Annotated in this window: 55 protein-coding genes (1 of these 55 only partly in view); 23 read left to right on the top strand and 32 right to left on the bottom strand. The window is 67.6% G+C overall.

The genetic code is table 11. From position 1 onward, the window contains the following. Positions 1–17: 17 nt before the first annotated feature. Positions 18–410: a nuclear transport factor 2 family protein gene (locus ACIGJD_RS16195; protein WP_483687057.1), complete on the bottom strand. Its 393-nt coding sequence runs from the start codon at positions 408–410 to the stop codon at positions 18–20. A 183-nt stretch (positions 411–593) separates the two neighbouring features. On the opposite strand from ACIGJD_RS16195, the gene ACIGJD_RS16190 reads away from it, so the two are divergent. From ACIGJD_RS16190 to ACIGJD_RS16180, 3 genes are read left to right on the top strand one after another with little or no spacing between them, the layout of a single operon-like run. Next, entirely contained in the window at positions 594–950 is a 357-nt protein-coding gene (locus tag ACIGJD_RS16190) for a VOC family protein (protein WP_483687056.1), read from the top strand. A 55-nt stretch (positions 951–1,005) separates the two neighbouring features. Next, on the top strand, positions 1,006–2,166 hold the full coding sequence (locus tag ACIGJD_RS16185; protein ID WP_483687055.1) for an acetate kinase: 1,161 nt from the start codon (positions 1,006–1,008) through the stop codon (positions 2,164–2,166). Between the two features lie 5 nt (positions 2,167–2,171). After that, positions 2,172–2,732 carry a GNAT family N-acetyltransferase gene (locus ACIGJD_RS16180; RefSeq protein ID WP_483687054.1) on the top strand — a complete coding sequence of 187 codons (561 nt, stop codon included), beginning with the start codon at positions 2,172–2,174 and terminating at the stop codon, positions 2,730–2,732. 2 nt (positions 2,733–2,734) lie between these two features. On the opposite strand, the gene ACIGJD_RS16175 is transcribed toward ACIGJD_RS16180, so the two are convergent. From ACIGJD_RS16175 to ACIGJD_RS16165, 3 genes are all read right to left on the bottom strand, one after another. Beyond that, positions 2,735–3,931 carry an NAD(P)/FAD-dependent oxidoreductase gene (locus tag ACIGJD_RS16175; RefSeq protein WP_483687053.1) on the bottom strand — a complete coding sequence of 399 codons (1,197 nt, stop codon included), beginning with the start codon at positions 3,929–3,931 and terminating at the stop codon, positions 2,735–2,737. A gap of 4 nt (positions 3,932–3,935) precedes the next feature. Beyond that, on the bottom strand, positions 3,936–4,142 hold the full coding sequence (locus ACIGJD_RS16170) for a hypervirulence associated TUDOR domain-containing protein (protein WP_142132767.1): 207 nt from the start codon (positions 4,140–4,142) through the stop codon (positions 3,936–3,938). Between the two features lie 147 nt (positions 4,143–4,289). Beyond that, positions 4,290–6,506 carry a S9 family peptidase gene (locus ACIGJD_RS16165; protein ID WP_483687052.1) on the bottom strand — a complete coding sequence of 739 codons (2,217 nt, stop codon included), beginning with the start codon at positions 6,504–6,506 and terminating at the stop codon, positions 4,290–4,292. A gap of 167 nt (positions 6,507–6,673) precedes the next feature. Here ACIGJD_RS16165 and ACIGJD_RS16160 point away from each other — a divergent pair, with 167 nt between their 5' ends. From ACIGJD_RS16160 to ACIGJD_RS16145, 4 genes are all read left to right on the top strand, one after another. After that, positions 6,674–7,234 carry a hypothetical protein gene (locus ACIGJD_RS16160; RefSeq protein WP_483687051.1) on the top strand — a complete coding sequence of 187 codons (561 nt, stop codon included), beginning with the start codon at positions 6,674–6,676 and terminating at the stop codon, positions 7,232–7,234. A gap of 13 nt (positions 7,235–7,247) precedes the next feature. After that, positions 7,248–8,867: an FAD-dependent monooxygenase gene (locus tag ACIGJD_RS16155; RefSeq protein WP_483687050.1), complete on the top strand. Its 1,620-nt coding sequence runs from the start codon at positions 7,248–7,250 to the stop codon at positions 8,865–8,867. 183 nt (positions 8,868–9,050) lie between these two features. Continuing rightward, complete coding sequence (locus ACIGJD_RS16150) at positions 9,051–9,242, top strand: hypothetical protein (RefSeq protein WP_286398834.1); 192 nt, start codon at positions 9,051–9,053, stop codon at positions 9,240–9,242. Between the two features lie 247 nt (positions 9,243–9,489). Continuing rightward, positions 9,490–9,912: an Hsp20/alpha crystallin family protein gene (locus ACIGJD_RS16145; RefSeq protein ID WP_483687049.1), complete on the top strand. Its 423-nt coding sequence runs from the start codon at positions 9,490–9,492 to the stop codon at positions 9,910–9,912. A gap of 229 nt (positions 9,913–10,141) precedes the next feature. Here the strand turns inward: ACIGJD_RS16145 and ACIGJD_RS16140 are convergent, their stop codons facing one another. The 10 genes from ACIGJD_RS16140 to ACIGJD_RS16095 all read right to left on the bottom strand — a co-directional run bounded on the left by ACIGJD_RS16140 (position 10,142) and on the right by ACIGJD_RS16095 (position 21,044). Continuing rightward, a complete protein-coding gene (locus ACIGJD_RS16140; protein WP_483687048.1) occupies positions 10,142–11,077 on the bottom strand; it encodes an NAD(P)H-hydrate dehydratase in 936 nt (311 codons plus the stop codon). Further along, a complete protein-coding gene (locus tag ACIGJD_RS16135) occupies positions 11,061–11,867 on the bottom strand; it encodes a histidine phosphatase family protein (protein WP_483687047.1) in 807 nt (268 codons plus the stop codon). The genes ACIGJD_RS16140 and ACIGJD_RS16135 overlap by 17 nt, the downstream gene beginning before the upstream one ends. A gap of 247 nt (positions 11,868–12,114) precedes the next feature. Continuing rightward, entirely contained in the window at positions 12,115–13,806 is a 1,692-nt protein-coding gene (locus ACIGJD_RS16130) for an alkaline phosphatase D family protein (RefSeq protein ID WP_483687046.1), read from the bottom strand. A gap of 190 nt (positions 13,807–13,996) precedes the next feature. Further along, a complete protein-coding gene (locus ACIGJD_RS16125) occupies positions 13,997–15,145 on the bottom strand; it encodes an LCP family protein (protein WP_483687045.1) in 1,149 nt (382 codons plus the stop codon). A gap of 30 nt (positions 15,146–15,175) precedes the next feature. Further along, positions 15,176–16,315: an LCP family protein gene (locus tag ACIGJD_RS16120; protein WP_483687044.1), complete on the bottom strand. Its 1,140-nt coding sequence runs from the start codon at positions 16,313–16,315 to the stop codon at positions 15,176–15,178. Positions 16,316–16,451: 136 nt separating this feature from the next. Next, a complete protein-coding gene (locus ACIGJD_RS16115) occupies positions 16,452–17,120 on the bottom strand; it encodes an arsenate reductase/protein-tyrosine-phosphatase family protein (protein ID WP_483687043.1) in 669 nt (222 codons plus the stop codon). A 150-nt stretch (positions 17,121–17,270) separates the two neighbouring features. Further along, positions 17,271–17,903: a DUF305 domain-containing protein gene (locus ACIGJD_RS16110; protein WP_483687042.1), complete on the bottom strand. Its 633-nt coding sequence runs from the start codon at positions 17,901–17,903 to the stop codon at positions 17,271–17,273. Between the two features lie 56 nt (positions 17,904–17,959). Then, complete coding sequence (locus ACIGJD_RS16105) at positions 17,960–18,421, bottom strand: hypothetical protein (protein ID WP_483687041.1); 462 nt, start codon at positions 18,419–18,421, stop codon at positions 17,960–17,962. A gap of 32 nt (positions 18,422–18,453) precedes the next feature. Then, positions 18,454–20,604 (bottom strand): heavy metal translocating P-type ATPase, encoded by a 2,151-nt coding sequence (locus tag ACIGJD_RS16100; protein WP_483687040.1) that lies wholly within the window; start codon positions 20,602–20,604, stop codon positions 18,454–18,456. An 83-nt stretch (positions 20,605–20,687) separates the two neighbouring features. Continuing rightward, positions 20,688–21,044 (bottom strand): heavy-metal-associated domain-containing protein, encoded by a 357-nt coding sequence (locus ACIGJD_RS16095; protein WP_483687039.1) that lies wholly within the window; start codon positions 21,042–21,044, stop codon positions 20,688–20,690. A gap of 268 nt (positions 21,045–21,312) precedes the next feature. Here ACIGJD_RS16095 and ACIGJD_RS16090 point away from each other — a divergent pair, with 268 nt between their 5' ends. Further along, on the top strand, positions 21,313–21,993 hold the full coding sequence (locus ACIGJD_RS16090) for a PAS and ANTAR domain-containing protein (protein ID WP_483687038.1): 681 nt from the start codon (positions 21,313–21,315) through the stop codon (positions 21,991–21,993). Here the strand turns inward: ACIGJD_RS16090 and ACIGJD_RS16085 are convergent. From ACIGJD_RS16085 to ACIGJD_RS16075, 3 genes are read right to left on the bottom strand one after another with little or no spacing between them, the layout of a single operon-like run. Further along, positions 21,990–22,613 (bottom strand): hypothetical protein, encoded by a 624-nt coding sequence (locus ACIGJD_RS16085; RefSeq protein WP_483687037.1) that lies wholly within the window; start codon positions 22,611–22,613, stop codon positions 21,990–21,992. The two genes, ACIGJD_RS16090 and ACIGJD_RS16085, sit on opposite strands and share 4 nt — an antisense overlap. Positions 22,614–22,664: 51 nt before the next feature. After that, positions 22,665–23,369 carry a sortase domain-containing protein gene (locus tag ACIGJD_RS16080; RefSeq protein ID WP_483687036.1) on the bottom strand — a complete coding sequence of 235 codons (705 nt, stop codon included), beginning with the start codon at positions 23,367–23,369 and terminating at the stop codon, positions 22,665–22,667. Positions 23,370–23,386: 17 nt separating this feature from the next. Then, positions 23,387–24,160, bottom strand: a complete 774-nt coding sequence (locus tag ACIGJD_RS16075; protein WP_483687035.1) for a hypothetical protein — start codon at positions 24,158–24,160, stop codon at positions 23,387–23,389. Between the two features lie 231 nt (positions 24,161–24,391). On the opposite strand from ACIGJD_RS16075, the gene nhaA reads away from it, so the two are divergent. Then, a complete protein-coding gene (nhaA, locus tag ACIGJD_RS16070; RefSeq protein ID WP_483687034.1) occupies positions 24,392–25,744 on the top strand; it encodes a Na+/H+ antiporter NhaA in 1,353 nt (450 codons plus the stop codon). Positions 25,745–25,754: 10 nt separating this feature from the next. On the opposite strand, the gene ACIGJD_RS16065 is transcribed toward nhaA, so the two are convergent. The 6 genes from ACIGJD_RS16065 to ctaC all read right to left on the bottom strand — a co-directional run bounded on the left by ACIGJD_RS16065 (position 25,755) and on the right by ctaC (position 33,150). Continuing rightward, positions 25,755–26,018, bottom strand: coding sequence for a hypothetical protein (locus tag ACIGJD_RS16065; RefSeq protein ID WP_483687033.1), 264 nt, complete (start codon positions 26,016–26,018; stop codon positions 25,755–25,757). 109 nt (positions 26,019–26,127) lie between these two features. After that, on the bottom strand, positions 26,128–27,285 hold the full coding sequence (locus tag ACIGJD_RS16060) for an ABC transporter ATP-binding protein (protein WP_483687032.1): 1,158 nt from the start codon (positions 27,283–27,285) through the stop codon (positions 26,128–26,130). Beyond that, positions 27,282–28,871 (bottom strand): ABC transporter permease, encoded by a 1,590-nt coding sequence (locus tag ACIGJD_RS16055; protein WP_483687031.1) that lies wholly within the window; start codon positions 28,869–28,871, stop codon positions 27,282–27,284. The genes ACIGJD_RS16060 and ACIGJD_RS16055 overlap by 4 nt, the downstream gene beginning before the upstream one ends. Positions 28,872–28,875: 4 nt before the next feature. After that, a complete protein-coding gene (locus ACIGJD_RS16050; protein ID WP_483687030.1) occupies positions 28,876–29,931 on the bottom strand; it encodes an iron ABC transporter substrate-binding protein in 1,056 nt (351 codons plus the stop codon). 562 nt (positions 29,932–30,493) lie between these two features. Further along, entirely contained in the window at positions 30,494–32,227 is a 1,734-nt protein-coding gene (gene ctaD, locus ACIGJD_RS16045; RefSeq protein ID WP_483689520.1) for an aa3-type cytochrome oxidase subunit I, read from the bottom strand. A 35-nt stretch (positions 32,228–32,262) separates the two neighbouring features. Beyond that, a complete protein-coding gene (gene ctaC / locus ACIGJD_RS16040) occupies positions 32,263–33,150 on the bottom strand; it encodes an aa3-type cytochrome oxidase subunit II (protein WP_483687029.1) in 888 nt (295 codons plus the stop codon). Positions 33,151–33,254: 104 nt separating this feature from the next. On the opposite strand from ctaC, the gene ACIGJD_RS16035 reads away from it, so the two are divergent. Then, positions 33,255–33,410: a hypothetical protein gene (locus ACIGJD_RS16035; protein ID WP_483687028.1), complete on the top strand. Its 156-nt coding sequence runs from the start codon at positions 33,255–33,257 to the stop codon at positions 33,408–33,410. Positions 33,411–33,441: 31 nt separating this feature from the next. Here ACIGJD_RS16035 and ACIGJD_RS16030 read toward each other — a convergent pair whose 3' ends face one another. From ACIGJD_RS16030 to ACIGJD_RS16015, 4 genes are all read right to left on the bottom strand, one after another. Beyond that, complete coding sequence (locus ACIGJD_RS16030; protein ID WP_483687027.1) at positions 33,442–33,927, bottom strand: hypothetical protein; 486 nt, start codon at positions 33,925–33,927, stop codon at positions 33,442–33,444. Next, the gene (locus ACIGJD_RS16025) at positions 33,927–34,646 is read right to left on the bottom strand and encodes a VIT1/CCC1 transporter family protein (RefSeq protein WP_286398787.1); all 720 of its coding nucleotides are present in this window, start codon (positions 34,644–34,646) and stop codon (positions 33,927–33,929) included. The genes ACIGJD_RS16030 and ACIGJD_RS16025 overlap by 1 nt, the downstream gene beginning before the upstream one ends. Before the next feature lie 176 nt (positions 34,647–34,822). Beyond that, complete coding sequence (locus ACIGJD_RS16020) at positions 34,823–35,053, bottom strand: hypothetical protein (RefSeq protein ID WP_286398786.1); 231 nt, start codon at positions 35,051–35,053, stop codon at positions 34,823–34,825. Beyond that, complete coding sequence (locus ACIGJD_RS16015) at positions 35,053–35,310, bottom strand: hypothetical protein (RefSeq protein ID WP_483687026.1); 258 nt, start codon at positions 35,308–35,310, stop codon at positions 35,053–35,055. The genes ACIGJD_RS16020 and ACIGJD_RS16015 overlap by 1 nt, the downstream gene beginning before the upstream one ends. Before the next feature lie 369 nt (positions 35,311–35,679). On the opposite strand from ACIGJD_RS16015, the gene ACIGJD_RS16010 reads away from it, so the two are divergent. The 3 genes from ACIGJD_RS16010 to ACIGJD_RS16000 all read left to right on the top strand — a co-directional run bounded on the left by ACIGJD_RS16010 (position 35,680) and on the right by ACIGJD_RS16000 (position 39,973). Continuing rightward, positions 35,680–37,206, top strand: a complete 1,527-nt coding sequence (locus ACIGJD_RS16010; RefSeq protein WP_483687025.1) for a M20/M25/M40 family metallo-hydrolase — start codon at positions 35,680–35,682, stop codon at positions 37,204–37,206. Continuing rightward, a complete protein-coding gene (locus ACIGJD_RS16005; RefSeq protein WP_483687024.1) occupies positions 37,187–38,332 on the top strand; it encodes a carboxylate-amine ligase in 1,146 nt (381 codons plus the stop codon). Before ACIGJD_RS16010 ends, ACIGJD_RS16005 begins: the two co-directional genes overlap by 20 nt. Before the next feature lie 132 nt (positions 38,333–38,464). After that, complete coding sequence (locus ACIGJD_RS16000; protein ID WP_483687023.1) at positions 38,465–39,973, top strand: FAD-binding oxidoreductase; 1,509 nt, start codon at positions 38,465–38,467, stop codon at positions 39,971–39,973. A 37-nt stretch (positions 39,974–40,010) separates the two neighbouring features. On the opposite strand, the gene ACIGJD_RS15995 is transcribed toward ACIGJD_RS16000, so the two are convergent. Together ACIGJD_RS15995 and ACIGJD_RS15990 are read right to left on the bottom strand one after the other, a co-directional pair. Then, positions 40,011–41,714 carry an alkaline phosphatase family protein gene (locus ACIGJD_RS15995; protein ID WP_483687022.1) on the bottom strand — a complete coding sequence of 568 codons (1,704 nt, stop codon included), beginning with the start codon at positions 41,712–41,714 and terminating at the stop codon, positions 40,011–40,013. Between the two features lies 1 nt (position 41,715). Next, positions 41,716–42,942, bottom strand: a complete 1,227-nt coding sequence (locus ACIGJD_RS15990; protein ID WP_483687021.1) for an alkaline phosphatase family protein — start codon at positions 42,940–42,942, stop codon at positions 41,716–41,718. A gap of 255 nt (positions 42,943–43,197) precedes the next feature. Between ACIGJD_RS15990 and ACIGJD_RS15985 the strand changes: the two genes are divergently transcribed. From ACIGJD_RS15985 to ACIGJD_RS15940, 10 genes are all read left to right on the top strand, one after another. After that, positions 43,198–43,554 carry an SPW repeat domain-containing protein gene (locus ACIGJD_RS15985; RefSeq protein WP_142132795.1) on the top strand — a complete coding sequence of 119 codons (357 nt, stop codon included), beginning with the start codon at positions 43,198–43,200 and terminating at the stop codon, positions 43,552–43,554. A gap of 15 nt (positions 43,555–43,569) precedes the next feature. Beyond that, positions 43,570–43,917: a CU044_2847 family protein gene (locus ACIGJD_RS15980; protein ID WP_483687020.1), complete on the top strand. Its 348-nt coding sequence runs from the start codon at positions 43,570–43,572 to the stop codon at positions 43,915–43,917. 5 nt (positions 43,918–43,922) lie between these two features. Next, a complete protein-coding gene (locus tag ACIGJD_RS15975) occupies positions 43,923–45,269 on the top strand; it encodes a phosphoribosyltransferase family protein (protein ID WP_483687019.1) in 1,347 nt (448 codons plus the stop codon). Then, entirely contained in the window at positions 45,259–46,590 is a 1,332-nt protein-coding gene (locus ACIGJD_RS15970) for an erythromycin esterase family protein (protein WP_483687018.1), read from the top strand. The genes ACIGJD_RS15975 and ACIGJD_RS15970 overlap by 11 nt, the downstream gene beginning before the upstream one ends. Before the next feature lie 15 nt (positions 46,591–46,605). Beyond that, positions 46,606–48,441 carry an acetate--CoA ligase gene (gene acsA / locus ACIGJD_RS15965; RefSeq protein WP_483687017.1) on the top strand — a complete coding sequence of 612 codons (1,836 nt, stop codon included), beginning with the start codon at positions 46,606–46,608 and terminating at the stop codon, positions 48,439–48,441. Continuing rightward, on the top strand, positions 48,438–49,487 hold the full coding sequence (gene pdhA / locus ACIGJD_RS15960; protein ID WP_483687016.1) for a pyruvate dehydrogenase (acetyl-transferring) E1 component subunit alpha: 1,050 nt from the start codon (positions 48,438–48,440) through the stop codon (positions 49,485–49,487). Before acsA ends, pdhA begins: the two co-directional genes overlap by 4 nt. Next, positions 49,484–50,476, top strand: a complete 993-nt coding sequence (locus ACIGJD_RS15955; RefSeq protein WP_483687015.1) for an alpha-ketoacid dehydrogenase subunit beta — start codon at positions 49,484–49,486, stop codon at positions 50,474–50,476. The genes pdhA and ACIGJD_RS15955 overlap by 4 nt, the downstream gene beginning before the upstream one ends. Then, the gene (locus ACIGJD_RS15950; protein ID WP_483687014.1) at positions 50,469–51,953 is read left to right on the top strand and encodes a 2-oxo acid dehydrogenase subunit E2; all 1,485 of its coding nucleotides are present in this window, start codon (positions 50,469–50,471) and stop codon (positions 51,951–51,953) included. The genes ACIGJD_RS15955 and ACIGJD_RS15950 overlap by 8 nt, the downstream gene beginning before the upstream one ends. A gap of 13 nt (positions 51,954–51,966) precedes the next feature. Beyond that, a complete protein-coding gene (locus tag ACIGJD_RS15945) occupies positions 51,967–52,209 on the top strand; it encodes an acyl carrier protein (RefSeq protein WP_483687013.1) in 243 nt (80 codons plus the stop codon). Positions 52,210–52,292: 83 nt separating this feature from the next. Then, the gene (locus tag ACIGJD_RS15940; RefSeq protein WP_483687012.1) at positions 52,293–53,021 is read left to right on the top strand and encodes a GAF and ANTAR domain-containing protein; all 729 of its coding nucleotides are present in this window, start codon (positions 52,293–52,295) and stop codon (positions 53,019–53,021) included. A gap of 8 nt (positions 53,022–53,029) precedes the next feature. Here ACIGJD_RS15940 and ACIGJD_RS15935 read toward each other — a convergent pair whose 3' ends face one another. From ACIGJD_RS15935 to ACIGJD_RS15925, 3 genes are all read right to left on the bottom strand, one after another. Continuing rightward, positions 53,030–54,307 carry an MFS transporter gene (locus ACIGJD_RS15935; protein WP_483687011.1) on the bottom strand — a complete coding sequence of 426 codons (1,278 nt, stop codon included), beginning with the start codon at positions 54,305–54,307 and terminating at the stop codon, positions 53,030–53,032. Between the two features lie 147 nt (positions 54,308–54,454). Next, on the bottom strand, positions 54,455–55,855 hold the full coding sequence (locus tag ACIGJD_RS15930; protein ID WP_483687010.1) for an MBL fold metallo-hydrolase: 1,401 nt from the start codon (positions 55,853–55,855) through the stop codon (positions 54,455–54,457). 91 nt (positions 55,856–55,946) lie between these two features. Then, on the bottom strand, positions 55,947–55,997 hold the final stretch of the coding sequence (locus ACIGJD_RS15925) for a rhodanese-like domain-containing protein (RefSeq protein WP_483687009.1). Its footprint extends 360 nt past the window's final position; the window shows 51 of its 411 coding nt (coding positions 361–411); its start codon lies off the right edge, out of view; its stop codon occupies positions 55,947–55,949.

Below are 55,997 nucleotides of genomic sequence, written 5' to 3'. Positions count from 1 at the left end.
CCTTTTAGCGCCGCAGGTCAGGACCAAAAATCCGCTAGCTGCGCACTGTCCTCCGGGAATTCCAGGCCCTCCCTGATCTTTCCGCCTGAGATACGGAAGACGAGGATTTCACGCTGGTCCAGGGACTTGCCGTCGCGCTTCGCATGGGTGGTATGGATCCCAATTGCGTACCTGTCGCCCAAGGCCAAATCCTCCACATTGACCTTGATGGACCCATTCGACCGCGCAGCAAGCTCCCCGAAGTAGCCGATGATGGCATCCCGGCCCCGTTTTTCCCCCGACAGGCCACCGCTGCCGCCGATCCTCCAAACAGCGTCCTCGGCCATAATCTCCCTGAAAGTATCCATGTCGCCGGCGTTGAACGCCTCATAGCCGCGCCGAAGGATTGTCATGTCTTCCTGGGCTCCCATTGCCTCCACCTCCGTCATCGTCGTCGGATCCCAGCGAAGCCAGATTAGGCCCGGCCGGGGGCGTGGTCGAGGGGGACTGGCCCCAAACGCGTCCCCTGAAAGCTAACGGAGACACAGAAGTGTCCCCTCCCACGGCGATCAAGGGGCCCCTTCCTGTCGGAGGGGTGGGCTAGTATCGCAGCCATGCCCGGTACAGCCATCACCACCGCCTTCATCCCCGTCCGGAACCCGCAAGCCGCAGCCGGCTGGTACAGCCGCATGCTCGGGCTCACGGTAGGCCAAGCCAGCGACTTTTCGGCTGTCCTCTCCGCCGCCGGAACCGCATCGGTGACCCTCATGGGCCCGGACAGCGGTATCAAAGCCCAGCCCGGCCTTGCCTGGGCAACCTGCAACTTCCTGGTTGATGACCTGGAGGAAACGCGTGCCAGGCTCGCGGAAAACGGGGCTGCGGTCGGCGCCATCGCGGGCGCCCCGGACGTCTGCCTCTTCTTCACGGCCCAGGACCCGGACGGCAACACGCTGCTGCTGACGGACCGTTAGCCGTGCAACCTATAGTGGGGTTTGAACTGCAGACGCCAGGCTGAGGAGGCCCCGCATGCTCGTGCTCGTCATCAATTCCGGTTCGTCGTCGCTGAAGTACCAGGTGCGGGACGTGGCCGCCGGGACCGTCCTCACCGAGGGGCTGATCGAGAAGATCGGCGTGGGCAACGGCGGCGGCGGGGATGGCGAAATGGTGGGCCCGCGGGATCACGCGGAGGCCCTGGAGCAGGTGGACGCGGCCATCCACCAGGAACTGGGCGACCTCGAACTGGGGGCGGTGGGGCACAGGGTGGTCCACGGCGGCGAGCGGTTTGCCGAGCCCGTCCTGGTGGACAACGAAATCACCCGCGCCATCGAGCGCCTCAACCCGCTCGCGCCACTGCACAACCCCGCCAACGTCCTGGGCATCCGCGCCATCACCAAAAAATGGCCCAAAATGGCGCAGGTTGCAGTCTTCGACACCGCCTTCCACCGCACCCTCCCCGAGCATGCCTGGCGCTACGCGGTCCCGGATGAGCTCTACACCAACCACGGCATCCGCCGCTACGGTTTCCACGGCACCTCCAACGAGTACGTCGCGCGCCGGTCCGCCGCGCTGCTGGACCTTCCGGTCGAGGAGTTCGACGGCGTCATCGCCCACCTGGGCAACGGGGCCTCCGTGACGGCGATCCGCGGTGGACGCTCCGTGGACACCTCCATGGGCTTCACCCCGCTCGAGGGCCTGGTGATGGGCACCCGCTCCGGCGACCTGGACCCCTCCATCCTGGTGTTCCTGGGCCGCGCCGGCTGGACCCCCGAGGACCTCGACACCATGCTGAACCGCGAGTCCGGCCTCAAAGGCCTGGCCGGCCACAACGACATGCGCTCCGTGGTGGAGGCCTCGGAAGCTGGTGACGAGCGCGCCGCCATGGCGCTCGCCGTGGCCTCCTACCGGCTGGCCAAGTACATTGGCGGCTACCACGTTGCGGTGGGCGGGGCCAAGGCGTTGGTGTTCACCGCCGGGATCGGGGAAAACTCCAAAGAGTTCCGGGCCCAGGTAGCGGACCGCCTGGGCGCCCTGGGCATAGAGCTCGACGGCGGGCTGAACGCTGAGCGGTCAAAGGAGCCGCGGGTGATTTCGACCCCGTCCTCCGCGATTCCCGTCCTGGTGGTCCCCACGGACGAGGAGCGGGCCATCGCCGAGGCGACGGCCGCCGTCGTCAGCGCAGGCCACTAATCCGCATGCCGGCGATTTCCCTTCCCATCCACACCGACCGGCTGGTCCTGCGCCGGTTCGACGGCGGGGACCTGGACGCCTTCCACGCCTACCACTCGCTGCCGGAAACCGCCCGCTACCTTCCCGGTCCTGCCAAGACCTATACGCAGTCGATGGAACGGGTAGGCCGGTACGCCAACTTCGCCTTCGAGAAGGAAGGGGACTGGGTGGCCCTTGCCATCGAAGCGGCGGACGAGCCCGGGCTGCAGGGCGAAGTGGTGCTCAAATGGCTGCCGGGACGCGGGCAGGGCGAGGTGGGCTGGACCCTGGCGCCGGGAGCCCGCGGCAAGGGCTATGGCACGGAAGCCGCCCAGGCCGTCCTGCGCCTTGGCTTCGAGGAGCTGGGCATGCACCGGATTGAAGCGCGCCTGGACGAACTCAACGGAGCGTCGGCGGCACTGTGCAGCAGGCTGGGCATGCGGCTGGAAGCGCGGCACATCGATAAATGGCACTACAAAGGCCAGTGGGCCACCGAGCTCATCTACTCGATCCTTGCCGACGAGTGGCGCATCGGCTCCGGCGGCTAGCGCTACGCCCGGCCCTTGAGGATCAGGTTCCAGTAGATCTTCGGGAAAATGTCCCGGTCCAGCACCCAGGACAGCTTGCTTTCATTCCACGTGGGCAGCCGGGGGATGGTGGGCATGGGCCGGTACCGGTCGTCGAATTCGGCGAACACCACGGTGTCCCGTGACACGGTGAACGGGCATACTGAGTACCCGTTGTACTTGGCCCGCAGCGGCTTTCCCTTCCGTGCTGCCACCAGGTTCTTTGCCACCACCTTGACCTGTTTCCGGAGTGATCCGCCCGACTTGGAGTTGGTGGTGCCAGCGGCGTCGCCCAGGGACCATACGTTGGGGTACCGGAGATGCCTGAGGGTTTGGCGGTCTACCTCAACGAAGCCGCCCGCATCCCCCGCGGCCGGAAGGTCGGTGGCCTTGAGCCAGTCCGGGGCCGACTGCGGCGGAACTGCGTTGAGGACGTCGTAGGTCAGGTCCTCGGTGGTGTTGGCGGCGTTGTCCCGGATGGTGGCCCTGCGGCCGGCGGGGCTCACGGCTACAAGTTCGCTGTTGGTCCGCAGTTCGATTCCATACTGGGCGATCTTGCGGTCCAGTTCCCGGTCCACCTCCGGCACCCCGAACACGGTGGGGTAGGGCTGCACCATCACCACGCGGATCTTGTCCAGCACCCCCTGCCCGCGCCAGTAGTCGCACGCGAGGTACATGGGCTTCTGCGCGGCGCCCCCGCATTTGATGGGCCCGGCCGGCATGGTGAAGACTGCCGTGCCGGAGCGCATGGCGCTGAGCAGTGACCAGGCCTTGGGGGCCAGCTCGAACTCGTAATGGGAGGCGCCGTACGGGGAGTGCACGGCGTCGAGGAGGCCCGGCACCCGGTCCCAGTCGTACTGGAGCCCCGGGCACACCACCAGCTGCCCGTAAGCTACCGAAGACCCGGACTCAAGACTGACCGTATTGGCATTCGCATCCACCCCGACGGCTGCATCCCGGATCCAGGTGACGCCTTGGGGGATGACCGACTCCTGGCTCCGGACAGCCTCCTGGGCTTGCGCCCGCCCGCCGGCGATATGCGAGAACAGGGGCTGGAAGAGGTGGTGGTCCCGGGGCTCGACCACCGCCACGTCCTTGACACCGTAGCGCTGCAGCCGGGCCGCCAGGGAGATCCCGGCATTGCCGCCGCCGATGATCACTACCTCGTGCTGGGCAGCCACGCTGCTACTTCTTCTCGGTCAGCGCGGACGCCTTGTGCGCTGCCCGGGCGCCCGTCTTGTCCGATTCCACCACGTACTGCGGTTCATCCTCGCTGGCGCGGTGGGTGTTGCCGTCGAGTTCGAAGTCGCTGGTTTTCTTTTCCACGATTTTGCCGTGCGTCTTGCCCTGTGAGGTGTTCCACTCCACGCGGGTTCCCTTGCTCAATGACATGCCTGCTCCTCTGGTGTTAGCAACCGGAAAACACGTGCTCCCCAATAGTAAGCATGGTTAGCTTTTTCGGGTACGTGAAGCCCCATCCATTGCTCCGTACCTGTCGTTTAGCAGGCCCAAAACGACAATTACGGAGCAATCGATGGGTTACTTGAGGCCCGCCCCCGGAAGCAGGTCCACCGCGCCCAGTGCGTCGGCGATGAACGCATAGTCCCAGGCCCGTTCACGCCACTGCACGTACCGGCCGGACGCGCCGCCGTGGCCGCCGTCCATCTCGATCTTCATGACAATGGGCTCGGACCCGGTGGTCCTGTTCCGCAGCTCCTGCACCCACTTGGCCGGTTCCACGTACAGGACGCGGGTGTCGTTGAAGGACGTGACCGCGGCGATCTTGGGGTAGGCCACCTCCCGCACGTTCTCATAGGGGGAGTAGGACTTCATGTAGGCGTAGGCCTGGGGGTCGGTGATGGGGTTGCCCCACTCCTCCCACTCCAGGGCGGACAGCGGAAGGTCCGGGTCCAGGATGCTGGTGAGCGGATCCACGAAGGGCACCTGGGCCACGATGGCCGCGTACTTCTCCGGCGCCATGTTGGCCACGGCACCCATAAGGAGTCCACCCGCGGAACCCCCCAGCGCTGCAATGCGGGAGGGATCCACCCACCCGGAGCCGGCCAGCCAGTCCGTTGCGTCCACGAAGTCGGTGAAGGTGTTCTTCTTGGTGAGCTTCTTGCCGTCCTCGTACCAGTGCCGGCCCAGCTCGCCGCCGCCGCGGATGTGCGCGATCACGAACACCACGCCGCGGTCCAGCAGCGACAGCCGGGCAATGCCGAAGCCGGGATCCATGCTCATCTCGTAAGAGCCGTACCCGTACACCAGGCCCGCCGCCGTCGAATCCTGCTTGACGGCCTTGTGCCGCAGGACGGACAGCGGGATGCGGGTGCCGTCCGCCGCCGTCGCCCATTCGCGGGTGGCAACGTAGTCGCTGCCGTCGTAGCCGCCCAGCACCGGGCTTTCCTTGCGCAGCAGCAGCTCGCCGGCGGGCTGCTCCGGGGTGGGCAGGACGAAGTCGTAGATGCGCGACGGCGTGAAGTAGGACGTGTAGCCCAGCCGGATCACGGGTGCCTCGTAATCGGAGCCGCCCACCCCGGCGGTGTAGAGCTCCTCGTCGAAGGCCGGTTCCACGGGCTCCTGCTGCGCGGGCGTGCCCAGCCCGGCCAGGCCCATCACCTGCACCCGTTCGATGGTGTCCTTGCGGATGGAGACGATCAGGTGCGTGGCCGTCACCCCCGCACCGTTGACGCGCACGTCATTGGAATGTTCGACGACGGTTTGCCAGGTCTGGTCGGCCAACGGCTTTTCCAGCTCGGCCGGGTCCGCCAGGGAGACCATGGAGTTGATGGCTTCCCGGTTGTGCGTGAGCAGGATCTTTTCCTGCCCGTCGAGCAGGAAGGGCTCGGCTTCGTAGAGGATCCGCTCGTCCCGGGAAATCACGGTGCTGACGGTTGCAGAGGGGTCGTCAAACCGCAGCAGCCTGGTTTCGCTGTACTCGGAGCATCCGATGCCCAGCACCAGGTGGCGCCGGTCGGCGGAAAGCTCGAAGCCCAGCCACATGGCGGGGTCGTCCTCCTGGTACACCACTTCGTCCTGGGCAACGGTCGTGCCCAGGATGTGGGACTTTACCTGGTAGGGCCGCCAGGACTCGTCCACCACCGTGTAGAAAAGCCGGGAGCCGTCCGGGGAGAAGGCAACACCGTAAAAAATGTTCTCGATGACATCCGGCAGCAGTCCGCCGGTGCGCAGGTCCTTGATCCGCAGCGTGAACCGTTCGTCCCCGGAGTTGTCCACGGCATAGGCGTACAGGTTCCCGTCAACAGTGACGGCGGTGCCACCCACGGAGAAGAACGGCTTGCCTTCGGCTTCGAGGTTGCCGTCCAGCAGGATCTCCTCGCCGGGAATCCCAACTCCGGCCTCGACGGCCGGGGGAGTCCAGTCGGCTACTTTGTCCCCGGTGTCACGCGCCTTCACGCGGCAGTGGATGCCGTACTCCTTGCCCTCGGCCGAGCGGCTGAAGTACCACCAGCCGTCCTTGCGGTGCGGGACGGAAAGATCGGTTTCCTGGGTACGGCCCTTGATCTCCTGGAAAATGGCCTCGCGCAGCGGCTCCTGGTGCGCGGTGACGGCTTCCTGATACGCGTTCTCGGCCCGCAGGTGCTCCACCACCTCCGGCGATTCCTTGTCCCGCAGCCATTCGTAATTGTCAACGAACGTCTCCCCGTGGTGGGTGCGTTCGGTGGGGATCTTCTTGGCAACCGGGGGCGCCGGGATCGCAGTGCCGGTGGAATCCTGCAGGGAAGTGGAGGTCATGGATTCAATATATAGACCGCTCCCACCAAGTCGGCAGGCCGTTCGCTGTCGGGGGAGGCGCCCCGGCGCGAAAGCGCGAAAGGGGGCGAAAGACTCTGGGACCATTCGCGTCCTTCCCGGCAGGCTGGAAAGGCGCTGCAGACAGGCGCAGGGAAAGGAGAACGCCCATGACCCCCGAATCCGGACCGGCTCCCCGGCCCAGGGCATGGCTGGCGGTCGCTCGCAGCGTCGGAACGTCCTGCGTCATGCTGGCACGCCGGCAGGTGCACCTTCCGAAGGACAATGTGGGCCGGGTGCTGCGCTTCGCCGACGGAAGCACATCGCGGGTCTACCGGGAGACCGCCGTCGACCGCGTGCCCGCCGAGCCCTGCGTGCTGGTGGTGGCGTTCACGCTGAGGTGGGTGCGGGGCCGCGCACACCGCCTGTTCGAGGTGGAAAGCATCCTGAACACTCCGCTCTTCGTGGGGTTCCCGGGCTTCGTGTCCAAGCTCTGGTGCGCCCACGACACCTTCGGCGCCTACCGCGGGCTGTACGAGTGGGACGGTGCCGAACGGGCCGGAAGGTATGCTGCGGCGCTCTGGCGGGTGCTGGAACTTGTCAGTGTCCGCGGGTCGATCAGCTACAAGGTGCTTCCCGGCCTGCGCCGCGACGACGTGCTGGCGGACCCGGCCAGGATTGCGGCCGCCGGAATCGACCATGCATGGTGGCGGCTCCGCGCCAAAGAGTGACGGCAGGGCGCTCATGCCAGGCGGGCAAGGTACGACGGCGGACACGGACGTTTTAGTGGTTGGCGCGGGTCCCGCAGGGCTCACCACCGCCCTCCAGGCTCTTGCCCACGGGGCCACCGTACGGGTGGTGGACCGGCGGGAGCACCGGGCCCGCCCGTCAAGGGCGCTGATGCTGCATGCCCGTGCACTGGAAGGCCTCCGCCCCCTGGGCGTGACCGACCAACTGCTGGACCGGGCAGACACCGCCCCCGAAGCACGGATACACCTGGGCCGGCGGCTGGTCGAAGCCCGGCTGGGGCACGCAGACCTTTTGGACACCGCCTTCCCGCACCTGACGCTGGTCCGGCAGGCCGACGTCGAGGAGGTTCTGTGGCAGGCGCTGCAGGACAGGGGCGTAGCGGTGGACTGGGGCGTGGAATTCCGTGGCCTGCACCAGGACAACGGCAGGGCGCCGGCGCTTCAAAACGGCGGCCCGGTCCACGCGGAGCTCCACGGCGCCCGCGGGCCTGGGCAGCACCTTTCCCGCTTCCTGGCCGGCTGCGACGGACAGTCCAGCACCGTCCGCGGGATCACCGGCGCGCAGTGGCGCGGCGGGCCCTACCGGGTGGAAGCCGTCCTGGCCGACCTCGAACTCGATGGCCCCCTGGACCCAGGGCTGCTGCATGTGGCGGTGGGCCGTGCAGGGCTGGCTTTCCTTTTTGCGCTGGGCGAGGGTGCCACGTGGCGGATGCTGGCCACCCGCCCGGCGGTCCCGGGTTCCAGCGCCAGCTTCGGCCAGCTGGGTCCGCCCGTTCCACCGGAGGAGGTGGCGCGGCTGGTGAGGGAGTCGGGCCTGGGGGCCACCGTGCGGGACGTGGGCTGGTCCGCCCAGGTTCCGCTGCAGCACCGGATTGCCGGCACGTTCGGGACCAGCCCCGTCTTCCTGGCCGGCGACGCCGCCCACGCCCACTCCCCGGCGGGAGGCCAGGGCATGAACAACGGCATCCTGGACGCCCTCAACCTCGGTTGGAAGCTGGGGTTCGCCTCAACCGCCGGGAGGCCGCTGCCGGAACTGCTGGAAAGCTACGGGCGGGAGCGGCTGCCCGCGGCCCGGCGGGTGCTGGCGCTGACGCACCTGATCTTCTTCGGCGAAGCCTCGCCGCATCCGGCCGCCCGCCTGGCCCGCAGCATCCTGCCGGCGTTCGCTCCCGTCCTGCCGATCCTGCTTCGCAGGCGCTGGCTCATCTCGAAGGGCGTCAGGCTGCTGGCCCAGCCGTTCGTGAACTACCGGAGCAGCGCCATCTCGCGCGACGGTACGCCCGGGGCCAGCGGGTGGCCGCGGCCGGGCGAGCGGCTGCCCGATGCTGTGGTGTCGGTGGACGGACGGGTGGTCCGCCTGCATGAGCTGACCGCCGTGCCTGGCATCCACCTTTTGCTGGGGCGCGACGCCGGCCCGGTGGCCCTGGGTGCCGGCCCGGTCGCTGCAGCGCTGGACAGGCAGCCCCGGCTGCTCCACATCCATCGCCTGTCCAGCCATCCCGGAGCGGGCATGGTTGCGGTCCGCCCGGACGGCTGCGTGGGGTTCCGGTGCGGCGAGGCGGAGCCGGCGCAGCTCCGCGACTGGCTGCGGCTGGTCGGTGCGGTCCCGGACTAGGTGCCGTCGGGACTAAGGCGCCCTCCCGCCGTCGTAATGCTCCATCACTTATGGCTCCTAAAGGGGCCTTATAAGAGCCAAATCTGATAGGGCAACGGGGGTGGGGAGGGTAGTTGCGGCGGGGTTGCGGGCGTAGTCTGGTCAGTTCAAGGCACATAAGTCCAGCATGAGAGGGGAAGTTCCATGACCATCCCGCCAGTGCACGAACCTGAGCCGTTTCCGCCCGAACCCGGTCCGGAACCCACGTCGCCGGATCCCACCCAGCCGCCCGGTCCGCCGTCCCCCAACCCGTTCCCGGCACCGCCGGCGCCCGGCCCGCTGCCGGTCCCGGATCCAGGGCCCGCGCCGCTTCGCCCGGATCCCACCAGGGACTGACGGCAAAGCCGTAAAGCAGTGATGCCGAAGAGGGGCCTTCTGCGCAGCAGCAGCTGCGGAGAGGGCCCCTTTTCATGCTGCGGACGTCGCGAAAATCAGGCCCGCTTCGGACCTAAAAACAGGCAGGAAATCCGCGGCTGAACCCCTTGAAGACCTCCCGCTGCAGTGCTAAAAAATCTATATCAGCCACCACAGATCAGGCTGATGTGGAAGCAGTGTTGGACCATCTCTTACCAGGAGGGAAGCCATGTTGATGCGAACCGATCCGTTCCGCGAGCTGGACAGGCTGGCCCAGCAGGTCCTCGGTACCAGTGCACGCCCGGCGGCGATGCCGATGGATGCATGGCGTGAGGACCAGGAGTTCGTCGTGGCCTTCGATTTGCCCGGCGTCGCTGTGGATTCGGTGGACCTGGATGTGGAACGGAACGTCCTGACCGTGCGGGCGGAACGGCCCGACCCCGTGGGCAAGGACACCGAACTGATCGCAGCCGAACGGCCGCGCGGCGTCTTCAGCCGGCAGCTGATCCTCGGCGACACGCTGGACGTGGACAAGGTCAAGGCCAGCTACGACGCCGGTGTGCTGACGCTGCGGATCCCCGTTGCCGAAAAGGCCAAGCCGCGCAAGATCGAGATTGAAACGAAGGGGGCAAAGCAGGAGATCTCCGCATAGCCGGCGCGGGAAATCCGCTCAGCGCGAGAACCGTAGATGACCGGAAAGACTCGGGAGGCGGGCACATCTGTTGACTGCCTTTTTGGGGCGAATCGCCATCTGTGCAACGCCACAGCGCCAGACAGCGCATCGGCAGCTTAGGCCTCAACCTCCCGACACGGTGGCCCCCGGGTTTAGCCGGGGGCCATCCGCGTGCCGGGGGCACCTGCAGTCCGATGTAAGCCGGACGTCAAACGCTGAATTCCAGCATCAGGGCGGGCAATTCGTCAGCCAGTTCGCGGGCCAGGAAGCCAAGCGGTCCCAGCCTGCTGGCCAGGCGGTCCCCCGCGGCTGCATGCAAGTGGGTTCCCCAGCAGGCTGCCTGGGCGCCCGTGGTTCCGCGGGCCCGGAACCCGGCAATGGCTCCCGCCAGCACGTCGCCGCTGCCGGACGTGCCCAGCCCGCCGTACCCCGTGGTGATCTTCCACAGCTGCGGCTCGTCCGGGTTCAGGCCGGGCGGCTGGGTTATCAGCCCCTGGCAGCTGACCACGGCCCCGAACCTGGCGGAAATCTCTGCCAGGTCCTTTTCGAGGTCGTTCACGTCCCGCCCCAGCAGGACCGCCGCTTCCGTCGGGTTCGGGGTGAGGATCAGCCTTCCGCGCCACGGGTCCAGTTGGTCCTCCAGCGGCACCAGGGCCCCCAGCGCGTAGGCATCGAGGACGACGGCGGGACCTTCCCCCGCTCCAGCGTCGCCCTCGGAGCCACTGTCCGCGCCGCCCTCGCGGCTGAGCATCGCCTCCAGCAGTTCATTGGCAAGGTCGGGATCGTCCAGGCCTGGGCCCACCAGGATGGCGTCGGCTTTATCCAGGTAAGGGGAGATCCGGTCCAGTTCCGGCTTAACGGAGCCAGTGGCTGTTTCCGGGAGTCCAATTGCGCCGCACTCGGGCATCGCCACCCCCAGGTGCACCGACACCGACTCGGCCACCGCCAGCGTGAGCTTCCCGGCCCCGGCGCGCAGGGCTGCGGTGCCGGCCAGGAGGGCTGCCCCGGGGGTGGCCCTGGCCCCGCCAACCACCAGTACCGAGCCCCGTGAATACTTGTCCGCGCCCGGCTGCGGCAGCGGCCACTCCCGCAGGAGCGACGGCGTCACCAGGGTGGGTCCGGATGCATCAGTGCGGGCGGACACTGGTGTCTCCCGCGTGCTGGGTGACCTCTACGCCCTGCTCCGCCAGATGGTCAGCCACGTTGAAGCTTTCCAGCGTCCATGGCCCCACGCCGGAGGGGCGGACGAACTTGGTCAGTGAGGCGTTGAGGATGGCCTCCCTGGCCGCCAGGTCCAGCAGGTCCTTTTCGGTGAGGCCTTCCAGGACATACCGGAACAGCATGATCACGGCGTCGTGGCACACCAGCATGACCCGCTGGCCCATGCCTGTGCTGTTGAGCTCCGCCAGGACGGACCGCAGCCGCAGTGCCACGTCCGCCCACGATTCCCCTCCGGGCGGGCGGTAGTACAGTTTGCCCAGCCAGTCCCGGCGCTCGGATTCCCCGGGGTAGCGGTTCTCCACGCCCAGCCGGGTGAGCCGGTCCAGGATCCCCAGTTCGCGGTCACGGAGCCGCTCGTCGGTGCGCACCTGCAGTGGCCAGCCGGCTGTTTCCACCGCAATCTCAGCCGTCTGACGGGCACGCGCATATGGGGAAGACACCACCGCGTCGGGACGGAACTCCTCGGCGATCCGTCCCAGTGCCGTACCCAGGGCCTTGGCCTGGTCCCTGCCGGTTCCTGACAGGTCCACATCCGCATCGCGGGCGGGAACCTCGATGACCTCCACGCCGGCTTCACGGGCCTCGGTGGCCGCAACGTTGCCTTCGCTCTCACCGTGCCGGATCAGCAGCAGCTCCACGGCCCCGGGCTGCTGAACCGCCTCCGTCAGGCCGCCGTCGTTCGCTGAAGTGCTGTTTGCTGAAGTGTCCTTCAAAAAATCACCCCGTTCTGGCTGTTCCGAATGCGTACCGAATGCAGGAACACTACTAACGGCGTACCCAGGGGTCGGCGCAAAATAACCGGCGACGGTGGCAGCACCCGGGTGCGCCGCCGTCGCCACAGCGCTACGCGGCTTGACGCGCATTTTCCTCAGCGACGCGCAAAGGCATCGACGCACCCCGAATATGGGCGCGTCAGGGAAGATCCGCGTCGCCGGTGGTTTTGCGCGTCGAGGGCACCGTCTACCGTTCCGGCATCAGCACCTTGGAAAACACCGTGGCCCCGTTCGCGTTCCGGAGGCTGGCGGTGAAGCTGTTGTCCTCACCCAGCTGGACGTGGCCGAAGAACTGGTTTTCGCCGTCGCGCGGCGACTCCCCGGCGAAGCGTCCGGTCTTGGAGAACACCACCTCAGGGCCGAATGTGCCGTCCATGCTGTTGGGGCCGAAGGAACCTGCGGCGATGGGACCGGCCACGAACTCCCAGAAGGGGGTGAAGTCGGTGAATGCGGCACGCTCGGGGGAGTAGTGGTGGGCGGCGCAGTAATGCACGTCCGCGGTCAGCCACACCGTGTTCTTCACGCCGTTGCGCTTGAAAGCGCTGAGTACCCCGGCGATCTCGAGTTCGCGGCCCAGGGGAGCGCCGTTGTCGCGGTTGGACAGGCTCTCCTGGTTGACCGGGCCGTCCGGCACCACGATGCCCAGCGGCAGGTCGTTCGCGATCACCTTCCATGTCGCCTTGGACTTGGACACCTCGCGGATGAGCCAGTCCACCTGCTCCTGGCCAAGAATGTTCGTGGCGTAGGGTTCTTTGCCGTCCGTGTTGGGGGACTTGTAGGTGCGCATGTCCAGGCAGAAGATGTCCAGCTGCGGCCCGCGGGAGATCTTCCGGTAGATCCGTGCCGGCTGGTACTGGCCGGCGTCATCGAACGTTCCCGGGCGCCAGATGGCCGAGCTGTCGGCGATGGGCATGTTCTCCTGCCACGCCTGCCGGCCGCGGGCGGCGAGGGTGTTGACGTCCCGCACCGTGTAGCGCGGATCGTCGAGGATCTGGCCCGGGTACCAGTTGTTGTGTGTCTCGTGGTCGTCCCACTGCGCGATCACCGGTACGTCCGCGAACAGGGCCCGCATGTTGGCGTCCATGGAGTTGTAGCGGTGCCGGCCGCGGAATTCGGTGAGCGTTTCGGCCACCTTGGACACTTCCTCCGTGACCAGGTTGCGCCAGACCTGGCCGTCCTTTTCCACCACGGTTTCGGTGATGGGCCCGTCCGCGTAGATGGTGTCCCCGGAGTGGATGAAGAAGTCCGGGCGGGTCTGATGCATGGCCCGGTAGCCACGCATCCCGCCGATCTCCTCGTTGATGCCCCAGCCCTGGCCGGCGGTGTCGCCGGTCCACACAAAGCTCTGGGCGGACGACGCCGGGACGTCGCCGCCGTTGCTGGTGTCACCGGTGCGGCCCTTGCCGTTGACCGTCCCGGCGTCGGGAGCCGTGCGGAAGCTGCCGTGCACCGTCTCACCTGCCGCGCCGCCGTCGTCCTCGAAGCTGATCTCCAGGGCAAAGCGGGTGTTGGACGGGAGGTTTCCGGCGTGGATCTTGGCGGTGAAGTCGGACGCCTGGGTGGCGCGGGGCCCGCGGAGGACCCGCTCAAAGGCGCCCCGCCCACGCAGGATCTGGCCGCCGTCGTCCACTGCCCGCAGGACGGCCGTCATCCGGCCGGCTCCCGAGGCGCGGGACCAGAGCACGGCGGAATCAGAGGTAACGTCGCCCGTGGCGATGCCGCTGGGCAGCGTGAGCCGGTTACGCACCAAGGCGACGCCGGCGGGAGACTGGGTGGCTGCCGAGGCGTTGGCGGCGGGCACGGAGGCCAGCGCGGCGGCGAGGACGGAACTCTTGACTACGGTGCGGCGGGAAACCCCGGCCTGGGAAGATTCGCTCATGACCTCAGGTTTTCCCCGGCCGGCACACAGACTCCGACGCCGCGGTGAACGGACGGTATACGACGCGCAAATTCCCCCGCGATGCGCCAAGCCGCCGCCGCACCCCGAATATCGCCGCGCCAGGGAATCTGCGCGTCACCACCGCTTTGGCGCAGCGCCACCTGTCCCCGAAGCCCGGCGGACCCCGGCCCTATGGCTTCGCGAAGTCGCCGATGCGGCCCTCCCGCAGGGCCGCGCCCACGGCCGCGATGCCGCCGTAGTCAGGGAACAGCACGGACTGCCCGGCCACGAAGCCGGAGCCCGCGGTCGGAAGCGTCATGGTGCCAATGGCGTTCACGTCAAGGTTCCGCAGGCTGTAGGCCAGGATGGCGGCCTGGACGGGGTCGAAGGCCTTGTCCACGGTCAGGCAGCAGGAAGCGAAATCGACCAGGGACCGCACAGCGTTCACGTCGTTGAGGGCGCCGCCTGCGGTGAGGCGGGCCAGGATGGCGCGGAGCATGATCTGCTGGTCGCGCACCCGCTGGAAGTCGCCATCGGCAAAGGCGTAGCGCTCGCGGGAGAATTCCAGCGCCGCCTGCCCATCCAGGTGGTTCACCCCGGCGGGAAAGACGTGTTGGGTTTCAATGCTGGACTGGAACGGGATGGGAACGTTGACGTCGATGCCGCCCAGGCCGTCCACCAGGATCTTGAACCCGCCGAAGTCCAGCATCAGGGTGTGGTCGATGGTGATCCCCAGCAGCTGCTGCACGGTGGCAGTCTCCATGTCGATGCCGCCGTACTGCAGGGCGGCGTTGATCTTGGCGGCTCCATAACCGGGGATGTCCACCCAGTTGTCGCGGTTGATGGAGATGAGGTACAGGTTGCGCCGGTCAGCGGGGACGTGGACCACCATCAGGGAGTCTGCCCGCTGGTCCTGGGGTTCCCCGGTGGCTGCCGTGTGGGCGGCCGCATCACGTGCCGGGGTGCCGCCGCGGATGTCACTGCCGATGACCAGGATGTTCATCGGGGCTGCAGGCAGGTCCGGGATAGGGGCAGGCGGGGGTGGGGGAGCAGGAGCAGGAGCAGGCGGGGGCGTTTCAGATGGAGTCGGTGCGGGCGTTTCGCTGGGCGACTGCGTCTGGGTAGCTGCCGGCTGCGCTTCCTGGCCGGCGCGGTTCAGGCTGAAGACCGCGATTCCGGCCGCCACAACCAGCACCACCGCCACGAGCGCAGCAATCCAGCGGCGGCGGCCCAGGGCAACCAGCCAGGCGGGCCGGTGGGCGGATTGCCCGGCGGGCTGCGAACCGGAGTTTCCGGGGCCGCCGGGGCCGGATGGATCAGAACCGCCTGGGATGCTCATGACGCCTCCACCTCATTGTGACTGGTGGGATCAGTGTCCGTCCGGCAGGGCCTCATTGGCTACATAGTTGTCCAAACTGTCACCTGCCAGCGCGTCGCCGATGTCCTTGATGGCCTTCTGGTCTGGAAGGACGATGGATTGGCCGTCCGGGGAGGTTCCCACCCCCAGCGTGGGAAGGGTAAACGTTTTCAGGTCGCCCGCACGCACATTGCGCAGTTCCAGGGCCAGGTTCGCCAACGCCGCTGCACTAAGTCCGCTGTCCACGCTGATGAACGGCGCCATGGCAGTGACCGCGATATGCGCCTTCACGGGGTTCAGGAGCGTTTCCGGGCTCAAGTTCTTGGCGAAGAGCGCCCTCACGAAGGCCTGCTGGTTGCGCACCCGCTGGTAATCCCCGTCTGCGAAGGCGTAGCGCTCGCGGACGAACTCCAGAGCGTGTTCGCCGTCCAGCAGGCTGCGCCCCTGCTGGTAGGAGAATCTGTTGTGGGCGGAAACGAAGGGCTGGGCGATATTCACCTCAAGCCCGCCCAGGGCATCGGTGAGGCCAACAAATCCCTCAAAATCGACCATGGCCACGTGGTCCACGCGCTGGCGGAACATCGTTTCCACCGTCTGCACCATCAGGGGGACGCCGCCATAGGCGAGGGCCGCGTTGATCTTTGCCCTGCCGTGGCCGGGAATGTCCATCCAGAGGTCACGCATGAGGGAGATGGCGAAGATTTTGGCGCGGTCAGCCGGGATGTGCACCAGCATGAGGGTGTCGGCGCGCTGATCCGAACTGCTGCCCGAAAGCGCTGTGCCGACCGTTGCCCCGCGGCTGTCGCTGCCCATCACCAGAATGTTCAATGCCTCCCCCCTGGCAGCCGGCGCTGCGGATGCTGCTGCAGCTCCGGCAGCCTGACCGCTGCCGGCGCCTTCAGCCGCTGTTGCATTGGACGGCGACCGGGGCTGGGGTCGGTTGGACTCAGGCGGGAAGGGATTGTCGATGATTTTTGCCCGTGAATCGAAGGCGTGGCCGAGGGAGAAGAGGTATGCGCCGCCCGCGGCGGGGACCAGGACCACCACTGTGAGCAGCACCAGCAGTACGGCCCGTAGAGGTTGCCGACGGTGCCTGGTCCTCCCGGCAGTGCGAAGCGCGGTGATGCTGCGAAGCTTCGCCCGGATGATCATTCCGGAAAATTAGCATCGCAAAATACACGCTGCATCGGGGGAAACCACAGAAAACCCGCAGCCAGTTCCACAGCCGTCGCCCGCCTGGGACCAGGACGGCGGGCAGGCGAAGTTTGGCCAATCCTTTCCGGCTGTCCTACAGCTGGGCGGCGTCGGGGCTCACCGGTGCATTGAGGCGGGCGTGGCGCAGGATGGAGACGATCGCCGGGGCCAGCTGGTCCTCCATCTCCCGGTAGACCTCAGCCGAGCGGCGGTACGGGTCCACGATGTCATTTTCTGCGGGGTCGGCCGGCAGGGAGAGGTGCCTCACTCCGGCGGCCCGGGCGGGCAACCCCCGCCAAAAGGCGGCGTTGGCAGCGAGCCGGGACTCGTCGTCGGACGCTGCTTCCTGGGGAGGCACGGCGGCCTTGCTGTCATCTTCGGCGGCCCGCTGGTCCAGGACATTGAGCATCCGGGCGAACTCGCGGATGGTGAAGGTCCGCTTGAGCAAGGAGGCGTCCAGCTGCAGGACCTCGCCGCGGTGCCCGGACGTCATGGTGAGCACCAAGTCCACGCCGCGCAGAATTCTGGGGGTGAGCTGGCGGGCTGCGAAGCCATCGGGATTCCCGCCAAACGTCCGCACGATGTCCGCCGAGATGGGCTGCATGGGCTCGCCCACCAGGGCGCGGGTGCCCGCACTGGACACCTGGAAGCCGCCGGGCACCACTTGGTCGAGTCCCGCCTGCAGCAGCCGTTCGGCCACGGGCGACCGGCAGATGTTGCCGGTGCAGACGGTCAGGATTCGTACTGGTGCGGAAGTGTCCAAGGAGATTTTCTCTTTTCCCAGCTGGCGGCGGATCCGTTCGGGCCCGTGCCCTTCAACTTAACACGGGATGGCGCGGCGGCGGCGCCCGGACCGGAAGCCGCCGCCGCGCCGTTCACGTTGACCGCCCGGGGCCGGCGGGCTGTCCCATGGCTAGAGCGTGGCCAGCAGCTGCTTCATCTGCGTGATCTCCGCCTGCTGCGCGCCCACGATGTCGTGGCCCAGCTTCACCGCTTCAGGGGATTTGCCGGCGCTGATTTCCTGCTGTGCCATGTCGATGGCGCCCTCGTGGTGGCCGATCATCTGCTGCAGGAACAGCCGGGCAGCGTCGGTGCCGGTGGCGGACTTGAGCTTGTCGATGCCGGCGTCGTCCACCATGCCGGTCATGCCGTGGCCGGTGTGGTCGCTCATCGTGGTGGGCACGTTCCAGCCCTGGAGCCACCCGGTCATCTGCTCGATCTCGGGTGCCTGGGCCGCCTTGATTTTGGTTGCCAGGGCAGTCACCTCTGCTGGAACGTCCTGCTTGTCCAGGATGATGCCGCTCATCTCCACCGCCTGGGCGTGGTGCGGGATCATCATCTGGGCAAACATGATGTCGGCCTGGTTGTGGTCCTCACCGGCGCTGGGGCTCATGCCGGCGCCGGGCATCGTGCTCGACATGGGGGTGGAGCTGCCGTGGTCCATGGGCATGCTGTTGCCGGAACCGGCGTTGGCGGCGCAGCCGGCCAGGCCGAGTGAGGCGGCCAGGGCAGCAGTGACGGACAGGGTCTTGAGAGAGGTGTTCATGGTTGTCTTTCAGGGAGGTAGGTGAACTGGTCCGTGGTGGGTTGACGCAGTCCGGTTTACGTCCGGCTGATGGACAGGTCGCAGGGTGTGGGGCAGGGCGGCGAATAGCTGCAGCCCGGAGTGTTGCCGACGGCGGCCAATGCAGGAAGGGCGGCCAGGGACGCCGGGGGCGGGGAAACGCTGACTGGGCCGCCCGGTGCCGTGGGTACGCAGGGCGCCCCCGATTCCTGCGCGCCCGGGCAGGAATCGCCGCAGGCTGCCGCGGCAGGCACGGCAGGGTCCGGCATGGCATGGTCCGGCACGGCCAGGGTGGCAGCGGCGTGATGGCCGTGATGGCCGCCGGCAGTAAAAGGCGCGACGGCGGCGTGCCCGGCTGAGTGCACCGCGGGGGAAGCAGACCCGTGGGAACCATGCCCGGAGGTGAGCACGTGCATGCCCAGCAGCCCTGCGATGACGGCCAGGGTAGCTGCCAGCAGCCAGAAACGGCGAAGGAGGGACACCACGGCGCGGGTGGTCATGGCCGTCCCTCCTTTCACTGGCATTGGAATGTTCAACGTACCTCGGACGGGTTCAGTTTCAGGCGCCGGAGGAGTTGGGCGTTCAGTGCCACCACAACGGTGGACGCGGACATCAGCACTGCACCAGCGGCCGGCGACAGCACCACCCCGGCGAACGCCAGGACACCGGCGGCCAGCGGCACGGACAGGATGTTGTAGCCGGTGGCCCACACCAGGTTCTGCCACATCTTCCGGTAGCTGGCCCGGGACAGGTCAACCATGGACAGCACGGCCCGCGGGTCGTTTCCGGCCAGCACCACACCGGCTGACTCCACTGCCACGTCGGTTCCGGCGCCGATGGCGATCCCCACCTCGGCGCGGGCCAGCGCGGGGGAGTCGTTGACGCCATCGCCCACCATGGCCACCTTCAGCCCGCGGCCCTGCAGTTCGGCCACTTTCTTGTCCTTGTCCGCGGGCAGGACCTCGGCGAACACTTCGTCGATGTCCAGGTCCGCGGCCACTGCCTGCGCCACCTGGCGCGCGTCGCCGGTGACCATGGCCACCTTGACGCCGCGCCGCTGCAGGGCTGACACCGCCTGCCGCGACTCCGGCCGTACCGCATCTTCCATGCTCACGGCACCCAGGACGTTGCCGTCGTCGACAACATGCAGCACGGCGGCTCCGCGGTCCATCCACGCCCGGGTGCTGTGCGCCAGCGCGTCGGGTTCGACGACGCCGAGCTCGCGCAGGAGCGCCGGCCCGCCCACATGCACCGTACGGCCGTCAACGGTCGCCCGGACCCCGCGGCCCGTCAGCGAGGTGAAGCCGGTGGCCTGAGGCAGCGCCAGGTTCCGTGCCGCGGCAGCGCGTACGATGGCCCGCGCCACGGGGTGCTCGCTGTCGGACTCCACGGCGGCGGCGAGGGCCAGCACCGGGCCGGCATCCGCTCCTTCAGCCACGGCGATGTCCTTCAGTTCCGGCTCGCCCGTGGTCAGGGTGCCGGTCTTGTCGAACAGGACCACGTCGATGGTGCGCATCCGCTCCAGCGCCATCCGGTTCTTGATCAGGACGCCGGCCCGCGCCGCCTGTTCGGTGGAGATGGCGATCACCAGCGGGATGGCCAGGCCAAGGGCGTGCGGGCAGGCGATGACCAGTACGGTGACCGTCCGGGTGACGGCGTCGGGAACGCTTCCCATCAGCGTCCAGGCGATGAAGGTCAGGACACCGGCGCCTGCGGCAAAGTAGAAGAGGAAGGCGGCAGCGCGGTCCGCCAGGGCCTGCGCGCGCGACGATGAGGCCTGTGCTTCCTCCACCAGCCGCTGGATGCCGGCCAGTGCGGTCTGGTCGCCCACGGCCGTGACCCGGACCCGGACGCTGCTGTCCGTGGCCACCGTTCCGGCCACCACAGGATCGCCCGCACCACGCGCTACGGTCTTGGACTCGCCGGTGATCATGGATTCGTCGAACTCGGCCTGCCCGTCCACCACGTTGCCGTCGGCGGGCATGCGGGCCCCGGGGCGGACCAGGACCAGGTCGCCGGGACTCAGTTCGGACACAGGAACTGTCTCGGTGCCGCTGTCCGTGATGCGCTCGGCCTCGTCCGGCAGCAGCGCGGCGAGGGCATCCAGGGCGCCCTGCGCGGACCCGAGGGCGCGCATTTCGATCCAGTGCCCCAGCAGCATGATGGCCACCAGCAGTGCCAGCTCCCACCAGAAGTCCAGGTCGAAGCCGCCGATTCCCAGGCTGGTGACCCAGGACGCGGCGAAGGCCACCGTGATGGCCATGGCGATCAGCAGCATCATTCCCGGCGTGCGGTCCTTGAGTTCCTGCAGGCCGCCCTTGAGGAACGGCTGTCCGCCGTACAGGAAAATTACGGTGCCTAAAACCGGGGGGATCCAGGCGGAGCCGGGGAACTCCGGCGGCATGTAGCCCAGCAGGTGGGCCATCATGGGGCTGAAGTAGACCACGGGGACGGCAAGGGCCAGGGTCAGCCAGAACCTGTTCTTGAACATGGCTGTGCTGTGCCCCGCGTGCTGGCCGTGGGTGTGGATGGTGTGGTCATCGTCGTGCTGGTTGTGTCCGGTATGCCCCGCGCTGTGTGCCGGGGGTTCCGTCAGCGTTCCGCTGGGTGGCTGCTGGTGGTCATGCCCGCCGCCCTGGTGGTGCATGCCGGGGTGGGCCTGCATATCGTGTTGATCCTGCATGGTTCCTCCTTGGAGGCAATCGCTGCCCGGCTCTACCCGGGCCTGCGGAAAATGTTCGGACCGCGCACTGGGCGCAGTCCATCTCAAGCCAGGGCGTAACCGGCGTCAGCCACAGCCCGGCGGACGTCGGTTTCGGATACCGGGCCGGTTACGGCAAGCCGGGAGCGGCCGCCCGGTACCAGGTCAACCGAGGCCGCCGTCACGCCCGGGAGAGCGGATACAGCAGTTTCGACAGACCGGACACAGTGCCCGCAGGTCATGCCCTCCACCGCAAAGCTGCGGTGGGCGGAGGCGCCGGCGTCTGCATCTACGACGGCGGCGGGAGACTCCTCGGGGGCGGTTGCAGGGAAGCTGCCGGCCGGTTCGGCCGGGTTGGCTGGAGCGCAGCAGCTGCAACCGGAGGATGCGAGGGGGAGCTGGGGTCGGTTCCCGCTGTTCATGTCAGTTCCAATCCGTTGAGGGAATCAAGGGGTGCTGGGGTTGAACGGCTGTGAAAGGCCGGCGCGAGTGCGCCCGCCGGGACATACCACTTCACTGACAACACCGCCAATATACCCCCTAGGGGTATAAAGGTCAAGCACAATAACGCATGTCCCCACGAGTTCCATGGGACCTCCCGCCCTACCTTCTGTTGCGCAAGGCGACCATACTGGAAGGAGCGAGGACAGGGCCGGCCCGCTGGGGGCCGGCCATTGCGGGAGGTGCCCTGTGACGGAGCTCAGCGATCTGTACACGTATTCGAGTGCACTCGGAGACAGCGAAAGCGACGCCGGGATCTTCAGAGTAGACCTGGAACCCGCCGGCCCAACCTTCCAGTGGTCGGACGGGATGTTCCGGCTGCACGGTTACCAGCGCGGCGAGGTGGTGCCCACCCTGGAACTGATCTTCGCCCACAAGCATCCCGACGATCGGGAGCAGTGCGAGGAGATTGTGGAACACGTTTCCACCACTGGTGGCTTCTTCTGCATCTATCACCGGATTGTGGACGCCCATGGGAAGACGCGGCGCGTGCTGACTGCCGGCGAGGCGGTCCTTGGTGACGACGGATCAGTGGTGGCGCTCGAGGGCGTGACGGTGGACCTCAGCCGCACGCTGCAGCGCGAAACTGAACAGACGGCGCGGGACGCCGTCGCGGGCGCTACGGCAACCCGGACCGTGATCGACCAGGCCCGCGGGATCCTCATGGGCCAGCTGAAACTCGGCTCCGATGACGCGTTCCAGATGCTGGTGAGCACCAGCAGCCACCGGAACGTCAAGCTGGTGGTGGTCGCCGCGGAACTGGTGCAGCTGGCCAACTCGCCGGAGGCGCGGATCTACCTGGACCGTGCCGTGCGGGCCATCCAGCTGCACGGCACAACGGACCACGCGGGAGGCCGCCGCGCCGGCTAGTGGTGCTCCACCCAGCACGCAAGGATGGTGGTGGAGAGTTGGTAGGCCAGGGCGTTGCGGCTCAGGGCGTCGGGACCGACCGCGGCCGGAAGCGCTGACGCGTCCACCTGCAGCACAAAGTTGTCCTTTTGGAACACGGCAGAGCCGGCTGCGGTTTCGTAGGCGGGGAAGCCCAGGTTGGCCAGACCCTCAATAGGCGTGACACCCGTGGCGAGGGCCTGCATGGCATCAAAGTAGGTCCGCGCCTTGGCCTGGTCAGGAGCTTCCTGCACGGAAATTGTCAGTGCGCCCTCCGGCAGGTGGTAGGTGCAGGTGAAAGTGCTGTTGGCCCAGTTGCTGACGGTGTGCGGTTTCTGCTTGAGGGACAGGATGGTGGTCAACCGGTCCATTGGCTCGTCCCCGCACACCATTTTCGCCGCTTCGCTCGGGGCTGCCGGACCGGCCTGCGGGGCGGCCGGGTCGGTGCCGTGGTGCCCGGCATGCCCGGCATTCGGGGTTTCCACGCTGGCGGCAGGGGACGCGGCCGGAGGGGCATCGCCGGTGGATCCTGCCGCCGCCGCACAACCGGAGAGCGCCAGGGACAGCGCCAGGGGCGCCAGCAGGGAAACGCGGTTCTTCATGGCCATCCGTCCTGGCCGCCCCGGTTGAGGCGACCGTTGTGTACTGTCCAATTAGGCTTTGAGCTTGGCGAAGACAACGTAGTTGTCATCGAAGAGGCCGGTGGCGGCGTCGTAGCCGTCGCAAGTAATCAGCCTCAATTCCGAACCGGGCGTGTTTCCGTAGACCTCCACGGTGGGGAAGTTGTCCTTGCCGTAAACGGCGCCCCGTTCAACAACGAAGGTGGCCGTACTGCCGTCCGCCCGTGTCACGTTGACCTCGGCTCCGGGTGTGAGGGTGCGGAGGTCGGCGAAGACCCCCTTGTGGCCGCCGAGGGCGTTCACATGGCCCAGCAGCACGGCGGGACCGCGCTCCCCGGGAGTGGGCGAGCCGTTGTACCAGCTGGCGGGGGCACCGTTGCCGGTATCCTCCGGAACCTCCAACGATCCGTTGGCACGCAGGCCAAGGCTCAGCAGTTCCGTGCGGAGGCCAATCACGGCAATGTCCAGGACGGCCGGTTCGGACCGGGGCAAGACCGGCGGTTCGGCCGCGGTTGGGGCGGTTGCCGCAGCCGGGCTGGAAGGCGAGGGTGTCTGCGGGTGGGCCGCCGCAGCGGACGGCGTTGGGGCGCTGGAGGAGGCGGTGGCAGTGGCAGCCGCAGGGCCGGCGTCGGACGTTCCTGGCGTGGTGCCGCACCCCGCCAGGGTGAGCAGGAGCAGAAGCCCGGCAGCCGCAGGGGCCCGAAGGCTCCTGCGGCGGCCGGAGTTCAGGAAGGACATAACAGGGTCAGCCGGACTCAGGCTGCAGAACCGGAACTGCGGCGACGAACCAGGTAGGCGCCGCCCGCGGCTGCTGCCAGGACCAAGCCACCGCCCAAAGCGAGGACGCCGGAGTCGGTTCCGCCGGCCTGCTGGGCAACGCCGGTGTCAGCGCCGCCGGCAGGCATCTTCATTTGGCCAGCCTTCAGCGTCCCGCACAATGCAGGGGAGGTGGCAGCGAGCGGGAGGCTCGGGACCAGGTCGGATTTGGCGGCCTGGGCGGCCGGGCTGAGGGTGGCGGGATCCAGCCCGTGGACAACCACGACGGCGGTACCGGCTTCCAGGGCGGCCTTGGTGTCGGCGTTGAGCTCGAAGGTGCGGTCAACGGTGTAGCTGGCTCCCTGTCCGGCCAGCTTGAGGTCCAGGCCGGCAGCAGGGCTGGTGTCGCCGCTGGTGGAGAGGGTGGTCACGATCCCGCCATAACTGGGCGCGCCCTCGGTGGTGGAAACCACTCCGTCACCGTCCTTGTCCGCCGACGGTGCGGGACAGGCGCCCTGGGCTCCGCCGTGGATGTGCTGGACGTGCGGGTAGGGGGCGTTGTTGAAGGTGGGAGCCAAGCCGGAGACCTTCAGGACGGCGTGCGCCTGGTTGCCGGTGACATCCACTGTGACAGTGCCCGAGGCTGAGCTGCCGTTGATCTGGGAAAGGGTGGACTGGTAGGTGTGGTCGGCTGCGGAGGCGGGACCGCCTGAGAGGGCCAGAGCGCCCAGGGCCAGGGTGGGAACCGCGAGGAAACGAAGTGTCTTGTTCATCGGAAAGCATTCTCCTCATGCGAGTGACGTAATGTCCCAGATGAGGGACATTAATGATTCGGTGCCACCAATACAGCCGGATGGGTATTTTTGTGAATTGCCCCACAAAATTTGTAAAGGCCCCCGGGGAGACGCGTTTGGGAGGGGGCGGCGCCGCCCGTAAAATAGACGAAGGTGCGCCGGGAAGTCTGGTCGGCATGACATTGTCGAACCCGATTTAAGGACGCCTGCATGAATTCCAGCACGCCCGCCCCCAAGAAAAACTCGTTCTTCGGCTCCACGGTCTTCTCACGCGGCAGCTATGCGGAAGCGCTGCGCATCGGGGAGATCCTTCGCAAGGAAACGGTAGGCGGCGCCCTCCTGGTCATCGCCGCCGTCATCGCCCTCATCTGGGCCAACTCCCCGGCGTCGGACAGCTACTTTGCGCTCCGCGACTTCAAGGCCGGCTACGAACCGTGGCACCTGGAACTGAGCCTGGGGGCGTGGGCGGCGGACGGCCTGCTGGCCATCTTCTTCTTCCTGGTGGGTCTGGAACTCAAGCGCGAATTCGTGGCCGGTGACCTGCGCCAGATCAGCAAGTCGATCGTGCCCGTGGCGGCCGCCGTGGGAGGCGTGGCGGTCCCGGCGGTGATCTACGCCGTCGTCAATCTCGCCAGCCCGGAGACACTCCGGGGCTGGGCCATTCCCACCGCAACGGATATTGCCTTTGCCGTGGCTGTCCTGGCGATCATTGGATCCCACCTGCCCAGCGCCCTGCGGATCTTCCTGCTCACGCTCGCGGTGGTGGATGACCTGATCGCCATCACCATCATTGCGTTCTTCTACTCCAGCGACATTCACGTGGCGCCGCTGCTCCTGGCACTGATTCCCCTGGCCATCTATGCCTTCCTGGCGCAGAAGTTCCGCCGGTTCTTCGGCCTCCATGCCGCCGCGGCGTGGCTGGTCCTGCTGCCGCTGGGGGCCGTGACCTGGACGCTGGTGCACGCTTCCGGCATCCATGCCACCGTGGCCGCGGTTCTGCTGGGCTTCGCCATTCCCGTGATCCGCTCCCAGGCGTCCGGCGGACCCGAGGCCGGGCCCGGGCTTGCCGAGATCTTCGAGCACCGGTTCCGGCCCATCTCCGCGGGCGTGGCAGTACCCGTCTTTGCGTTCTTTTCGGCCGGCGTGGCTGTGGGCGGCTGGGCGGGACTGGGCTCGGCCCTGACGGACCCCGTGGCGCTGGGCATCATCCTGGGCCTGGTCCTGGGCAAGCCGATCGGCATCCTGGCCACCACCTGGATCCTCACCAAGGCCACGAGAGCCACCCTGGACAGCTCCTTCAAATGGATCGACGTGTTTGGCGTTGCGCTGCTCGCAGGGATCGGCTTCACCGTCTCCCTGCTGGTGGCCGAACTCAGCTTCGGCAACGGCAGCCTGCATGACGACCACGCCAAGGTGGGCATCCTGGCGGCGTCGCTGGTTGCCGCGCTGCTGGCAACGGCCGTGCTGCGCACCCGCAACCGGCAGTACCGGCTCGCCGAAGAGCTTGAGAAAGTCGATACGGACCACGACGGCGTCCCGGACGTCTACCAGGACCGCGCCTGATCCCTCTCCGCTAGGCGGTGGCGAGCGGCGCGGCCGGAGGCTGCGGTTTGGCTGTGACTTCCAGCCTGACCGGAGCCGGATCCACGTGGCGGATCTCCAGTGCCTCGGGGTCCAGCAGCTTCCGGGTGCCGGTCCGGTCATCCAGGATCCAGAAGAGTTCCAGGGCCGTGACGACGCCGGTCACCTTACCCTTGTGGAAGAGCCTGCCCCTGTGCCAGGCCTCGATCTGGTCCCCGACGCGAAGCTGGGCCGTACGTACTCCTTGTGCCTCCATAATGGACTGCCTCCTGCTGTTGTATCCCCGTAAGCACAGCTTGCCGGGGAGACATTGCCGGAGTGTTTCCGCAGGGTGATTTTTCTGTGTCAGGAGTTGCGGATGGTGCTTAGTCGTCCATCGGGAAGGCGACGGCTTCGCCCACCACCCGCAGGCACAGCTCCATGCCGGGCCGGGCGATCGAGGCGTTCCAGTGCCGGATGGTGATCACTTCGCCGCCGCCGGGGTAGCGGTGGTCGGCGTGCTCCGCCACTTCCTTGGGCACGTTCAGTTTCAGCCGCACGGTGGTTTCGGGGCCGAAGTAGTCCGTGTCCACCACCACGCCGCGGATGGGCCCGTCCTCGGCAATGCGGATCTGTTCGGGCCGCAGCATCAGCTGCACCCGCCCCTGTGCAGGCGGCCGGCGGACCGGGATGCCGCCCAGGGAGCAGGTGGCCAGCGAGCCCTCCAGCCAGGCGTCAAGGATGACGGCGTCGCCCAGGAATTCGGCGGTGGCCCTATCCGCTGGGCGGGTGTACACCACAAAGGGGTTGCCGATCTGGGCCAGCTTGCCGCCGCGCATCACCGCCACCTGGTCGGCGAAGGACAGGGCCTCGGCCTGGTCGTGGGTGACCAGGATGGTGGTGACCCCGGCCTCGGCCAGGACCTTGGCCACGGCGCGGCGGGTGGCCACGCGCAGGCCGGCGTCCAGGGCGGAGAAGGGCTCGTCCAGGAGCATCAGTTCCGGTTCGCGGGCCAGCGCCCGGGCCAGGGCAACGCGCTGCTGCTGGCCGCCGGAGAGCTGGTGCGGGCGGCGCTTGGCCATGGATGCGTCCAGCGACACCATTTCCAGGAGCTCCGCCACCCGGGCGTTGACGGCACGCCGGCCGCCGTCGAGCTTAGCCGCGTTCAAGCCAAAGGCAACGTTCTGGCCCACCGTCAAGTGCGGGAAGAGTGCACCGTCCTGGGCCACGTACCCGATCTCCCGCTTGTGCGCCGGAAGCCAGGCGCCATCACCGGCCACAAGGGTGCCGTTCAGCGAGATGCTGCCGGTGTCCGGGTGTTCAAAGCCGGCGATCAGGCGCAGCAGCGTGGTCTTGCCGGAGCCGGAGGGGCCCACGATGGCGGTGGTGCCGCCCTTGGCGACGGACAGGTTGACGCCCCTCAGGACCGCCTGCGATCCGAAGTTCTTGGTGACGTCCGTGATCTGCAGGTGGCTGTTGGTGGTTGCTGCCACGGAGGGTGCCACCCGGGGCTCGGGCAGCCTGCGGGTTGATGGTGCTGTCACTGTCCGGCTACTTTCTTGGACTGTTGGAAGAGGAGGTAGGTCATGGGGGCGGAAAGCAGGATCATCAGCAGCGCGTAGGGGGCGGCGCCGGCGTAATCGATTTCGCTGCTCTTGCTCCAGAACTCGGTGGCCAGGGTCTTGGTGCCGTTGGGGGACAGCAGCAAGGTGGCGGTGAGCTCGTTGGCGATGGCAAGGAACACCAGCGCTGCTCCGCCGGCGGCAGCCGGGGCGGTGAGCCGCAGGGTGACGCGGATGAAGGCCAGCAGCGGCGGCTTGCCCAGTGCCTGCGCTGCCTCGTCCAGTTCCTTGGGGGCCTGTGCCAGCCCGGCCCGTAAATTCACCAGGGCGCGGGGGAGGAACAGGAGCACGTACGCCGCCACCAGCAGCCCGGCGGTCTGGTACATCCCGGGGACCATGCGGATGCTCACGGTGACGAACGCCAGGGCCACCACGATGCCGGGCATGGAGCTGGTGACGTAGTTGGACAGTTCCAGGGACTTGCTGAACCAGCCCGGGTGGCGGACGGCGAGGTAGGCCATGGGGAAGGCCACCACGGTGGTGGCTGCGGCGCCTGCGAGCCCGTAGGTGAACGTGGTGAGGAGCGCCGGCAGGAACTCGGACGCGGTCCAGATGTCCGCCCCACCGGCCAGGATCCAGCGCATGACGTAGTACAGCGGGAGCCCGAAAGCCAGGGCGGTCAGGGCCAGCAGGAACAGCTGGGCGGGAACCTGGTAGGTGTGCAGCGGGAGCCGCAGCGCCCTGGCCTGCACGCCGGAACCGATCCTGGCGTAGCGGGCCGTGCCGCGGCTGCGGACCTCGGCGACCAGCAGGAGCAGGCAGAAGAACACCAGGACGCTGGCCAGCATGTTCCCGGCCGCGCCGTTGAAGGTGGACTGGTACTGGGTCATGATCGCGGTGGTGAAGGTGTCGAACCGGATCATGGCGAAGGCCCCGTATTCAGCCAGCAGGTGCAGGCCCACCAGCAGGGCACCGCCGGTCAGTGCGATCCGGAGCTGGGGGAGCACCACCCGGAAGAAGGTGCGCCAGGCGCCCAGTCCCAGGGCGGCGGCGGACTGTTCAATGGCCGGGTCCAGCCGGCTCAGCGTGGCCGCGGCGGGGATGTACACCAGCGGGAAATAGGAGAGCGTGGAGATCAGGATGCCGGATCCCAGCCCTCCCAGCGACGGGACGGCGGAGACCCAGGCGTAGCTGTTGACGAACGCGGGGACGGCCAGCGGAGCGGCCAGCAGCACGGCCCAGATCCGGTGGCCGCGCAGTTTGGTCCGTTCCACCAGCCACGCTCCCGCCACGCCAAGCAGCAGGCACAGCGGGATGGTGGCGGCCATCAGGAGCAGGGTGTTCAGCAGCAGTTCGCCCACACGGGGCCGCAGGATAAGTCCGACGGCGGTGTCCCACCCGGTTGCCACCGTCATGTAGGCCACGTACCCCAGCGGGACGAGGGAGAAGAGGGCGATCAGCACCGCCAGGACGGACACTGCGGAAACGCCGAAAGGCGGGCGGGGGCTGTTGCCCCGGCCCGCCGTCGTCGTGCTCCGCCTGGGGGGAGCCGATAGGTCGGTGGTCACGGAATTAGAGGAGTCCTGCCTGGGTCATCAGATCGGTGACCTTCTCGGAGTTGAGCTTGGCGGCGTCAACCTTGGGCGCCTGCAGGTCCTTGATGGGGACCAGCTTGTCGTTGGCGGGAACGTCGGAGCCGATGGCGTACTCGAAGGACGTTCCGTTCTTGAGGACTTCCTGGCCCTTCTTGCCGGTGATGAACTTCAGGAACCCCTGCGCAGCGGCAGCGTTCTTGGAGGACTTCAGTACACCGCCGCCGGAGACGGACAGGAACGCGCCCGGGTCCTGGTTCTTGAAGTAGTACGGGGTGACGTTGTTCGAGTTTTCACCGGTCTTGGCCTGGTCGCCGTAGTAGTAGTAGTGGTAGATGAGGGCGGCATCCACTTCACCGGCGTTGACGGCCTTCATGGCGGTGCTGTTGCCCTTGTAGGCCTTGGAGTTTTCCTTCATGCCCTTCAGCCACTCTTCGGTGGCGGACTCGCCCTTCAGCTCCAGGAGTGCGGAGACGATGGCCTGGAAGTCGGCGCCGCTGGGGGAGGCGGCCCACCGGCCCTTCCACTCCGGGTTGGCAAGGTCGAGCATGGACTTGGGCAGCTTGTCCTCGGTGAGCTTGGTCTTGTTGTAGACCAGCACGGTGGAACGGGCGGCGATGCCGGTCCACTTGCCGGTGGACGGCGAAAATTCGGCGGGCACCTGGGACAGGGTGTCCTTGTTGACGTCGGCGAACAGCCCGGCATTCTCAACCTGCGTCATGGCGGGGGAATTCTCGGTCAGGAACACATCCGCGGGGGAGGCCTGGCCTTCCTGGATGATCTGGTTGGACAGTTCGGTGTCCGAGCCCTGGCGCATGGTCACCTTGATGCCGGTTTCCGCCGTGAAGGCATCCACCCACTCCTTGGTAAGGCTCTCGTGCTGTGCGTTGTAAACCGTGATTTCGCCCGAGGCGGCACCGCCGGACGCGGCAGACGAGCTGCCGCCGGCGGGAGTGGAGCCGCCGCAGGCGGTCAGGCCGAGAGCTGCGCTGGCGGCGAGTGCGATGCCGGCCAGCGCGCTGTTGCGGATCTTCATTGAGGCTGCTTTCGGTGGGGAAAAGTCTGCTTGAACCTAAGTCCTATTAGGAAACACGAATGTTGCCTATGTCTGAAAACTGTAGGGTAGGCAATCCTAAGCTCCAAGCCGAAAAGCGGTTTAAGTGACGAGGTTCACATCAATTACGAAACTGTGGCGTGACGTAATTCTTGTACAGGCCCTGGTACACCATTGCTCGCGTTCGGGCCGCCTCTGTGCTGTGGCCGGCAGTGGGAGTGCTCCAGGCAGGAACTAGCCCCGTTGCCAGAGGCCCCCGAGATATTCACAGGCTTCCATCCGCCGGGAGGGAGGTCAAGGGCGGGTGCCGGTGCGCATAGGGCCGGCGACGGCGGGAGCCGGCCTGCGCTGCGCAAAAGCATTTTCGCTGCCCGGATTTGGACAGCGCTGCTGCCTTTGCGCCTCAGAAAGAAAGTTGCGCGTCGGAAAGAAACTTGCGCCCTGGAGGAAACCTGCGCGTACGGAAGTAGTTTCCGCGCCGACGAAGAACGGCGCCAACTCCCTTTCGGATGCCGGCGCCGTTCGTTGACGAGTGGCCAGGGGCCTACTTGTTCGGGTTGGGATCGTGGACGTCGTGCTCGCCGATATCGGCGGCGCCCAGGATGCTTTCCCCGGGCGCATCCTCATGCGGATGCACGCGGATGCTCAGCTCTGGGTGGTGCAGGTCCAGGGCGGGGCGCTCGGAACGGATCCGGGGCAGGGACGTGAAGTTGTGGCGCGGCGGCGGGCAGGACGTGGCCCACTCCAGCGAAGCGCCGAAGCCCCAGGGGTCGTCCACCGTGACCTTCTTCCCCGCACGCCAGGTGATGTAGACGTTCCAGAAGAACGGGATCAGGGACGCGCCCAGCAGGTAGGAACCGATGGTGGAGAACTGGTTCATGAAGGTGAAGTTGTCCTCCGGCATGTAGTCCGCGTACCGCCGCGGCATGCCCAGGACGCCCAGCCAGTGCTGGATCAGGAACGTGGCGTGGAAGCCCAGGAAGAGCATCCAGAAGTGGATCTTGCCCAGCCGCTCGTTGAGCATGGTGCCGGTGAACTTGGGCCACCAGAAGTAGAACCCGGCGAACATGGCGAACACCACGGTGCCGAACACCACGTAGTGGAAGTGCGCCACCACGAAATAGGTGTCCGAGACGTGGAAGTCCAGCGGCGGGGACGCCAGGATGATGCCGGTCAGGCCACCGAAGAGGAACGTGGCCAGGAACCCCATGCTCCACAGCATGGGCGTTTCAAAGGTCAGCGAGCCGCCCCACATGGTGCCGATCCAGTTGAAGAACTTCACGCCCGTGGGCACCGCGATGAGCATGGTCATGAAGGCGAAGAACGGCAGGAAGATGGCACCGGTGACGTACATGTGGTGCGCCCACACCGTCACCGACAGGGCGGCAATGGCGATCGTGGCGTACACGATGCCCTTGTAGCCGAACAGCGGCTTGCGGCTGAACACCGGGAAGATCTCCGAGACGATGCCGAAGAACGGCAGCGCGATGATGTACACCTCGGGGTGGCCGAAGAACCAGAACAGGTGCTGCCACAGGATGGCGCCGCCGTTGGCGGGATCGAAGATGTGCGCACCGAACTTGCGGTCGGCGCCCAGGGCGAACAGCGCTGCGGCCAGCGGCGGGAACGCCATGAGTACCAGGATGGCGGTGACCAGCGTGTTCCACGTGAAGATGGGCATCCGCCACATGGTGAGGCCTGGAGCCCGCATGCAGATGATGGTGGTGATGAAGTTGACCGATCCCAGGATGGTGCCGAAGCCGGACAGCGCCAGGCCAAAGACCCACAGGTCACCGCCGATGCCCGGGGTGAACGTGGTGTTGGACAGCGGCGCGTAGGCGAACCAGCCAAAGGATGCCGCGCCCTGGGGTGTGATGAAGCCGGAAACGGCAATGGTGGAGCCGAACAGGAAGAACCAGAACGCAAGGGCGTTCAGTCGCGGGAACGCAACGTCAGGGGCGCCGATCTGCAGCGGCATGATCACGTTGGCGAATCCGGCGAACAGCGGAGTGGCGAACATCAGCAGCATGATGGTGCCGTGCATGGTGAACAGCTGGTTGTACTGCTCTTTGGTCTGCAGGATTTGCATGCCGGGTTCGAACAGCTCGGCGCGGATCAGCAGCGCCATCACGCCGCCCGCACAGAAGAACACGAAGGACGAGATCAGGTACATGTAGCCGATGGTTTTGTGGTCAGTGGAGGTGATCCAGTTGACCACGATGGTGCCTTTGGGGCGCCGGACCACTGCCGGTGCCGCCGTGGCTGCCGTTCCACCCATTCTCTGGCCTGTGGTGGTCATTACGGTGCCGTCCTTTACTCTGCTGGTTCCAAGGCCTGCGGTGCCGGTGCCGACTGTGGCTGCCGGTCAAAATCGTTGCCCAGGCTTCCGGTGTTGCCCTTGGCCTTCAGGTCGGCCATGTGGCTGTCATACTCCTGCTGGCTCACAACCCGGACCTTGAAGAGCATCTCGGAGTGGTATTCGCCGCACAGTTCGGCGCACTTGCCCATGTATTCCCCGGTCCGGGTGGGGGTGATGCTGATGTAGGGGTTGTACTGTTCGTGGCCCGGGTACAGGTCGCGTTTCTGCAGGAAGTCCACCACCCAGAAGGAATGCTGCACGTCACGGGACTGGAGGTGCAGCTCCACCTTTTTGTTAACCGGCAGGTACAGGGTGGGCAGCCGGTCCGGAGCGCCGTAGTCGCCGTTCAGGTGTGCCTGCTGCCCGGCGTCCTCGTGGACCTGTTCCTTGACGTAGTTGAAATCCCAGGACCACTGCTTGCCGAAGACGTCGATCACCACGTCCGGGTTGGCGTAGCGTTCATCGATGGCGCGCTGGTCCCGGTCCGTGAACACGAACAGGACGCCGATGACGATCAGCGGGACCGCGAGGTAGAACACCTCGAGCGGAAGGTTGTAGCTCAGCTGCGCCGGGAACCCCACGGTATTCTTCCGGCGCCGGTACGCCACGATGACCCAGATCATCAGGCCCCAGGTAATGATGCCCACAATCAGTGCGGCGATCCAGGAGTTGACCCACAAGTCAGTGATGAGTGGGGTTTTGTCGGTGGTGTCCCGGGGGCCTGGCAGGAAGCCGCGGGTGACTTCCGCGGAGCAGGAGGCCAGGGCCGGCAGTGCCAGCAGGGTAGCTGCCAGTGCCGCGAAGCGCCGCGTTCTCTGGTTCGTGAACGTTTTTTTACCCACTTGTGGTCCCTCCGGCACGTTCCAGAAGCCCAACTGCATGAGCCCACCGCACCAGCAAAAAGCCCGGTGGGTTGTGTGCCCAACCCTACGCGGGCAGGATGCTGATGGGAAGGGTTCGGACGGTGGCCAACGCCGGGGAGGAGCCGGGCCTGACCGTGGCACGAATCAGCCGGGACCGGCTGGCCCCGGTACGCACGCAGGTGCCGGTGCTCGAAAACCGCCGCTTCGCCGTCGTACCTTTCCTTGACGCAAGGCTCTGAGCGAGCCGCGACGCGCGGCTGCCGCCAAAAGCTACCGGATGCCCGCCCAGACCGATACTGCGCCCGAGTGGCCGGTGGCGATGCTTTGGTACACCAGGAAGAGTCCCGCCAGGACGCCCAGCACCGAGGTGGCGGGAAGAAGCCAGCGGGATTCCAAAAGACCGCGCAGGCCGCTGAAGGCGGGACGCCGGGTCAGCATGGAAGGGAAGGCTGCCACGATCTGCGCCGCCACCACCACCAGGAAGAACGCGGCGACAAAGCGCAGGAAGCTGCCCTGCTCGGCGTGCTCCTCGATCAGCTTCGAGGCCGGCCTTGCCTTCTGCAGCTGTTCCCCGGCCTCGGCCGTAAGGACGGACAGCGGGACCAGGATCAGGGCCAGGATCCCCAACGGCCAGGCCAGGTAGCGCCTGGAGCGCCGAAGCAGCGCGAAGACTACAGCTGCGAGCCCGGCCAGCGGCGCCAGGACCACCACACCGTGGATCAGCAGGATGTGGGCGGGAAGGCCTGCGATCTCCATCAGGCGATCCCGGTGGTGCCCAGCAGGCTGCCCACCGCAAAGGTGAAGGCCATGGCCAGTGCGCCGCCCACCACCAGCCGGATGGTCGCCTTGCGCTTGGAGCTCCCGCCGATCTTGGCGCTGATGGTGCCGGTCAGGGCCAGCGCCAGGATCACGGCAACGAAGGTGACCGGGATGCGCGCCTGTTCAGGCGGGAAGATGATGGCCAGCATCGGCAGGATCGCCCCGACCGTGAAGGCGATCGCTGAGGCGAAGGCGGCGTGCCAGGGGCTCACCACTTCCTCTTCGTCAATGTTCAGCTCGGCGGCCAGGTGGGCCTTCAGCGGGTCCTTTGCCGTCAGCTCCTCGGCAACCGTGCGGGCCGTGGCCTCGCTGAGTCCCTTGGCCTGGTAGATCCCGGCAAGTTCTTCCAGCTCGCCTTCGGGATCGTCCCGCAGCTCCTGGCGTTCCTTTTCAATCAGCGCCCGCTGGCTGTCACTCTGGCTGCTCACGGAAACGTATTCGCCCAGGGCCATGGACACCGCACCGCCCACCACCGCGGCAGTGCCTGCCACCAGGATGGGCGCAAGGTCGTTGGTGACGCCCGCGACGCCCACCACTGTTGCGGCGACGGAGACGATGCCGTCATTGGCACCGAGGACACCGGCGCGCAGCCAGTTGAGGCGTGCTGCCACGCTGCTGTCGTGGGGTTCGCGGCTCAGCTTGAGAGTTTCAGACATGCTGGCAGTAAAGCACTGCACGGAAGCCCACGCCACGAAGGTTTGCATCCCCTAACCGCGTGGCGTGCCAGCAGGGCGCTGGTCAGCAGCAGCACCAGCTGCCAGCCGGGGATGAGGTACCCGTTTTCCTGCACTAAACCGCGGCCCGGGACCGCGGTGCTTTCAGCGGCGCCGGCTCAGGCCGGTTCAGGAGCGTCCTGGTCCGGTACCTCGATCTGGAACCCGCAGGCGCAGCGCAGCACCCTGGTGGCCAGGTACACGCCAAGGGCTTCCGGCAGTTGGCCAGAGGTGCCGTGGATGGTGCGCATTTCGGCGCCGCTGGCAGCCATGACCTGGCCGCAATGGATGTAGTGGCCGCCGCGGACCAGGACGTCGGGGGCGCGCCGGCGCCCGGAATGGACGCCCATCAGGCGACGGCGGGATAGCTGCTGAGGATGTAATCGGCCGCCGCGGGACCGGTCATCCGCAACCGGGAGTTCCGGACATCCACGCCGCAGCGCAGCATTCCGGCGCGGAAAGCCTGGTCCGGCTTTGGCGTGAGGCCGTGCAGCGCTGCCCAGCTGACGTAAAGGCCGTAGAGGCAGTCGGGACCCAAGGGGCGATCACTGGAGGGTTCGGAGGTGGTTGCTTCGTCAAGGAACTGCTGGAACTGCGCGGACGCCATTGTGTGTCTCTTCCGCTTCTGCATAAATGCCACCGGTGGACTACAGCAGCTGCTCTTACCGGGCTTTGCAGAAGGTCCGGGGAGAACGGGCCATGATTCCCGTCACAGTCTCCAATCTACGCGCGGGTAGGGAGGAAGTACAGCCGGGCAGCACAGCTGCACCTCTTCCCACGGATTGATAAGGCTGCTTATCATATTGTTTCCTTCGACGGCAGACAAGGAGAACAAGGAGATGAATGGTTCACCCCTGCACAGGGAACTGCCACTTCCTGACCATGGAGCGGGGACCCGGCAGCCGTCCTCCGTCCCCGGACCCCCGGTGAACCCACCGTCCGAGGGCGATCCCACCAACCCGGCACAACCCCGCAAATGACCGGCGGAACGGGCAGGGACATGCAGGACACCCAGCCCACCGGCGGCAGGCACGACGGCGCGCCGGACCTTCGTGCCTTTGTCCGTTCCAGGGAGGCGGAGCTGGAGCGGCGGCTGGCTGAGTGGGTGCGGATCCCGGGCATCCTGGGCGCCCCCGAACACAGCCAGGACCTGCTCCGGTCGGCCAGCTGGCTGGCCGGCGAATTCCGCGAAGTGGGCTTCCCCGTGGTGGAGGTACTGCCCACGGGAGAGTCCCACGCGGTATACGCGGAGTGGTGCCAGGCTCCGGGAGCGCCCACCGTGCTGGTCTACAGCCACCACGACGTCCGGGCCGTCCGGCCGGAGAACTGGGCGCTGACGGCACCGTTCGAACCCGTACTCCGCGAGGGCCGCCTGTACGGCAGGGGCAGCTCGGACGCCAAGGGCCAGATCCTGGCGCATCTCGAAGCTGTCCGCGCCCATCTGGCCGCCGGAGAGACCGGCGCCGGCGGGACCGATACCAGTCCGGACACGGTTGCCGGCCCGGACCCTGCCCCCAAGGCCAACCTGAAGTTCCTGGTTGAAGGCGAAGAGGAAGGCGGCTCGCCCAACCTGGCCAAACTGCTGGAGGACCACGCGGACCGGTTCGCCGCGGACCTGGTCCTCTTCTCCGACACCCTCCTCTGGGACGCCGCGCATCCCGCCGTCTGCGTGAGCCTGCGCGGCATGTTGAGCGCACACCTGGAGGTGTACGGGCCGGAACGGGACGTGCACAGTGGCGCCGTGTCCGGGAACGCGCCCAACCCCGCCTTCGAACTCGGCCGGCTGCTGGGACTCATGCACCACCAGGACGGCAGGGTTGCCGTCCCCGGTTTCTATGACGACGTGGAGCCCCTTCCCGCCGACCTCCGGAACGCCCTCAAAGACCTGCCCTTCAGCGAGGAGGACTGGCTGGCCCGGTCCGAAACCGGTGCCATCACCGGCGAGAAGGGGTACACGGTGCTGGAGCGGCTGTGGCTGCGGCCCGCCGTCGAGGTCACCTCGATCATTGCCGGGGACCCGTTGGGCGTGTCCCGCGCCGCCGTCCCGGCCGTTGCCTCCGCGGACCTCAGCTTCCGCACCGTCCCCGGCCAGCGGGCGGAGAAAATCGCCGGGCAGCTGCAGGAGTGGGTGGCCGCCACCATCGGCGACGCCTACAGCTTCAGCCTGATCCCGGACCTGGAAACGGCCCAGGAGCCCTACCGCACACCGGACCACCCCGCCGTCGCAGCCCTTGAAAAGGCCATGGCAGCGGGTTTCCGCGCCGACCGGACGGGCCGCATGGGCAACGCCGGCGGCGGCCCCGCCGAACTGCTCAGCCGCACCCTGGCCGCGCCCGTGCTGTTCTTTGGCACCGGCCTGGTGGAGGATCACTGGCACGACAGCGACGAGAGCGCCGGCCTTGACGTCCTGATGAACGGGGCCGTCACGCTGGCCTGCTTCTGGGAGGAACTTGCAGCGAAGCAAGGGATAGGGGACGACGACGATGGACACCTACGGCAATGACGGCACCGGCGGCGCGGGGGCAGGCAGGCGGACGTTCGGGATCGAAGAGGAGCTGCTGCTGGTAGACCCAGCCACGGGGGAAGCGGTGCCGCTGGCAGGCGCCCTCCTGGACCTGTACGTGCGTCCGCTGGAGGTTGCGTCAGGGCCCGTCCTGACAGCCGAATTCCAGCAGGAAATGATCGAGGTGGTCACGCCACCGCACGCCACGCTGGGAAGCCTCGAGCAGGACATCATCGCCGGCCGGGCCATCGCCCGCCAGGCCGCCGAGGACGTGGGTGTCAGGGTGGCCGCGCTGGGCACCTCACCGCTGCCCGCCGATCCCCATCCGGTGCAGCTCCGGAGGTTCCGGGCGATGGCCGAAGAGTACGGGCTGACGGCAAGGGAGCAGCTCACGTGCGGATGCCACATCCACGTCTCGGTGGAGTCGCCCGAGGAAGCCGTGGCCGTGCTGGACCGGATGCGCAACTGGTTGCCGGTACTCATCGCGCTCAGCGCCAATTCACCGTTCTGGCATGGGGTGGACAGCGGTTACGCCAGTTACCGCTCGCAGGTGTGGAACCGCTGGCCGTCCGCGGGGCCGCTGGAAATCCTGGGCAGCCCGGACGCCTACCACCAGCTGGTGCATGACATGGTGAGCACCGGCGTGGCCCTTGACGAGGGCATGATCTACTTTGACGCCCGCCTCTCGCGGCACTATCCCACCGTGGAGATCCGCCTGGCCGATGTGTGCCTCCGGCCGGGGAACACCGTCCTTCTCGCCGGCCTGGCCAGGGCGCTGGTGGAAACCGCCGCATGGGAATGGCGGGAGGGGATCGAGCCCGTGGCCGTCCCGTCTGCGCTGCTCCGGCTGGCGGCCTGGAAAGCCAGCCGCTGGGGCCTCCGGGGTGAGCTGCTCGATCCGCACACGCACCGCCCGGCGCCCGCACTCGGCGTCGTGAACTCCCTGCTGCACCACATTCGTGGGGCGCTGGAGGACATGGGGGACCTGCACCGGGTGGAGGACCTGGTGGACCGGCTGCTCGCCGAAGGCACCGGCGCGGTCCGCCAGAAAGAGGTGCTGCACCGCACCGGGGACCTGGAACGCGTGGTGGAGGACGCCGCCAACTGCACGGTTTCCAGGTCCTAGCTGCACTAACGGGGCGCCCTTGACCCCCTACAGTCCCGGGCGTATACCGAAAGAATCATCATGCTGGCCCCCGCTGGGCCCTGTATGGAGCCGGCTGCCCCTGGTCTTCAACACAAAATAAATGGAGTTGTGATGGGTAGCGATCGTTTCGACGTGCTCCGCGAACAGGTCCGCGGGCAGGTTATCGAAGAGGACGACGCAGAGTACGAGGCCGCGCGCCTTGTGTTCAACGGGATGATTGACCGACGTCCCGCAGCAGTCCTGCGGGTATCCCAGGTGGCGGACGTTCTGGCGGCCGTCCGGTTCGCCCGGGGCCTGGACATTGAGGTTGCCTTGCGCGGCGGCGGGCACAGTGCACCAGGATTCGGAACGGTCGACGGCGGCCTGGTCCTTGACTTCTCGGCCCGCCGGGGAGTGCGCGTCGACCCGGTGGCAAGGTTGGCCCGGGTGGAGCCTGGTGCGACGTGGGCGGACTACAACCACGCCACGCACGCATTCGGGCTGGCCAGCACGGGCGGCATCATTGGCACCACCGGGGTGGCCGGCCTCACCCTCGGAGGCGGGATTGGATACCTTTCCCGTAAGTACGGGCTGGCGTGCGACAACCTCGTTTCTGCCGATGTAGTCCTTGCCGACGGAACCTTTGTTACTGCCAGCGAAGCCGAGAACGTCGACCTCTTCTGGGCGCTCCGCGGCGGAAGCGGCAACTTCGGTGTGGTCACGTCCATGGAGTTCCGGCTGCACCCGGTGGACATGGTCCATATCGGTCTCATCTTCTTCGATGCTGCGATGGGAGCCGAAGTTGGGGCGGTCTACCGCGAATGGATCGCTGCCGAACCCGAAGAAATGGGCGCCTTCCTGGGATTCCATCTAGGTCCTCCGGTTCCCTTCCTCCCCGAGGAATGGCACGGGAAGCCCGTCGCCGTGATCGCGGGCATGTGGACGGGCGATCTTGACGCGGGACCCGCGCACTGGCAAGCCATGCTGGACGCCGGACCCGCACTGGGAAGTTTCTTCGCATCGATGCCGTACCCCGCGCTCAACATCATGTTCGACGGGCTCAGCGGTATCCCTGGGCTGCAGGGTTACTGGAAGGCCGACTTCCTTCGGAGCCTCAGCGACGACGCACTCCGGACCGCCGTTCAATTCGCTCCAGGCATTCCCAGCGTCCACTCGGCCAACCATTACTATCCGATTGACGGGGCAGTCCAGCGGGTGGCACCCGAAGCAACCGCCTTTGCCTACCGTGATGTCAACTTTGCACCTGTCATCGCCGGCCAGTGGCCCGAGCCGTCCGAGAACGACAAGAACATCGCCTGGGTACGGGAGTACTGGGCCGCGCTCCACGAGTATTCGGAGCCCGGCGGATACCTAAACTTCCAGGACGCGGACGACCAGTCCAGGATTGAGGACACCCTCGGGTCAAACTATGCGCGGCTGGCCGAACTCAAGGCCAAGTACGACCCCGACAACTTCTTCCATATCAACCAGAACATCAAGCCTGCCCTGGCCGGGGCCGCCACGGCTGCCGTTCAGGCGCAGCCGCCGTCCGTGCTGCAGGCTGAAGCAGTGCCGGAGGAAGCACGGCAGGCGGACGACGCCCCGCCCAAAGCAAGTCCGGCCGAGGGGGCGGCGCCGTAAGGCCTGCAAGGCGCAACCTCCCAGAGCGGAGAAGCCGTCAGTACGTGGTTGCGTTGGGCAGGATCAGGGGCGGCAGCGGTGACTGATTGAAGTCGAAGGCCTTGGCCAAATCGCCCAGCTGCGGGTTGTTCTCCCGCACATCGGGCCTGGCGTCCGGACGTCCGTCCGTGGCGGGGTCGATGCGCTCGCCGCCCAGGAAGTCGTCCTCGATGAACTTGAAGTAGGCGTCGTGGCTGAGCACCTGGTGGTCGATGAACCCCTTCTTCGCATAGGGGCTGATCACCAGGCCGGGGACGCGCAGCCCGTAGCCGTTGTTGTCCACCACCGGCGGCTGGACGTGGTCGTAGAACCCGCCCCAGTCGTCCCAGCTGAGGAAGATGGCGGTGCTGTCCCAGTCCGGGCCGCTCATCACCGCATTGATCAGCCCGGCCACGTAGGCCTGCCCGGTGCTGATCTTGGCCGGGGCGTGCTCGCTGACCTTGTCCGTCGGCGCCACCCACGTGACGGCGGGCAGCGTGCCCTTCCTGGCGGCGTCGTAGAAACCGCTCAGCGGCTTGATGTTGCCCTGCTCGCCGTCCTCTTTCACAGTGTCGAAGTACAGCAGCGGGTTCCACAGGCCGGGGGTTTTCGCGTCCTGCTTCACCGGGTCGCAGGTGGCGGCGTCGTTGCGGCAGTCCGGTTCGGTGCCTTGGAACACGTAATAGGCCCAGGGCACCTGGTGCTTGTGCAGCAGGAAGGTCAGGTCCGTCCAGGCGTAGTCCGGCAGTTCCAGCTTCTTGGCCGCGTCGGTGAGCTTCTTCTTCAGGCCATCGGACACGGGTGCCGCATCCACCGCCGCCTGGCAGACGGCGTAGGAATCGGTGGGCTTGCAGCTGGTGCCGATGATCTGGTCGATCTGGGCGGCGAGGGCCGGATCAATGCCGGCGGCTTCCAGCGCCTCACGGCACGGGTCCAGGTCCATCCCGGCCTGGCACTTGCCGATCAGGGTGTCCTTGATGATCTGCGGCTCGGGTTCGGGGTCCGGGTCCTGCAGCGCATCCACGCACGACGACGGGTCCCCGGCCTTGCTGCATTTGGCGGACCATTCGGAGACCAGGTACAGGTGCGCCGGCAGGCTCCAGGAGGCGGCGGAGGCGAACAGGTGGTCCTGGAGCGTGAAGTTCTGCGCGTAGGCCCAGTAGTTGGGCAGGTCCCGCCCGTCGTGGTAGCCCATGACGTCGGTGGGCATGGTGTTGCTGTACTGGCATTTGGTGCTGGTGGCGCCGCAGCCGGACAGGCCCTTCTCCGCCTGGGCCACGAACCCGTCCATGGCCCCGCCGTTGATGTCGGCGGTGGCGTCGGCGTGGCTGTGCGGGCCGCCGGCGTTGCTGTCCGCCGAGTTGTAGAAGGGCCTGGCGCAGCCGCCGTCCGCGGGGTCCGGGACGCACACGGTGGGTTTGCCATCCTTCATGGGGATCCCGTCGGCCCCGGGATAGGTGCCGAAGTAGCTGTCGAAAGACCTGTTTTCCTGGGTGATGATCACCACGTGCTTGATCTTGGAAATCCCTGCGGGGGCGCCGGCGGCTGGAGCGCCAACAGGTGCCTGGTCCGTCGGCGGTGCAGCGGGCGCGTTTGCGGCCGGCGCCTGTGCTGGCGGGCCGCCGCGGAACGCGGTGGGAAGGACGACGGCGAGGATCACCAAAGCCAGCACGGCGGCACCTGCCAGCAGGGCCCGGCGTCGTCCGTTCTGCAGAAGCCGCACCTCAGGACTCCTTCCGGTAGACGTCGTCGCCGAAGGTCCTGACGCCGGGGTCGCCTGCCAGGCCCAGGCGGGGGAGGTGGAAGAAGTCCTCGATGCTGGCCAGCAGGCTGTAGTGGTTGTAGGCCCGGTCCGATGAGGTCCCCGCCTTGGTGAACGGGGACAGGACCAGCGCGCCCACCTTGCCGCCCGCCGTGCCGCCGGCCGGAACGGCGCTGGCCGGTTCGGACGGCCCGGTCGAGTCGCCCTCCGCCTCATCGAAGGTGATCACCAGCATGCCGTCCTGCTTGTACGCCGGCGACGACAGGATGGCCGGCACCTGCTCCTTGAGCCAGGCGTCCGCCGTCCCCAAGCCGCCCTCGGAGCCGTCGGCGCAGGTGCCGTCATGCCCGTCGTGGCACAGGTTGGGCGTGATGTAGGCAAGGTTCGGCGTGGTGTCCACGGACTTCAGGTCGTCCTTGAGGGCGGAGAAGTTGACCACGTTCCGGGCGCAGTCCGGGGACGAGGTGATGGAACGGAAGTACATGAAGGGGTTGTGGTGCGTGGAGTATTGCTCTTCCGGGGTGGCCTTGATGTGGTTGTCGCCCTCGCCCAGGACCGGATGCTCGCACGGCTGCTGCATGTCCTCCATATAGCCCTTCCAGGTTTTGCCCTGCGCGGCCAGCTGCCCGGCCACGGTCTGGGTGTCCTCCGGGTAGACGCAGCCGTCGCCCTGCAGCGTGCCGTCCGGGTCGGTGCCCGTGGCGTTGAACTCGGTGTAGATGTGGCAGTCCTGCTCGGTGCTGTCGTTGGGACGCTGGCCGGAGATCTGGGCCAGGTAGTTGGGCAGTGAGTTGTGCGCGATGCCGTAGTAGTTCGTCAGCAGCACGCCCTTCTTCCGCAGTGTTCCGGACAGGTACGGCGCGGGGGAATTGTCACCCCAGACGCTGTCGTACCCCTTGTTTTCCAGGTTGATCACGAAGATGTGCTGGGGTGTGCCGGCGGGCTTTGCCGCCTCCGCAGGCTTTGAAGCGGAGCTTGGGGCCGGCGTGGGAGTGGCCGATGCACTTGGGGAAGCTGCGGCGGTGCCGGAGGGGGAGTCAGTGCCGGACGGGGTGGCTGTTTGCGGAGCCGGCGCGGGCGTGGACGCCTGGCAGGCCACCAGCGCGGACAGGAGCAGTGCCAGCAGGGGCAGCAGGGTGGGGAAACGATGCCGCGCGGCAGCGGAGGAACGGACTGATCTTCGGTTCACGGGCGGCCTCCGCGGTCTGTTATTCACTTGCGCCCCAGCGTTGCGGCCACTCTTGCACACCGGAACCGCGTTTTGCAGGGGCAATTGCTGTGAGTTGCCAGTGAATCGGGGCTGCTGCGGGTTGGCCCTGCGCCCGTAGGTCTTTCTGCCCTACACCCGGAACAGCGGCAGGCGTTGACTTAAATCGCGGGAAACAAAGGCCCGCGGGGCGGAAGCGCACAGGGCGCCGGCGCCCCACACAGAAAGGAAAAGTCAGTGAAGAAGTGGTATCGGTGGCAGGACTACGTAACGGTTGCCGCCGGACTCTTTACCGCGGTGGCGGTCCTGTTCACGCGGCAGCAAAGCATGTCCACCACCCTCATGCTCGTCTTCGGCGGGCTCCTGGTGGTCAGCGGCATCATCAACCTGGCCATGCCGGGAACTCCGGCCATGGAATACGTGCAGGCCATCCTCGCAGCAGGACTGGTCCTCTCGCCATGGCTCGGAACGTACACGGGAGCGACGGGGGCTGCCTGGACGTCATGGATCGCAGGGGCAGTGGCACTGGTGGTAACAGCGGTGGCCATTAAGCCCAGCACCGACGTCCGCCGGACCTACCGCGTCTCGCATTAGTAGAAGGAATCCGCCATGACTGAGGTGTTGCGGTACGAGGTGGGATCCGGGACCGTGCTCGTTGAAGCGGCCGACGACAGCTACGGCGTGGACCGGCCGGCACGGAACGAGCAGGGAATCCTGGATACGGGCAGGCGCCTGGAAGATGCACTCGCCAGCGTCCGTCCGGCCGCCCGCGCAGCACTGGAGGCCATGGCGGAACTAACCCCGGAGAAGATCGAAATCGAATTCGGCGTGAAACTTGCGGGGGACGCGGGGGCGGTGATTGCCAAGAGCAGTTCCGACGCCCACTTTGTCCTCCGCATGTCCTGGGCCCCTGCCGCGGCAGCGGCGCCCGGGGAAGAAATCATGCATGGCGGGTGACAGTAATGGTTGCGTTTCATGACAGGCCCGACGCCGGGCGGCGGCTGGGCAAACGGCTCGCCGGCCTGCGCGAACGGGACGTGGTGGTGCTGGGCCTGCCCCGCGGCGGTGTGCCGGTGGCGTTCGAGGTGGCCAAGGCCCTAGAGGCGCCGCTGGATGTCATCGTGGTGCGGAAACTGGGTGTTCCGTTCCAGCCCGAAGTGGCAATGGGGGCCATCGGAGAGGGCGGGGTCCGCGTCCTGGACCCGCGCACCATTTCCATGGCACGGGTTTCCCAGGAGGACCTGCAGCAGGTGGAACGGCAGGAACGCGCACTGCTGGAAAGCAGGGTGGCCCGGTTCCGGCAGGGACGCCCGCGCCTCAACCTCGCGGGCCGCACGGTGATCATCGTGGATGACGGCATCGCCACCGGGTCCACCGCCAGGGCCGCCTGCCAGGTGGCCCGGCACCTCGGCGCAGCGAAAGTGATCCTCGCCGTTCCGGTGGCCCCCGCCCGCGCCATCGTTGAGCTGAAGGAACCGGACGACGTCGTCTGCCTGCTCTCGCCCCAGGACTTCCAGGCCGTGGGCTACTACTACCACGATTTTTCGCCCACGGAGGATGGCGAGGTGGTGCAGCTGCTGGACGCGGCCGCCTCCCCGGCCCGCCGCCGTACCGAGGAAGGCGGGGACGGCAGCCTGGAACAGGATGTGGAGATCCCGGCAGGAAGGGTGGTGCTGCGCGGCAGCCTCTACCTTCCGGCCAGGTGTGACGGGACCGTCCTCTTTGCCCACGGCAGCGGCAGCAGCCGGCACAGCCCCCGCAACCGCTTCGTCGCCTCCGTGCTGCACGGGGCGGGCCTGGGCACCCTGCTGCTTGACCTGCTGACCCCGGAGGAGGAGGTCAACCGGGCCAATGTGTTCGACATCGGCCTGCTGGCGCACCGCCTTTCCTCCGCCACCCATTGGCTGGAAGCGAGGCATGACGGCTCCGCCGGGCGCATCGGCTACTTCGGTGCCAGCACCGGCGCGGGCGCCGCGCTGTGGGCTGCCGCAGAGCCTGGGGCCCAGGTTGAAGCCGTGGTCTCCCGCGGCGGCCGGCCGGACCTGGCCGGTCCGCGGCTGGCCGCAGTGAAGGCACCCACGCTCCTGATCGTTGGCGGTGCGGACACCCAGGTACTGGCCCTCAACCGCCAGGCCATGGCGCAAATGCAGGCACCCACCCGGCTGGAAATCGTCCCGGGCGCCACACACTTGTTTGAAGAGCCCGGTACCCTGGCCATGGCCGCCACCCTTGCCGCGGACTGGTTCCGGCAGTACCTCCTGCCCGCGCCGGTGGGGCGGTCCATGCCGGAGGCCAGGAATGAACGCTGACGGCCGCTGGGCGGAGCGGGGGGCCGAACGGGAGGCTGAAGCCGGCCAGATCCGCAGCCTCGCCCGCCCCCTGGCCACGGCAGACGACCTTGAACCCCTGGTCCGCCTCGCTGCCCCTGCCAGGTTCGTGTGCGTGGGCGAGGCATCGCACGGCACCCAGGAGTATTACCACTGGCGGGCGCTGCTGAGCCGGCGGCTGATCGAGGAGTACGGCTTCACGTGGATCGGCGTGGAAGGGGACTGGCCGGATTGCTGGCGGATCAACCGCTGGGTTCGGGGCGAGGCCGGCCAGGACATGGATGCCCGCCGGCTGCTGTCCGGCTTTGAACGCTGGCCCACGTGGATGTGGGCCAACCAGGAGGTGGCCGGGTTCCTTACCTGGCTGCGCGACTGGAACCTGGACCTCCCCGCACACCAGCGCACGGGCTTTTACGGCCTGGATGTCTACTCCCTGTGGGATTCGCTGCGGGAAATCTTCACCTGGCTGGAGGCCAACGCCGAGGACGCCCTCCCGGCGGCACTGCAGGCCTGGCACTGCTTCATCCCGTACCGCGAGGACCCCCAGCGGTATGCCTTGAGCAGCCGGCTGGTCCCGCGGTCATGCGAGGCGGACGTGGTGGCGCTGCTGGCGGAGGTCCGGCGGCGGACGCTGGGCCGGATGCAGGACGATCCCGCTGCCTTCGACGCCATCCAGAACGCCATCGTTGCCACCAACGCCGAGCGCTACTACCGGACCATGGTGCGCGGCGACCAGCAGTCCTGGAACATCCGGGACCACCACATGAGCGACACCATCGACCGGGTTGCGCGCCACCACGGACCGGCATCGAAGGGGCTGGTGTGGGCGCACAACACGCACGTGGGTGATGCCCGGGCCACGGACATGGCCCATGACGGCATGGTCAACATCGGGCAGCTGGTCCGCCAGCGGCACCCCGGGGAAGTGGTGCTGGCCGGGTTTGCGTCCTACGCCGGCTCCGTCACCGCTGCGGAGTCCTGGGGCTCGCCGGAGTGGGTGATGGATGTGCCGGCCGCCGTGCACGGGAGCCATGAGGACCTGCTGAACGAGGCGCTGGGGGAGCCGTCCGTCCTGGTGCTCGGCGCCGACAGGACCGGGCCCTGGCTCACGTCCTGGCGCGGCCATCGGGCCATCGGAGTGGTGTACAACCCGCACCGGGAACGGGGCAACTACGTGCCCACGCGGATGGGGGAACGCTACGACGCACTGTTCTGGCACCCGCGGACAGAGGCGCTCAGGCCGCTGCACCACGAGTACCAGCCCGGCGAACCTGAACTCGAAACCGAGCCCACCGGGTTCTAGCCATGAAGGAGCAGCATGACCACCGGAGTTGAAGGTTCCACCCGCTGGCCCGCCATTACCAAGGACGTGGCTGCCTTCCCGGTGCAGCCCAACATGCCGGATTACGACGCCGCCCGGCGGGACTTCACCTGGGATCGGGCGCGCCAGGCGCTGGCCGGGCTGCCCGGCGGACGGGGGCTGAACATCGCCTACGAGGCCGCTGACCGCCACGTGGCGGAAGGCCGCGGCGGCAGGGAAGCCCTGCGCTTTGTTAAGGCCGACGGCGGCACCCGGTCCTTGAGCTACGGGCAGCTTGCGGAGCTCTCCGGAAGGTTCGCGGCAGTGCTGCAGGGCCTGGGCGTGGGGCGCGGCGAGCGGGTCTTCTCGCTGCTGGGCCGCAGCCCCGACCTGTATGCCGCCGTGCTGGGCACCTTCAAGAACGGCAGCGTCTTCTGCCCGCTCTTTTCCGCCTTTGGCCCGGAGCCCGTGCGGCAGCGGCTGCACTTGGGCGCCGGCAGGGTGCTGGTGACCACCAGGGCGCTGTACCGCAAGAAGGTGGCACCGGTGCGGGACTCCCTTCCCGAACTCCGCCACGTCCTGCTGGTGGATGCGGACGGCCGGATGGAACCGGGAACCCTGGACCTGGCCGCACTCCTGGCCCAGGTCGACCCCATCGAGGAGGTCGCGGACACGCAGCCCGGGGACATGGCCCTGCTGCACTTCACCAGTGGCACCACGGGCACGCCGAAGGGTGCCGTCCACGTCCACGACGCCGTCGCCGCCCATTACGCCACCGGCCGCTTCGCGCTGGACCTGCATCCGGACGACATCTACTGGTGCACCGCGGATCCCGGCTGGGTGACCGGCATGTCCTACGGCATCATCGCGCCGCTGGTGCACGGGGTCACCGCCATCGTGGATGAGGAGGAACTGGACGCCGACCGCTGGTACCGGATCCTTGCGGAGCAGCATGTCACCGTCTGGTACACCGCGCCCACCGCCCTGCGGATGCTCATGAAGGCCGGCGGCGAACGGGCGGCCGGTCATGACCTCTCCGCGCTGCGCTTCATCGCCAGCGTGGGGGAGCCGCTGAACCCGGAGGCGGTGGTGTGGGGCCAGGATGTGTTGGGCCTGCCGGTGCACGACAACTGGTGGCAGACCGAGACCGGCGGGATCATGATTGCCAACTATCCCGCCATGGATATCCGCCCCGGTTCCATGGGCAGGCCGCTGCCCGGCATCGAGGCTGCCCTGGTGGCCCGCGACGCCGACGGCAAAGCCATCATCAAGGACGGCCAGGCCGTCCTGGTCGAAGAGCCGGACACCATGGGGGAGCTGGCCCTGCGCCCCGGCTGGCCCTCGATGTTCCGTGGCTACCTCAACGAGGAGGAGCGGTACCGGCGCTGCTTCGCCGGCGGCTGGTACCTCACCGGGGACCTGGCAAAGCGCGACGGCGACGGCTACTTCTGGTTCGTTGGCCGCGGTGACGACGTGATCAAGTCCTCCGGCCACCTGATCGGCCCCTTCGAAGTGGAGAGCTGCCTCATGGAACACCCGGCCGTGGCTGAAGCGGGCGTGATCGGCGTGCCGGACCCGGTGGCCGGGGAAGTGGTGAAGGCCTTCGTGGAACTGAGGCCCGGCCACGAGCCCAGCGAGGAGCTGCAGCTGGACATCATCGGCTTCGCACGCAAACGCCTGGGCGCCGCGGTCGCGCCAAGGCTCCTGGACTTCACCGCCACCCTGCCCAAGACCCGCAGCGGCAAGATCCTGCGCCGGCTCCTCAAAGCCCGGGAACTGGGGCTGCCCGAAGGCGACACCTCCACGCTGGAATCCCCGGCGGGACCGGCAGCGATACTGAAGGACCAGCCGTGACGACCCTCAGGAACCAGGGCGTCCCGGATGCGGGGCACGCGATGCACCTCCTGCGGCAGATGCTGCGGGTGCGCCGGCTCGAGGAGAAATGCATCGAACTGTACAGCGCGGCCAAGATCCGCGGGTTCCTGCACGTCTACATCGGCGAGGAAGCCGTGGCGGCCGGGGTGATGGAGGCCCTGGCGCCGGAGGACGCCGTGGTGGCCACGTACCGCGAACACGGGCATGCCCTGCTGCGCGGTGTCTCCGCCGGCGCTATCCTCGCCGAAATGTACGGCCACGCCGAGGGCTGCTGCCGGGGCCGCGGCGGTTCCATGCACCTCTTCGACGCCGCCACCCGCTTCTACGGCGGCAACGCGATTGTGGCAGGCGGGCTGCCGCTCGCCGTCGGCCTGGCGCTCGCAGACCGGATGGCCGGGCGCCAGCAGGTGACCGTCTGCTTCTTCGGCGAGGGCGCCGTTGCTGAAGGGGAGTTCCACGAAAGCATGAACCTGGCCGCGCTGTGGCAGTTGCCGGTGCTGTTCTGCTGCGAAAACAATCTCTACGCCATGGGAACCGCACTGGGCCGCTCCGAATCGCAGACCGACATCGCGCTCAAGGCGGCTGCCTACGAAATACCGGCATGGGCGGTGGACGGCATGGACGTGCTGGCCGTGGAGGAAGCCGCCCGGCGCGCGGTGGACGCGGTTCGGTCCGGCGGCGGCCCGCACTTCCTGGAACTGCGCACCTACCGCTTCCGCGCCCACTCCATGTTCGACCCCGAGCTGTACCGGGAGAAGTCCGAGGTGGCGCAGTGGATGGAACGGGACCCCATCAGCCTGCTGCAGGGCACCATGCAGGCCGCCGGGCAGCTGCCGGACGATGAGTGGGCCGGGCTGCAGGCGGACGTGGACGCGGAGATCAGCACCGCCGTCGGATTCGCCGAAAACGGGACGCCGGAACCGGTGTCCGAACTCGCCCGGTTCGTGTACAGCGACCGGTTGGAAGAAGACAGCAGTGGGACGGACATCAGCAAGGAGCCAGGGAAAGGCGGGGCGGCAGGATGAAAACCACGTACCGGGAAGCCATGCGCGCGGCCCTCCGCGACGCCATGCAGCGCGACGAGCGCGTGTTCCTGATGGGCGAGGATGTGGGCCGGTACGGCGGCAGCTTCGCCGTCAGCCTGGGCCTGCTGGAGGAATTCGGGCCGGAACGGATCCGCGATACCCCGCTCTCCGAGTCCGGGTTTGTGGGCGCAGGCATCGGCGCGGCGCTGGGCGGGATGCGGCCCGTCGTCGAAATCATGACCGTCAACTTCAGCCTGCTGGCGCTGGACCAGATCATCAACAACGCCGCCACCCTGCTGCACATGTCCGGCGGCCAGTTCAACGTGCCCATCGTCATCCGGATGACCACCGGCGCCGGCCGGCAGCTGGGCGCCCAGCACTCGCACAGCCTGGAGGGCTGGTACGCGCACATCCCCGGCCTCCGGATCCTGGCCCCGGCCACCCTGGCCGATGCGCGCGGCATGCTGTGGACCGCGCTGCAGGACCCGGACCCGGTGCTGATTTTCGAGCACGGCTCGCTGTACAACGTGGCCGGTGAGCTGGACGAGGACGCCGGGGCCGTGGGCATCGACAAGGCGGCGCTCCTGCGGCAGGCGGACGGAAGCGCCGACACGGTCACGCTCATCACGTACGGTGGCACGCTGCCCATGGTGCTGGAGGCCGCGGACCAGCTGTCCGGTGAGGGTATCGGGTCTGACGTGGTGGACCTGCGCACGCTCCGCCCGCTGGATACGCACACCCTCCTGAACAGCGTGGCCAGGACGCACCGGGCCGTGGTGGTGGACGAGGGCTGGCGCAGCGGCAGCATCTCCGCGGAGATCGCCGCCAGGATCAGTGAGCAGGCGTTCTTCGACCTGGACGCCCCGGTGGAGCGGGTGTGCAGCGAGGAGGTGCCCGTCCCGTACGCCAAACACCTGGAACAGGCGGCCCTGCCGTCCGTGCCGCGCGTCATAGCGGCCGCGCGGAGGGCTGTGGGCGCCGGTGGCTGAGTTCCGGATGCCGTCCCTGGGCGCGGACATGGAGCACGGCAAAGTGGTGGAGTGGCTGGTCAAACCGGGCGACTACGTGCACAAGGGCGACCTGGTGGCGGCCGTGGACACCGACAAGACCGTGATGGACATCGAGTCGTTCCAGGAAGGCGTGGTGGCCGAATTCCTGGTGGACATCGGTGACACCGTTGAGGTGGGCACCCCCATCGCCCGGATCACCGCCACCCCCGCCGAACTCCCGCAACCCCCGCTCACTTCCGGCCCCCTTTCCCCCGACGCCCGCTCACCTTTGGCAGCCCAGGAGCCCACGCCCGCTCACCCCGGTGCCGGGGCCGGGCACGAGGAGCAGGTTGTCAAAGCTTCCCCGCCGGTCCGGCACCTTGCGCACACGCTGGGGGTCGACGTCGGACGCATCACCGGGAGCGGGCCCGGCGGTGAGGTGGTGCGGGCCGACGTCGAACGCGCCGCGGGTGCGTCCGTCACCCCCGCGGCGCCGCAGGAAGCCCCCTCACCTGAAGCGCCGGAAGCCCCGGCACCCGCCGAAGCCAGGCGGGTCCGGTCGTCGCCGCTGGCGCGGCGGCTGGCGGCCGAACTGGGTGTGGACCTGCAGGACGTCAACGGAACAGGCCCGGGTGGCGCGGTGACGGAGGACGATGTCCTTTCCGCCGTCCCGCCCAGGGGACGGCCACCCCGGAAACAGGTGGCGGAAAAGCCGGCGGAAGCACCGCCGTCGGAAGCCCAAACAGCCGAACCGCCGCCCGAAGCCACGGAAGAGGCGCCACGGCGGAAACGCCCGACGGCGGCCGGCGGCAAGGCGGAGAGCCTGCGGCAGGCGGTGGGCGCGCTGATGTCCCGGTCCAAGAAGGAGATCCCGCACTACTACCTGTCCACCACGCTGAACCTGGCGGCGGCGATGGCCTGGATGCAGGCGGCAAACCAGCAGCGGCCGGTATCGTCGCGGCTGGTGCCGTCCGCCCTGCTGTTGAAGGCCACCGCGCTCGCGGCCAAGGAAGTGCCGGACATGAACGGCTTCTTCACCAAGGGCGCCTTCCACCCCAGCGAGGCCGTGCATCTGGGCGTCGCCGTGGCGCTGCGGCACGGCGGACTGGTGGCCCCGGCCCTGCACGACGCCGACACGCTCAGCCTGGACGAACTTATGGACCAGCTGCGCGACCTGGTGGGCCGGGCCCGGGCGGGCCGGCTGCAGCGCGCGGAAATGGCCGACCCCACCATCACCGTGACCAACCTGGGGGATCTCGGCGTCGAAAGCGTGTACGGGGTGATCTACCCGCCGCAGGTGGCCATGGTGGGATTCGGCAAGGTCCTGGAGCAGCCGTGGGCGCACAACGGGATGCTCGGCATTCGGCACGCCGCCATCGCCACCCTGTCTGCGGACCACCGGGTGAGCGACGGGCTGCGCGGCGGCCGGTTCCTAGCCCGCATCGACGAACTGCTGCAGGCGCCGGAAGACCTGTGAGCGAGGAGGAACGGTGAACGAACAGGATGCGCGTCAGGCGGTGGAGGCGGCGATCGGGAAAGTAGCGCCTGACGTCGAACCGGAAGACCTGGAGGGTGGCGCCAGGCTCCGCCAGGACCTGGAACTGGACTCGCTGGACTTCCTCCGCCTGGTGGAGGTGATCGCGGAGGCCACCGGCGTGGACATTCCGGAGGCGGACTACCCGGCCGTGGCCACCGTGGACGGGCTGGTGGCCTACGTCGCTGCGCACGGGTGACGCTGCGGTGGGAACCCGGGTGAAAGACCCTGTGGAGCCCGATGGGGCTGATTCGACGGGCAGGAGTGGCTTAAAATGCCTCCATGGAACGTGACGATGCGAGTAATTTCGAGCAGTTGCACGATCTTGTTGCCGACATGGACGACATCAGGGGACTCCTGGAGGGCATCACCGGTATCGCTGCGGCCGCAATGACCAGGACCGCCGGCACGCCGATTGAATGTGCCGTCACCCTTTACCGCAGAAGGCGGCCGCCTACGATCGCGGGCAGCGATGATGAGGCAATCCTGCTGGACGGCCATGAGCAGCGCCTGGCGGACGGACCCTGTACTGACGCGCTGCAGAGCGGGGAGCCTTCCCTCCTGGATGCTCCGTCCGATGCACGGTGGCCGGCCTTCCAAAAGGAATTGCAAGCCACGGGCTTTGACAGTGTCCTTGGCGTTCCGCTCGATTTAGGCAGCGAAGCGTCGGCTGCCTTGAACTTCTTTGCCGCGGGTGCCGGAGTGTTTACTCCGGAAGTCTCCAAGGATGCGGGGGAGTTCGCCCAGGTAGCCGCCCGTGCGCTTCGGCTGGGGCTAAGGATTGCCGGGGCGGAATTGAAGGCAGAGGACCTCGAGGCAGCGATGAGCCATCGGACTGCCATCGACATGGCGCGGGGCATCATCATGGCCCAGAGCCGCTGCTCCGGAGACGAAGCCTTCAATTTGCTGCGCGACGTCTCAAGCACCCGGAATGAAAAGCTTTACGACGTGGCCCGCTCCGTCGTTGCCGGCATCGACGGCTCTGCCGCGAGCACTTTCTTCGAGTCCTGAGCCTGCCCCTACCGCAGGGCGTGGTCGTTGCCGCGCATTCGGAGGGCAACCACGACGCCGGACGCTGCGGTAAGGACCGCGACGGCGGCGATGGCTGTGGGGATGCCGTAGAGGTCGGCGAGGACACCGGACAGCAGGGCACCAGCGGCGAAACCGCCGTCGCGCCATAGCCGGTACACACCCACGGAACGGGCCCGCCAGGCCGGGTGGGCCACGTCGCCGATCGCGGCGAGCAGGGTGGGATAGACCAGGGCGGTGCCAAGGCCAAGGACGACGGCGGCGGCCAGCCAGGGCCCAAAGCCGTGCGCTGAGGCAATGATCCCCAGGGCGGCGGCCTGCACCAGCATCCCGGAGGCAATGAACCACTTGCGCCCCCACCGGTCGGACGCGGCGCCGGTGACGAGCTGGGCGGCGCCCCAGGCGGCAGGGTACGCGGCGGCCAGGATGCCGATCTGGCCAAGGCTCAGTCCGGCGCCGGCGAACAGGACAGGGAAGAGACCCCATGCCAGGCCGTCGTTGAGGTTGTTCACCAGGCCTGCCTGGCTTGCTGCGGAAAGTGAGCGGTCCTTGAAGCTGGTGAGAGCGAAGACCTGCCCGGTGGTGAGGCCGGCGTGGGCGCTGTCCTGGCTGCTGACGTGCTGGGAGGCCTCGGTCCTGGCGTGGTGGTGGGTCTCCTTCACGGCCAGGACCGTCAGTCCCAGGCCGAGGGCAATGTACGCGGCGCCCAGCAGGAAGGGGGCGGGGCGCAAGCCGAAGGCGGTGGCCAGGTAGCCGGTGGCCAATGCCGTGACGGCGACGCCAAGGTAGCCCGCCGCCTCATTGAAGCCCATGGCCAGGCCGCGCTGCTTTGGTCCCACCAGGTCCATCTTCATGATTACTGCCGTGGACCAGGTAAGGCCCTGGCTGATCCCGAGCAGCACATTGGCTGCTACGATCCAGCCCCACGACGGACCGAAGATGAGCATGAGCGGCACCGGTACCGCTGCCAGCCAGCCGGCCACGAGGACCGGCTTGCGGCCGTACCTGTCGGAGAGTGTGCCGGCAAAGTAGTTCATCGCGGCCTTGGACAGGCCGAAGGCCAGGATGTACGTCAGCGCGCCAGTGTAGAGGTCGAGGTGGAATTCCTGCGAGGCCAGCAGGGGCAGGACCGTGCGTTCCTGGCCCAGGGTGCCGCCCACCAGAGCATTGACGGTGACCAGCAGCATGAACTGTGCCAGGTTTTGCCGCAGGCCCAGCACCGCGCCGGGTGAACCGGGGGTGTGGAGGGCATGTGTTCTGCCGGGCATTGCGGGTGCTCCGTTCGGTCGATGGCAAAAAGGTGGCCCGGGCGTGTGGGGGGGCACACCCGGGCCGGGGCCGGATGCGCTGGGGACGCAACCGGACCGGAACCCGGGCAGGAGGGGGGTCCTGCCCGGGTGGTCTTCGGTTGTTGGCTAGACGGCGGGGACGCTGTTCTGCTTTGCGTTCCAGGCGGCGTAGCTGCCGTCGAGTTCGACGACGTCGTACCCGGCGCGGCGCAGGGCGCTGGCGGCTACCGAGTTCCGTACGCCGGACTGGCAGTAGGAGACGATGGTGCCGCCGGCCGGGAGCTCGTCGAGGTGCCACATGACGCGGCCGCCGCTGAGCTGGTAGGAGCCCGGGATGTGGCCGGCCTTGTGCTCGGTCTTGTTGCGGACGTCCAGGACCATGTCGGCGTCGAAACCTTCGAGTTCCTCGGGCTGGATCAGCTTGGGGGTGAAGGTGGGCAGCCCGTCGATGCTGGTCAGGTAGCCTGCCACGTTGTCGATGCCCACGCGGACCAGGTGGTCCCACATGTCCTGCGCCTGCTCCTGGTCCTTGGCCAGGAGCACCAGCGGGTTCTTGTCCGTCTCCGGGTTGACCACCCAGGCACCGTAGCTGGCAACGGACTTCCCGGCCGGGACGTTCAGGGAGCGGACGACGGTGCCTTCGTGCACCTCGCTGTTGGAGCGGGTGTCGATGAAGGTCAGGGTGTCTTCTGCCAGGCCTTCAGCCACGACGGCGGTTTCCAGTTCCTGCAGCGGTGCACGCTCGCCCATGACGTCCGGGCCGACGCGGTTTTCGCGCTTCATGCGGCCGAAGTAGGCGTGCGCGTCGGGCTGGCCGTCGAGGAGTTCGTTGATGAAGCCCTGCTCGTCGTTGGCGGCGAGGTAGGGGCCCCACCAGGCGTAGAGGCGTTCGTAGCCGACGGTTGAGGACGGGATGGCACCCAGGGCCTTGCCGCAGGCGCTGCCGGCGCCGTGGGCGGGGTGCACCTGGACGTAGTCCGGCAGGGTGAGGAACTTGTCGCGCAGGCTGGCGAAGAGCTGCTTGGCGCCCTCGAAGCGGGTGTCGACGCCGCCGGCGGCTTCATCCAGCAGGTCGGGGCGGCCCAGGTCGCCGGAGAAGACAAAGTCCCCGGAGAGCAGGTAGCCGGGCTTGTCGCTGAACGCGCCGTCGGTGACCAGGAAGGACAGATGTTCGGGGGTGTGCCCCGGGGTGTGCACTGCCTTGATGCTGATGTTGCCCAGGGCGATGGTGTCGCCGTCGCAGAGCCGCTCGCCGTCGAACTCGTACTGCCAGTCCGGGCCGCCCTCGCCGGAGACGTAGATCTTGGCGCCGGTGGCGGCGGCCAGTTCGCGGGTGCCGGAGAGGTAGTCGGCGTGGATGTGGGTCTCGGTGACGGCCACGATCTTCATGCCGTTCTTCGCGGCCAGGTCCTGATAGACGGCGATGTCGCGGCGGCCGTCCACCACGATCGCTTCGCCCTTGGCCTGGCAGCCGATCAGGTAGCTGGCCTGGGCGAGGTCTTCGTCGTAAATGCGCTCGATAAGCATGTGGTGCTCTCCTTCGGTTTGAAAGGGGATTGGGGGTTGTTCTGCATCCAGTATAGATACCCCCGGGGGTATCCCGCAAGTGGACTGCGGCCTAGGTGGTTTCCCTGTGGAATGGCCTGCGGAAGCGGTGCAGGATTCCTGC

The organism is Arthrobacter sp. E1SS-5 (assembly GCF_057073715.1).
Note: the sequence above shows the minus strand (reverse complement) of the source record. Positions and strands in the feature narration are given on the sequence as shown.

Coding starts and splice junctions, on each gene's coding strand:
- ACIGJD_RS16195 (WP_483687057.1), bottom strand. CDS start 410: ATGGGAGCCCAGGAAGACATGACAATCCTTCGGCGCGGCTATGAGGCG.
- ACIGJD_RS16190 (WP_483687056.1), top strand. CDS start 594: ATGCCCGGTACAGCCATCACCACCGCCTTCATCCCCGTCCGGAACCCG.
- ACIGJD_RS16185 (WP_483687055.1), top strand. CDS start 1,006: ATGCTCGTGCTCGTCATCAATTCCGGTTCGTCGTCGCTGAAGTACCAG.
- ACIGJD_RS16180 (WP_483687054.1), top strand. CDS start 2,172: ATGCCGGCGATTTCCCTTCCCATCCACACCGACCGGCTGGTCCTGCGC.
- ACIGJD_RS16170 (WP_142132767.1), bottom strand. CDS start 4,142: ATGTCATTGAGCAAGGGAACCCGCGTGGAGTGGAACACCTCACAGGGC.
- ACIGJD_RS16165 (WP_483687052.1), bottom strand. CDS start 6,506: ATGACCTCCACTTCCCTGCAGGATTCCACCGGCACTGCGATCCCGGCG.
- ACIGJD_RS16160 (WP_483687051.1), top strand. CDS start 6,674: ATGACCCCCGAATCCGGACCGGCTCCCCGGCCCAGGGCATGGCTGGCG.
- ACIGJD_RS16155 (WP_483687050.1), top strand. CDS start 7,248: ATGCCAGGCGGGCAAGGTACGACGGCGGACACGGACGTTTTAGTGGTT.
- ACIGJD_RS16150 (WP_286398834.1), top strand. CDS start 9,051: ATGACCATCCCGCCAGTGCACGAACCTGAGCCGTTTCCGCCCGAACCC.
- ACIGJD_RS16145 (WP_483687049.1), top strand. CDS start 9,490: ATGTTGATGCGAACCGATCCGTTCCGCGAGCTGGACAGGCTGGCCCAG.
- ACIGJD_RS16130 (WP_483687046.1), bottom strand. CDS start 13,806: ATGAGCGAATCTTCCCAGGCCGGGGTTTCCCGCCGCACCGTAGTCAAG.
- ACIGJD_RS16125 (WP_483687045.1), bottom strand. CDS start 15,145: ATGAGCATCCCAGGCGGTTCTGATCCATCCGGCCCCGGCGGCCCCGGA.
- ACIGJD_RS16120 (WP_483687044.1), bottom strand. CDS start 16,315: ATGATCATCCGGGCGAAGCTTCGCAGCATCACCGCGCTTCGCACTGCC.
- ACIGJD_RS16110 (WP_483687042.1), bottom strand. CDS start 17,903: ATGAACACCTCTCTCAAGACCCTGTCCGTCACTGCTGCCCTGGCCGCC.
- ACIGJD_RS16105 (WP_483687041.1), bottom strand. CDS start 18,421: ATGACCACCCGCGCCGTGGTGTCCCTCCTTCGCCGTTTCTGGCTGCTG.
- ACIGJD_RS16100 (WP_483687040.1), bottom strand. CDS start 20,604: ATGCAGGATCAACACGATATGCAGGCCCACCCCGGCATGCACCACCAG.
- ACIGJD_RS16095 (WP_483687039.1), bottom strand. CDS start 21,044: ATGAACAGCGGGAACCGACCCCAGCTCCCCCTCGCATCCTCCGGTTGC.
- ACIGJD_RS16085 (WP_483687037.1), bottom strand. CDS start 22,613: ATGAAGAACCGCGTTTCCCTGCTGGCGCCCCTGGCGCTGTCCCTGGCG.
- ACIGJD_RS16080 (WP_483687036.1), bottom strand. CDS start 23,369: ATGTCCTTCCTGAACTCCGGCCGCCGCAGGAGCCTTCGGGCCCCTGCG.
- ACIGJD_RS16075 (WP_483687035.1), bottom strand. CDS start 24,160: ATGAACAAGACACTTCGTTTCCTCGCGGTTCCCACCCTGGCCCTGGGC.
- nhaA (WP_483687034.1), top strand. CDS start 24,392: ATGAATTCCAGCACGCCCGCCCCCAAGAAAAACTCGTTCTTCGGCTCC.
- ACIGJD_RS16065 (WP_483687033.1), bottom strand. CDS start 26,018: ATGGAGGCACAAGGAGTACGTACGGCCCAGCTTCGCGTCGGGGACCAG.
- ACIGJD_RS16050 (WP_483687030.1), bottom strand. CDS start 29,931: ATGAAGATCCGCAACAGCGCGCTGGCCGGCATCGCACTCGCCGCCAGC.
- ctaD (WP_483689520.1), bottom strand. CDS start 32,227: ATGGGTGGAACGGCAGCCACGGCGGCACCGGCAGTGGTCCGGCGCCCC.
- ACIGJD_RS16035 (WP_483687028.1), top strand. CDS start 33,255: ATGGGAAGGGTTCGGACGGTGGCCAACGCCGGGGAGGAGCCGGGCCTG.
- ACIGJD_RS16030 (WP_483687027.1), bottom strand. CDS start 33,927: ATGGAGATCGCAGGCCTTCCCGCCCACATCCTGCTGATCCACGGTGTG.
- ACIGJD_RS16025 (WP_286398787.1), bottom strand. CDS start 34,646: ATGTCTGAAACTCTCAAGCTGAGCCGCGAACCCCACGACAGCAGCGTG.
- ACIGJD_RS16020 (WP_286398786.1), bottom strand. CDS start 35,053: ATGGGCGTCCATTCCGGGCGCCGGCGCGCCCCCGACGTCCTGGTCCGC.
- ACIGJD_RS16015 (WP_483687026.1), bottom strand. CDS start 35,310: ATGGCGTCCGCGCAGTTCCAGCAGTTCCTTGACGAAGCAACCACCTCC.
- ACIGJD_RS16010 (WP_483687025.1), top strand. CDS start 35,680: ATGACCGGCGGAACGGGCAGGGACATGCAGGACACCCAGCCCACCGGC.
- ACIGJD_RS16005 (WP_483687024.1), top strand. CDS start 37,187: ATGGACACCTACGGCAATGACGGCACCGGCGGCGCGGGGGCAGGCAGG.
- ACIGJD_RS16000 (WP_483687023.1), top strand. CDS start 38,465: ATGGGTAGCGATCGTTTCGACGTGCTCCGCGAACAGGTCCGCGGGCAG.
- ACIGJD_RS15980 (WP_483687020.1), top strand. CDS start 43,570: ATGACTGAGGTGTTGCGGTACGAGGTGGGATCCGGGACCGTGCTCGTT.
- ACIGJD_RS15975 (WP_483687019.1), top strand. CDS start 43,923: ATGGTTGCGTTTCATGACAGGCCCGACGCCGGGCGGCGGCTGGGCAAA.
- ACIGJD_RS15970 (WP_483687018.1), top strand. CDS start 45,259: ATGAACGCTGACGGCCGCTGGGCGGAGCGGGGGGCCGAACGGGAGGCT.
- acsA (WP_483687017.1), top strand. CDS start 46,606: ATGACCACCGGAGTTGAAGGTTCCACCCGCTGGCCCGCCATTACCAAG.
- ACIGJD_RS15955 (WP_483687015.1), top strand. CDS start 49,484: ATGAAAACCACGTACCGGGAAGCCATGCGCGCGGCCCTCCGCGACGCC.
- ACIGJD_RS15940 (WP_483687012.1), top strand. CDS start 52,293: ATGGAACGTGACGATGCGAGTAATTTCGAGCAGTTGCACGATCTTGTT.
- ACIGJD_RS15935 (WP_483687011.1), bottom strand. CDS start 54,307: ATGCCCGGCAGAACACATGCCCTCCACACCCCCGGTTCACCCGGCGCG.
- ACIGJD_RS15930 (WP_483687010.1), bottom strand. CDS start 55,855: ATGCTTATCGAGCGCATTTACGACGAAGACCTCGCCCAGGCCAGCTAC.